Source organism: Burkholderia sp. AU44665, from assembly GCF_030504405.1.
Lineage (GTDB): Bacteria > Pseudomonadota > Gammaproteobacteria > Burkholderiales > Burkholderiaceae > Burkholderia > Burkholderia semiarida.
On the sequence record NZ_JAUJRI010000003.1, the window covers coordinates 455244 to 512914 of the forward strand.

The following is a 57671-nucleotide window of genomic DNA, read 5'->3' on the forward strand; positions in this document are numbered from 1 at the left end:
ACGCGGTCAGCGAGATCGCGCAGCCGATCGCGATCGGCAGCTTCGCCCACAGGCCCATCAGCAGCGAGCCGAACGCGGTGGTGACGCACACGGCGACGAATACGGCGCTCGTGTCGAAACCGGCCTTGCCGAACATGCCGGGCACGACGAACACGGAATAGACCATCGCGAGGAACGTGGTCACGCCGGCAATGATCTCGCGGCGCTGCGTGCTGCCGCGCGACGAAATGCCGAAATAGCGGTCGATGACTCCCTGGGCGCCGAAGTCAGTTTCTTCCGCGCCGACGCCGACCGTCGGCTGCACCGGGGTATCACTCATGAGCTTGCTCCTTTATCAGCATGCTGAAACGGCCCGTTGCGAACCGTCGTCAGGGTGTCTCGTATCTGGTTGGGATTGTTCGGCAACGTCGTGGGGACGAACGACGCGCGATGCGTGTCGTTACGCTCGAATCGAAACGATCGCGAGGGTGTCGCGTCGGACGACGCGTGCCGTGGTCGACCCCGTCGCGTGTGCCTTGCCGTAGCGAAGGTTAGGCGAGCCGCCCATCACGTCCCATCGGGGGACGAGCATGCAGCGCATGTCGCAGCGCTTATATCGGCGTGCGACGGGGCTCCGCCGCGCCGACACGCGTGTATACGCCTAGTTCGAATCCGTTAAGGCGACTATTTGAATGCGGGGGCGGCGGGCGGGGCGTTGGGTATTACGAATGACTTTCAGGGCGGCCCGGAAGGCCAGCGCGCATGCGCTGCTTCCGTACCGAAGCGGGCCTCAGCTGCGCGCGAGATGGGCGAGATACGCGCAGAACATGTCGGCCATCGCGTCCGAGTACGCGTCGATTTCCGCCGAGGTGCGCGCGGTTTCGGAGAACGCCTTGCCGCCCGTCGTGAGCGTCGTCAGGATCAGTTCGCACGCGAGCGCATGCGTGGCGTCGGGCACGTCGGGCAGCGCTTCGCGCATGAACGCGCTGAACGCCCGGTTGCCCTCGGCCTTCACTGCCTGCGCCTCGGGGGCGTCGCGATAGAGCGGGGCGGCGTCGTCGAGAGCGATCCGCATCGGCGCCTCGTCGCATTCCGAACGGATGAACGCGTGGACGGCGGCGCGCACGCGCTCGGGCGGCGTCTTCCGAGTGTCCTGCAGGATCCCGCACAGCATGTCGTGCGTTTGCCGCCACTCGTCGTGCTGGAGCCGGAACAGCACGGACGCCTTGTTCGGGAAGTACTGGTACAGCGAGCCGACGCTCACGCCGGCCCGCTCCGCGACGCGCGCCATCGTGAAGCGCTGCGCGCCCTCGCTCGCCAAAACCTGAATAGCCGCCTGCAGGACGTCCTCGACGAGACGGGTCGAGCGCGCCTGCCGAGGCTGCTTGCGCGTGGCGATCGGGGCGTTTCGGCGGTCGGTCATGAGCGGTTTGCCAATGCGAATAGTAAAACCTGAATGGTTCGTCATATTCTAGTCGGGTGCAACGACGCACTCAACCCGATACCGGAGATTCGCATGACCACCCTGATGCTCGACCCGCTGGCTTCGTTGCTGGCGCGCCTGTTCGACGAAGCCGACGCGTCGTCGCCCGCGACGAGCCCGGCGTTTGCCGACGTGTCGCGCGACGAGCAAGCGCGGCTGATGCGCAGCAAGACGGATTACACCGATCTGTATGCGCGCCTGAAGGATTACCCGCTTCCCGTGTCGCGCGAGACGGGCATGCTGCTGTACATGCTCGCGCGCAGCGGCAATGCCAAGGCAATCGTCGAATTCGGCACGTCGTTCGGCATTTCGACGCTGCATCTGGCGGCCGCGCTGCGCGACAACGGCGGTGGGCGGCTGATCACGAGCGAATTCGAGCCGTCGAAGGTCGTACGCGCGCAGGCCAACCTGGCGGCAGCCGGACTGGCCGATCTCGTGGAGATTCGCGAGGGCGATGCGCTCCACACGCTGGCCGCCGGTCTGCCGGATTCGGTCGACCTGTTGTTGCTCGACGGGGCGAAGGCGCTGTATCCGGAGATTCTCGCGCGGGTCGAGCCACGGCTCAGGGCGGGGGCATTCGTCGTGGCCGACAACGCGGAATACAGCCCCGACTATCTTGCCTACGTGCGCGCGCCGGAAAACGGCTATCTGTCGGTGCCGTTCGGCGGCGACGTCGAATTGTCGATGCGGACACGCTGACCAGGCGGAACGACGGTGTCGACGATTTCACGCTTCCCCGTATCAAATATAGGAGGCCTGATTAATGGAGGCGCGGCGAAAGGCGACGGGATGATGCCCGTCGCTTGCGCCGCCGCGTGCGTCACTTCAGGAACACGTAGCGCGCGAAGTACGGGAAGCGGCCGACCGCATGCTCGGTCGTGCACGTCGCGGCCGGCGGCGTGCCGCCCGCCGTGTCGAGCCGCTGCACGAAGCGCACGCCGGCGAGCGTGCCGGTTGCGGCCGGCGTCGCCGCGAGCAGCAGTTGCGGAATGCTGGCCGCGCTTGCGCTCGGCATTTCCGCGAGCTTCTTGCCGGTAATACGGCTGCCGTCGAGCGCTTCCCACGACGGCCCCGCGCCGTGTCGCACGACGAGCGTGCCGTTTTCATCGAACAACGTCGCCTCCGGGCGCTTGAAGGCCCACGCGAGCCGGTGGTCGGCATCGTATTCGCACGAATAGATCTGCACGCCGGTCGCGGTGGTCGCCAGCACCGGCGTGGCCGGCGCCGGCGGCGCGAGGCCGGCAGCCTCGTCGGCGTGTGCGGGCGCGGTAAAAGCCGCCAGGGAAAGACCGGCCGCAAGGGCCAGCAGCATGTCGCGTGTCGGGGATCGGCTTGGCATGACGGGGCGTCCTTTCAGGTCGGGTGACGGTCGTACGACGTCGATCCCGTCAACGTTAGACGCCGATCGCACAGGCTGCAATGCGGAAATGACAATCGCGGCGATAGTCGCCGCGATTGCCGAAGGAGCGGACCCGCGATCAGCGGATCGCGACCGGGTTGATGTTGACCTGCGTCGAGCCGACGTACAGCGGCTGGCCGAGCACGAACAGGAATTCCCATGCCTTGTCGCGCACGAGCGCGCGGCTGTCGATCAACTCCAGGTTGTAGATGCCGCGCTTCGCGAGCATGTACTGGTTGACCGGGAATTCGTCCCGCGTGTGCGGATTCGGATAGACCTCCGATGCCCACGTGTCGCCGCCGAACGCGACGATTCCCTGATCGGCCAGCCACTTCGCCGCTTCCATGCCGATGCCGGGCTCGACGTCGAGGAACTGCTTGTCGTCCTTGCCGATCAGCTCGAGCCAGCCGGTGTTGAACAGCACGACGTCGCCCTTGCGCAGCGTCAGCCCCTGCTGCTTCAGCACGGCCTGGATGTCGGCGACCGTGAATTCGGTGCCGCCCGGCACGATCGGCTTGCCGTAGCGGGCGGTCATGTCGAGCACGACGCCGCGCGTGACGATCGGCGGCACCTTCTCGACGCCGAGCTTCTTCACGCCGTCGACGGTCACGAAATCGGCCGCGCGGTTGCCGTTGTAGTACACGTTGTCGATGCCGATGTGGCCGATGCCGTTGAGCTGCGTGCCGACGCCGGTCCACGCGTTGACGAGTTCGTCGTTGAACGTGAACTTGTTCGGGCCGAGGCTCTTGCCGGCCTGCTGGCCGACCTGCACGTTGTACAGCCGGAAGCTGCGATGGCGGAACGCCGGCAGGTGCTTGTCCACCGGCACGGCCAGCGGATAGGTCTTGCCGGCCTTCACGAGGCCGACCGCGTGCTTGACGACGTCGGGCGTCAGCAGGTTGGCCGCGCCGATTTCGTCATCGGCGCCATAGACGGACGGATACCAGTCGGCCGCCGCGGCCGACGCGGCGGCGTGGGCAGCTTGCGCGGCCGCGAACGGCAGGATCGCGGCGAGTACGAGCCGGGCGAGCGTTGCTTTCATTCGGGGCTCCTGTCGCGCGTTACGCCGCGGCTTGCGCGAGCGTCGGGTAGTCGGTCAGGCCGTGGGCGCCGCCGCCGAACAGCGTGTTGCGATCGTGCGGCGCGAGCGCGGCGCCGGTGCGCAGCCGTTCGGGCAGGTCGGGGTTCGCGACGAACGGGCGGCCGAATGCGACGAGGTCGGCCCAGCCGGCGGCGATCGCTTCGCGTGCGCGCTCGGCGGTGTACGCGCCGGCATAGATCAGCACGCCCGGGAACGCGGCGCGCAATTGCTGCTTGAAGGCGACCGGCATCAGCGGCGCGTCGTCCCAGTCGGCTTCCGCGATGTGCAGGTAGCCGACGTCGAGTTCGCCGAGCAGCTTCGCGGCGGCGAGATAGGTCGTTTCCGGGTCGTCGTCGACGCAGCCGTTCAGCGTGGTCAGCGGCGCGAGGCGGATGCCGACGCGCGACGCGTCGCCGGTCCCTTCGATCAGCGCCTGCGTGACTTCGCGCAGGAAGCGCAGCCGGTTCTCGAGCGAGCCGCCGTACTGGTCGGTGCGCGTGTTCGCGTTCGAGTCGATGAACTGGTTCACGAGGTAGCCGTTCGCGCCGTGCAGCTCGACGCCGTCGAAGCCGGCCTCGATCGCGTGGCGGGCGGCGGTCCGATATTGACCGACGATCTCGCGGATCTCGTCGACCGACAGCGCGCGCGGCTCGGAGGCCTGCACGAAGCCCGGCGTGCTGCCGTCTTCGCCGGCGATGAACACGTTCACGCCCTTCGCCTGGAGCGGGGACGACGACACGGGTTGCGCGCCGCCGAGCAGGCTCGTGTGGCTCAGCCGGCCGACGTGCCACAGCTGCGCGAAGATGCGGCCGTGCGCGGCATGGACGGCGTCCGTCACCTTGCGCCAGCCGGCGACCTGCGACGGCGTGTGAATGCCGGGCGTCCACGCGTAGCCCTTGCCGAGCGGCGCGATATAGGTGCCTTCGCTGACGATCAGGCCCGCACTCGCGCGCTGCGCGTAGTACGCGGCCATCAGTTCGTTGGCTTCGTCGCTGGGCTGGCTCGCGCGCGAACGCGTCATCGGCGGCATCACGATGCGGTTCGGCAGCGTCAGCGCGCCGAGTCGCAGCGGTTGGAAAAGCGGGTCCTGGGTCATGATGAATTCCTGTCGGTGCCGCGCCCGGCGGGCTGCGGACGGGTCATGTCGGATGAAGGTGCGGCGCGCTCAGTCCCACTGCGGCGCGAGGCCGGCCGGGTCGACTTCGCGGCCGTTGCGCTCGAGCGCGGCGATCTGCGCCATGTCTTCGTCGGTCAGGCGCAGCGTCTGCGCGAGCAGGTTGCTCGCGAGGTTCTCGCGCTTGGTGGACGACGGAATCACCGAGTAGCCGAGCTGCAGCGCCCATGCGAGCGCCACTTGCGCCGGCGTCGCGTCGTGACGCTGCGCGATCGCGCCGATCACCGGATCGCCGAGCACCTTGCCGTACGCGAGCGTCATGTACGACGTCACGTGAATGCCTTCGGCGTTCAGGAACTCGACCAGTTTGCGGTTCTGCAGGTACGGGCTCAGTTCGATCTGGTTCGTCGCGATCGCGTCCTTGCCGACGGCCGCGATCGCCTCCTTCGTCAGCGCGATGTTGAAGTTCGAGATGCCGATCTGACGCGTGAGGCCCTTCGCCTTCGCGTCCGCCAGCGCGGTCATGAACGCGTCGATCGACACGCCGTTGCCGGGGGCCGGCCAGTGGATCAGCGTCAGGTCGACATAGTCGGTGCGCAGCTTGCGCAGGCTTTCCTCGAGGCTGGCCGCCAGCTTGTCCGGCGCGTAGTTGTCGACCCAGATCTTCGTCGTGAGGAACAGGTCGTCGCGGCGCACGCCCGACGCGGCGATCGCTTCGCCGACTTCTGCTTCGTTGCCGTAGATCTGCGCGGTGTCGATCGCGCGGTAGCCGACTTCGAGGCCGTTGCGGACCGAGTCGACGACGACCTGGCCTTGCAGGCGGAACGTACCGAGGCCGAAGGCCGGAATCTTGCTCATCGTGTGCTCCTGGAAGAGGGGAACGGTTGCGGTATGCGAATCATTCTGGCGTTTTAGACTGATGAAATAAACGCCTTTAGAGGTCAAAAATATTTGACTTAAAATCAAATATTGAACGTGTCGCGGGCGCGTGCGGGCCGTGGCGGCCTTATGCGACGCGCGCCTGCGGATCCGTGATCGAATGGAACGCCGGCAGCACGTCCGATGCGATCTCGGCCATCGTCTCGTCGAGCGGCCGCCGGTTGCGGCGGAAATGCAGGCCGATGTGCCGCACGCCCGCGTCGCGCATCGCCGCGAGTTCTTCCGTCAGCGCGATGCGTCCCGCGCGCGCGCCGAAGCGGTGCCGCTGCAGCGGTTCGTACGGATCTTCCGCGAGGTCGAGGTGGATGAAGCTCACGTACGGCTTGTCGCCGGCCACCGCACGCCAGTTCGCGGCGCGCTGCGCGTGGTCGGCCGGCGTGCCCGGATACGCGAGGCAGCCGTCCATGTGTTCGCCGATCCACGCGGGCGTCTGCTGAGCGAGGCCGGCGACGAGCAGCGGCACCGGCGAGCGCGCGGCGGGCAGCACTTCCAGGCCGGGCGGCAGATGCCCGCGTGCGCCGTCGCGCAGCAACGCGATCTGGTCGCGGAAGTTCGCCCCGCGCGACGCGAAGTCGCGGCCGAACAGCGGATATTCGACCGGCCGGTCGCCGCTCGCGACGCCGAGCAGCAGGCGCCCGCGGCTCAGTTCCTGGATCGTCGCGGCCGATTTCAGCGTCAGCAGCGGTTCGCGCAGCGGCAGCACGACGGCGGCCGTGCCGAGCAGGATGTCGCGCGTGATGCCGGCGAGGTAGCCGAGATACGAGAACGTTTCGAACACCTGCGCGGCGTCGCCGAACGACGGGTCGTACAGCGGCACGTCGCGCACCCAGAGCGCGCGAAAGCCGAGCGTGTCGGCCAGTTGCGCGAGCTCCGCGTGGATTTCCAGGTCCGGCACGCCGGGGTGGCGGCCGTCATGCCGGCGTTTCGCGTTGCCGGACGCGGTCCAGTCGTTGTCGAGCGGCAGTTCGACGCCGATGCTGAAGCCGCCGGCGGCGAGCTTGTCGAGAGAGGGGGACATGATCGGGTTGCTCCGTTCAGACCGCGCGCAGGCTGCCGTCGAGCCGGTAGAAGTCGAGCGACGCCGCGGTGAAGAACGAGCGCGACGTGCCGGCGGCGAAGTCGTCGACATGCACGACGGTGGCGCGATCGGCTTCCTGCCACGAGATCGCGTAGGTCTCGCCGGCCACGCGCTGCCACGTGTATTCGACTTCACCTTTCGCGCCCGCATACGGGCCTTCGGTGATCTCGTAGCGCATATGAAGGCCGTCCTCGTCGTACGCGTTGAGCGCGGTGAGGCCGTCGTAGCGGACTTCGAATGTCTTGCCGGCGAACGGCGGACGTTGGGTCGATGCGTTCATGCTGGTGGCTCCTGTGAAAAGGTGACGTTCAATGCGCGAGTTCGACGGGTTCGGCCGTGCGTTCCGGCAGCCCGTGGCGGCGGTCGAGACGGCCGCTCAACGCGGTGAGTGCAAACGCGCCGAGCGTGACGACGGCGGCGATCCACGGGGTGTGGCCGAGGCCGACGTTCGCGACGATCAGGCCGCCGAGCGACGAGCCGCCGGCCACGCCGAGGTTGAAGGCGGCGATGTTGAAACCCGATGCGACGTCGGCGGCGTCCGGCGCGAAGTGGCGCGCCTGCTTGACGACGTACACCTGCAGCCCCGGCACGTTGCCGAACGCCACGGCGCCCCACGCGAGCATCGTCAGCACCGCGAGCCATTTCACGTGGATCGTGAAGGTGAGCGCGAGCAGCACGATCGCGAGCAGCAGGAAGATCCGCTTGAGCGCCTTCACGGGGCCGACGGCGTCCGCGAGCTTGCCGCCCCATACGTTGCCGACCGCGACCGATACGCCGTAGCCGACCAGCACGAGGCTGACCTGCGACGGCGTGAAGCCGGCGATCTGTTCGAGCAGCGGCGCCATATAGGTGAATGCGATCAGCGAGCCGCCGTAACCGACCGCCGTCATCGCATAGACGAGCAGCAGGCGCGGCTGGGCCAGCACGCGCAACTGGCGGGCGAGCGGCGCCGGCGGCGTCTGCGGCAGCGCGCGCGGCACGAAGGCGACCGCGCCGACGAATGCGACGAGGCCGAACAGCGCGACGATCAGGAACGTCGCGCGCCAGCCGAAGTGCTGGCCGATGAAGGTGCCGAGCGGAATGCCGGCGACGAACGCGACGGTCATGCCGCTGAACATCGTCGCGATCGCGCTCGCGGCCTTCTCCTTCGGCACGAGCGTGGTCGCGATGATCGAGCCGACCGAGAAGAACACGCCGTGCGCGAGGCCGGTGAGCACGCGTGCGACGATCAGCGATTCGTAGCCCGGCGCCTGCCATGCGACGAGGTTGCCGACGGTGAAGAGCGCCATCAGCCCGGCGAGCAGCGCCTTGCGCGGCACGCGGCCGGTGAGCGCGGTGAGCAGCGGCGCGCCGATGGCGACAGCCAGCGCGTACAGGCTGACGAGCAGGCCGGCGGACGGCAGGCTGACGCCGAGGTCGGCGCCGATCGTCGGGATCAGCCCGACGATCACGAATTCGGTGGTGCCGATGGCAAAGGCGCTGATGGTCAGCGCAAGCAACGCGAGTGGCATGACGGGATCCTGGTTTCAGTAGGAATGGATCGCAGTGTGCCGGCTTTACTTTTGCTGAAAAACTCGTCTATAAACCAAATTGTTTTGATTTCAACTCAACAATGAAGACCACCCTCGACGAACTCCAGGCCTTTACCGCCGTGGTCGATACCGGTTCGATCACGGCGGCCGCCCAGCAGCTCGATCTCACCGTGTCGGCGACGAGCCGCACGCTCGCGCGGCTCGAGGAAAAGCTGAAGACCACGCTGCTGCGCCGGACCACGCGCCGGCTCGAACTGACCGAGGAAGGGCGCGCGTTCCTGCAGGACGCGCGCGCGATCATCGAATCGGTCGAGAACGCGGAGGAGCAGATGCTCGCGCGGCGCGAGATGCCGTCCGGGCGCCTGCGCGTCGACGCCGCGACGCCGTTCATGCTGCACGTGATCGTGCCGCTCGTGCGCGGCTACCGCGAGCGCTTCCCGAAGGTCGAGCTGGAACTGAACAGCAACGAGGGCATCACCGATCTGCTGGAGCGGCGCACCGACGTCGCGGTCCGGATCGGCCGGCTGAAGGATTCGACGCTGCACAGCCGGCGCATCGGCAACAGCCGGCTGCGTATCCTAGCGAGCCCCGCGTATATCGAAGCGCATGGCCAGCCGCGCAAGGTCGAGGATCTCGACAAGCACACGCTGCTCGGCTTCACGCAGCCCGAATCGCTGAACGTATGGCCGATCCTCGGCACGGACGGCGAAGCGTACCGCATCGAGCCGGACGTGTATTCGTCGAGCGGCGAAACGCTGCGGCAGCTTGCGCTGGAGGGCACGGGTGTCGTCTGCCTGTCCGATTTCGTGACCGCGCAGGATCGCGATGCGGGGCGGCTGGTGCAGGTGCTCGCGCGCCAGACGCTCGACGTCCAGCAGCCGATTCACGCGGTGTACTACCGCAATACCGCGATCTCGTCGCGGATCGCGTCGTTCGTCGACTATCTGATCGAGGTGCTGGGCGGCGGCAGCGGCGGTGACGGGCGGGCGCGGCGCAAGGCCGCGTGGATGGAGCCGCAGTAGCGACGCAGGGCAGGCGGCGCTGCCCTTCGGGAGCCGGCGTGCCGCGCGTCGGCACGCCGTCGTGCGACGATTACGCCTCTTCGGCCCACGACATCCCGTCGCGCGCGAGCAGCGCCGACGAGGCCGCGGGCCCGAACGTGCCGGCCGTGTACAGGCGCGGCCGGTCGCCGAGCTGCTTCCAGCCGTCGAGGATCGGCTCGACCCACGACCACGCGGCTTCGAGCTCGTCGCGGCGCATGAAATGCGTGAGGCGGCCGCGGATCACGTCGATCAGCAGCCGTTCGTACGCTTCCGCGCGCCGTTCCGGAATCGCCTGCTGCAGGTCGAGATTCAGGCTCACCGGCACCATGTTCATGCCGCTGCCCGGTTCCTTCGCGAGCATCTGCAACTGGATCGACTCTTCCGGCTGGAGCTGGATCACGAGGCGGTTGCCGTAATTGCGCGGGCCGGTCGGGATGATCGAGAACGGCATGTCCGCGAACTCGATCACGATTTCCGACTGGCGGCGCTGCAGCCGCTTGCCGGTGCGCAGGAAGAACGGCACGTTCGCCCAGCGCCAGTTGTTGATGTGCGCGCGCAGCGCGACGAAGGTTTCCGCGCGGCTGTCCGCCGGCACGTTGTCTTCCTCGAGATAGCCCTTGACCGGCTGGCCGTCGACCGCGCCGGCCGTGTACTGGCCGCGCACCGTGTCGCGCGCGACGTCCGACAGCGACATCGGCCGCAGCGAGCGCAGCACCTTCAGCTTCTCGTCGCGCACCGCGTCCGGGTCGAGCGACACGGGCGGCTCCATCGCGACGATGCACAGCAGTTGCAGCAGGTGGTTCTGCACCATGTCGCGCAGCGCGCCGGTATGGTCGTAGAAGCCCGCGCGGCTGCCGACGCCGACCGTCTCCGCGACCGTGATCTGCACGCTGCGGATGTTCGGCGCCTGCCACAGCGGCCCGAAGATCGGGTTGCCGAAGCGCAGCACCATCAGGTTCTGCACGGTTTCCTTGCCGAGATAGTGGTCGATCCGGTAGATCTGCGATTCCTCGAAGTGCTTGCCGACCGCGTCGTTGATCGCCTTCGCGGAAGCGAGATCGTGGCCGAGCGGCTTTTCGAGGACGACGCGCGAATGCGCGTCGACGAGGTGCGCGGCCGACAGGTTGTCGCAGATCGTCGTGAACAGCTCCGGCGACGTCGACAGGTAGAACACGCGCACGGCCTCGCCGCGCGCCGCTTCCGCGAGCCGCTGATAGTCGTCCGGCGCGTTCACGTCGATCAGCACGTACTTGAACAGGTCGAGGAAGCGGGCCCACGCGTCGGCGTCGAACGCCTTCGCGTCGATGAACGGGCGCGACTGCTCGTCCATGAACTTGCGATAGCCGTCGATGCCCCAGTCGCGGCGGCCGACGGCGATAATGCGCGTCTCGGGCGGAAGATTGCAGTGCAGGTGCGCCATGTACAGCGCGGGCAACAGCTTGCGGGCGGCCAGGTCGCCGCCGCCGCCGAAAATGATCATGTCGACGGGCCGGTCGGCCGCGGTCTGGGAAGGCTGATTCGTCATGGGAGGTTCGCGGTTTGAAACGGTGAACGTGAAACGAACGTCGAGGGCATCGGGCGCCGGTTGGCCGGTGCCGGTACGGCAAAACGCTAATAGTGCACCGTTTTGATGGTTTGCGTCTGTGTTCGCGCAATGTAACGGGGCTTGCATTTCCGATGATGGGTCGATTATGATTGAGCACTCACTCATTAAAGGAGTCGACCGTGGCCCGACCGCGCAGTCCCGACAAGCACGAAGCCATCCTCGCGGCGGCCGCGCGCGCGCTCGCCGAGGACGGCGCGAGCGCGACCACCGCGCGCATTGCGCGGCTTGCCGGCGTGGCGGAAGGCACGGTGTTCACGTACTTCGAGACCAAGGACGCGTTGTTGAACGCGCTGTACGTGAGCCTGAAGGCCGACATGCGCGAAGCGATGATGACCGGGTTTCCGGAACATGCGCCGGCCGAGCAGGCGGTGCGGCATGCGTGGAACGGCTATGTGTCGTGGGGCGTCGCGAATCCGGACGGACGGCGCGCGCTGCGGCAGTTGGGCGTGAGCGGGCGCATCGACGATGCGCATCGGGCCGCGGGCTCGGAAGGCTTCGGCGGGATCGGCGCGCTGCTGCGCGAACAGGTCGCCGCGTCGGGCGCGTTGAGCCGCGACGAAGCGCATGCGTTCTGCTCGGCGTTGTTTACGTCGATCGCGGAAACGGCGATGGAGTCGATCGCACGCGATCCGGCGCGGGCCGATGCCTACCGGGAAGCGGGGTTTCGCGCGATGTGGGCCGTGTTGCACGCGGTGTGAGTCTAGTATTCGCGTCGTGGCGGCATGTGCCGCGGCGACGGCGGCGCGTTTCAGGCAGGACGACGCAGGTCACGAACGATCGATGCGTCGCCCATATTAATGAGTGAGTAATCATTCATTTTGGTGGTTTCATCACGATCAAGGAGTGGAAAATGTCGAAAGTCTGGTTGGTAACGGGAGCCGCACGTGGCCTCGGTCGCGCGATTTCGGAAGCGGTGCTGGCAGCGGGCGACCGGCTGGTGGCCGGCGCGCGCGATCCCGCGCGACTGGCCGATCTGGCCGAACGGTATGGCGACCGGCTGCTGCCGGTCGAACTCGACGTCACCGACGAAGCGGCGGCCGCGCAAGCCGTCGCGGCGGCGCGCGCGGCGTTCGGCCGTATCGACGTGCTGGTGAACAACGCGGGCTACGGCCACACGGCGCCGTTCGAGCAGATGAGCGCCGAAGCCTTCCGCGACCAGATCGAAACGAACCTGTTCGGCGTGGTCAACCTCACGCGCGCGGTGCTGCCGACGATGCGCGCGCAGCGCGCGGGGCACATCTTCCAGGTGTCGTCGGTCGGCGGGCGTACGGCGACGCCCGGACTGTCCGCGTATCAGGCCGCGAAGTGGGCGGTCGGCGGATTCAGCGACGTGCTCGCGAAGGAAGCCGCGCCATTCGGCGTGCGCGTGTGCACGCTCGAACCGGGCGGCATGCGCACCGACTGGGCCGCACAGGCGAAGCGCGACATCGACGATCTGCTGCCCGACTATCAACCGTCGGTCGGGAAGATCCTCGAGTTGCTCGGCGCGTATGGCGGTCACGAGATCGGCGATCCCGCACGGATCGCGGCGCTGATCGTCGACCTGTCGCGCCGCGACGACGTGCCGCTGCGCCTGCTGCTCGGCGGCGATGCGCTGTTCGTCTGCGAGCAGGCGGAGCGGCAGCGCGCGGAAGAGGCGGCGCGGTGGCGGGATGCGACGCTGTCGACGCAGTTTCCGGATGCGGTGCTGCCGGACGGGCTGCGGGCGTTGAAGGAAATTGGCTGAGCCGGGAGGTTCGTTGCCGGCGGCATCGACATGGCGCCGGAGCGCATGCTCTGGGGCACCGACTGGCCGCACCCCACGCAGAAGACGGACAAGCCCGACGATGCAAGCATGCTGGACGTGATCGCGGGCTGGATCGGGCGTGCGGACTGGCAGCAACGGATATTCGTCACCAATCCCGCGAAGCTGTACGGATTCGCATAGCGCGGGGAGGATGTCGCGAAACTTGAAGCCGCCAACAAAGCGATGTCCTCCGCAATCGGGGGATACATTTGAAGGCGGATGGGGCAAGCGCCCGCTTGGTCGTGCTCATAACGCAAGGGTAATCCCACCTGATACCAGCTTCGGCGATCTGGTACCGGTTGCGACGGCGACTTCGCTCGCCATCGAAAAAGACGGCAACCCAAAACCGCGTATCGCTTATCCGATCGGCCTGTTCTTCGATGGTATCGCCTGGCGTCGATGCACTTCGCGTGCCATCTCAGAGAATCGACCGGTAGGTGCCGCCCTCGACGCGCACCGCGGCGCCATTGGATGCCGCACCCAGAGGACTGGCGAGCAACGCCACCATCGCGGCAATCTCGTCGGCCTCGATCATGCGGGCAATCAGCGAGCTCGGACGATACGTGTCGAAGAAGTGCGATTCGATTTCCGCATCGGTCATACCGGGCCGTGGCGCGGTTTGCCGAAGATATGCGACGATGCCTTCGGATCGCGTGGCGGATGGCAGTACGCTGTTGACGGTCACGCCGGTTCCCTTCGTCAGTTCGGCCATTCCGCGCGAAACCGCGAGTTGAGCCGATTTGCTGACACCGTAGTGCACCATGTCCGGCGGCGTGAAGGCGCCGACTTCGCTGGACATGAAAATCACTCGCCCCCAGTTCTTCGCGAGCATGCGAGGAAAGTAATGACGTGACAGCCTGACACCCGACATCACGTTGACGTCGATCATTCGCAGCCAGTCGTCATCGGTGATCTCCGCGAACGGCTTGGCTTCGTAGTAGCCGAGATTGTTCACGAGAATATCCGTGTCCGGCTGTGCATCGATCAGCTCCGCGACGCCTCGGTCGCCGCTCACGTCGGCGACGACGCCGCGTACGCTGCCGCGCGGCGCGGCAGCGCAGAGCTCCGCGACGGCTGCGTCGAGCTTGTCTCGTTGCCGCCCCGTGATCGTGACCGCGACGCCTTCCGCGGCCAACGTTCGCGCGATGGCCATGCCGATGCCGGCAGTGGCACCGGTGACGATCGCAGTTTTTCCTTCAAGTTGCAGATCCACGGTTTGCTTCTCCTTTACTCATCGAGTAACCGGCATTGCCGGTCGATTGCACGGCATGACTACTTGAGCCGCTTCAGCATTTCGCCGGCGACATCCAGCGCCGACGCCGGATTCTGTCCGGTGATCAATTCACGGTCGGTGACCATGTGCGCGGTAAACGGCACCGCGTTGCTGCTGTAGATTCCACCCGCGCGCTGCAATGCAGTCTGCGGATAGAACTTCATCGCGCCGCCGCCGAGCAGCCCTTTGGCTTGCTCTTCTTCCGCGTTGCTGATCACCGTCATCCGGTAGCCGGCGTAGATCCATTTCGTGTCGCCGTCGCCCGCGTTTCCCGCCGCGAGCTTTCGTGCAAAGCCCGGCGCATCCGGCAGCGTCGACAGCAGCGCAATCGGGCCGTGGCAAACGAGCGCCGTGGTCTTGTCGCGCGCGTGAAAGTCGGCCAGCAATCTGCCCACGGCGGCACTGGTCGACAGGTCCTGCATCGGCGCATGGCCGCCGGGAACATAGACGGCATCGAAGTGCGCGTAGCCGATCTGCTCCACCCGCGACAGGCTGATCACCGGGGAATGCGTGCGCGACGTGATTTGTAGCCGGTCGAGCAAGGCCCGATAGTCGCGCATCGCGTTCTCGTCGCCGTTGAAGTACATCTTGTCGGCCGACGTGACGTCCAGCGTCGGTGCCTTGCCCTCCGGCGTGGCGAAGGTCACCTGATGGCCGGCATCGAGCAGCGCCTTCACGGGCTGCATCAGCTCGTTCAGGTAGAAGCCCGTCGCGAAGACCTTGTCATCCTTCAGGTCGAGGTGATCGGAATCCGACAACACCACGAGCACGTTGGCCGCATGAGCGCCGTACGCGGCAATGCCGAGCATTGCCGCAACGGCGAGCTTGCGCATCGAATACATCGTTTTCTCCATCGGGAAGGTTCAAGCTTGTCGTGAACGGGCGAGCAACAGATGACGCATCGCGGCGCCCACGCCGGCGGCCGACTGCGGGTTCTGGCCCGTCACCAGCCGTCCGTCGACGACGACCTTGGCGGTCCAGTTCGGCACGGGATGGTGAAGTGCGCCGCGCTGCTTCAAGGTGCTCGCGAGCAGGAACGGCACGACGCGATCGAGCTGGACGGCCCGTTCTTCCTCGTCCGTGAAGGCGCTCAAATTCTTGCCGGCGACGAAATATGTGCCGTCGCCGAGCTTCACGTCGACCAGTGCGGCCGGCCCATGACACACCGCGCCGACCACGCCACCCGCGTCATGAATGTCGCGGGTCACTTTCTGCACGTCGCGATTGCCCGGAAAGTCCCACATCGCGCCGTGGCCGCCGGCAAAGAAGACAGCGGCATACTTCGACGCATCGACGTCGCCCAGCCGCTGCGTGTGGCGGAGCGCGTCGCGGAAATCGCGGTCGTTCCAATAGCGCGCATTGATTTCATCGGTCAGGTCGAGCCCGTCGACCGGCGGTTCGCCGCCCTGAATCGATGCGAATTCGACGGGAATGCCGGCCGCGTCCAGTTCAGCCAGCGGATGCGTCACTTCGCCGAGATAGAAACCGGTCGGCTCGCCGGTTGAGCCTTTCTTCGCGTGGCTCGTGAGTACGAATAGAACCTGCAGATGCTGCCGCTCGCGATGTTCGCCATTCATGCTGTGCTCCTGGATTTCAACGGGTGACTCGACGATGCAGTCACGACGCACGCACTTTATTTGGCTCATCGATGAAGATAAACTGGCGCAAAAGTAAAGCTTTTGTTCTTTGGAGGACAAGATGGCGCGTAAATTCGACCATCTCGGTGACGTGGAAGCGTTCGTGACGGTGGTCGAAAAAGGCTCGATGACTGCCGGTGCGGTCGCATTGGGGAGCACGCCTTCCGTGTTGAGCCGGGCCATCACACGTCTGGAGGCCCGGCTGGGCACGCAGTTGCTGCGTCGTTCCACGCGGCGGTTGAGCCTGACGGAGCACGGCAGGCTCTATCTGGAGCAATCGCGTGCGGCGTTTTTGCTGATCGATGACGCCGAGCGGGCCATTCAGGGGCACGGCGGTACCTTGACCGGCCATGTCCGGCTGAGCGTACCGACGACGTACGGGCACTATCGTCTGCCGCCGCTGCTTCGACGGTTCACGCGGGAACACCCGCACGTTCGCGTGGAGTTGAACATCGCGAACCGGAACGTGGATCTCGTGGCCGAAGGTTTCGACCTGGCGATCCGTCTGGGCGAATTGCCGGACAGCGGTCTGGTCGCGCGCAAGCTCGAGGATGCGGCGCTATGCCTTGTCGCGTCGCCCGAGTACGTCGCCCACGCCGGCACGCCCGGAAACGTGGCCGACCTGGAGCACCATCTTTGTTTGCCGTTCATGCTGCCCAGCAGCGGCCGTATCGCGCCCTGGGTATTCCGTGACGGCGATCGCGACATCGATTGGCTGCCGGCTTCGAACGTCGCGGTGTCCGACGACGTGCTCGGTGTCGTGTCGATGGCGCAGAGTGGCGCCGGTATCTGCCAGACCTATGACTTCATCGTTCAGGATCGGATCCGGGCCGGAAACCTCGTCGAAGTATTGCCCCATTTGCGCGGGCGTACACGGCCGTTTTCGGTCGTCTACGCACCGCATCGCCGCCTGTCGGCCGCGTCCCGCACCTTGATCGACATGTTGGTCGCGTCGACGGGCGAGGCTTGAAGCGATTGCATTGCGATACGTTCTGCGCTGTGGCACGCGGTGGAAGGGCCGGCGCCACGGTCGTCAATGCCAGCGTCCCGTTCCGTCGGTAACTGGTCCATGTTGACGCAGTATGTTGACGTCAACGGAACGTGGGACGTCAACATGGCGACGGGACGACCGAAGGCGGAACTCGTGCTGAACGAAGACGAGCGTTGCGAGGTGACGCATTGGCGAGCTACAAAGGCTCGAATCGCGCGCCTTGTGCGGCGCGCGCCGGGAGAAAAACAAGTCAACGTACCGACGCAACGAGGACAACGATGAATTCCGCGACTGACGTGATGGCGGTGGATCCATGGAAGCAGACGCTGGGTCTGCTTCTCCAATTGTGCCGAAGCGACGATGCGCGATCGTTCGCGTCTTCGAGCGAGTCGTTGTGTGCACGCTGGACGGAACGTCGGTTGCGTCTGCGGACGACCGGCGCGGAGCGGCGGACCGTCTCGGTGAGGTTCGTCGACCGCGTGAGCGCGACAGCGGTAACGATTGCATGGCACGATTCGACGCATTGTTCGTATGGCGATCAGGCGTGGCATGCAACCCGCGCTCGCACCAGCGCGGTGTGTGCGATCAGCGGCCGGCCGGTCCGGCCCGGTGACGCCGTCTATCAGCCCCGTGGCCGCCCAAGGCCGCTCAATGCCGACGCGATGGTCCTTGCGTCGGCGCTCCACGAAGCGGAAGAGAATCGTTGATGTCTACGAGACTTGGGCAAGCTTCGTCCCGACGGGATTTCGGTTACGGGCGTTTCAGCGATGCGTGAGGCAGCCATAGCCGGATCTAATCGAAAGCCGTACCCGCATCTGACCGAAAGCCCCAGTTGTGACCCGTCAGGCCGTGTTAACCCTGATTAAAAAGCGTTATCACGGTGAAAAATTCCGCATCTTATTGAACCGATATCGGCTCGATATAGTGGCTCGCTTTCCCGCACGCCTCGCCCGGCGTGCGCAGACGAACGGCAGGAGCCCCTTGATGACCACCGATACCCGATTCACCGAAGTCGAGGATCTGATGCCCGCCGCCGGCGGGCTGCGCGAGATCCGTCACCACATCCATCACCATCCGGAACTCGCATACGAAGAGCACGACACGGCCGCGCTCGTCGCGGACAAGCTCGAGCAATGGGGCTGGCAGGTGACGCGCGGCGTCGGCAAGACGGGCGTCGTCGGCACGCTGCGCGTGGGCGACGGCGCGCGCAGCATCGGCATTCGCGCGGACATGGATGCGCTGCCGATCGTCGAGGCGACCGGCCTGCCGTATGCGAGCGGCACGCACGGCAAGATGCACGCATGCGGCCACGACGGCCATACGACGATGCTGCTCGGCGCCGCGCAGCATCTCGCGAAGACGCGCAACTTCTCCGGAACCGTACACCTGTATTTCCAGCCGGCGGAGGAGCACGGCGTCGACAGCGGCGCGAAGAAGATGATCGACGACGGCCTGTTCGAGCGCTTCCCGTGCGACGCCGTGTTCGGCATGCACAACCATCCGGGCGCGGCGCCGGGCGTGTTTCTCATGCGGCGCGGCCCGTTCATGTCGGCGGGCGACAAGGCGATCATCACGATCGAAGGCGTCGGCGGCCATGCGGCGCGGCCGCACCTGACGGTCGATCCGGTCGTCGTCGCGGCGAGCATCGTGATGGCGCTGCAGACGATCGTCGCGCGCAACGTCGACCCGTCGCAGCCGGCGGTCGTCACGGTCGGCTCGATGCACGCGGGCACCGCGAACAACGTGATTCCGAACGGCGCGCGCCTCGAACTCAGCGTGCGTTCGTTCAGCCCGGAAGTGCGCGCGCTGCTCAAGCGCCGCATCACCGAGCTGGCCGAAACGCAGGCCGCGAGTTACGGCGCGACCGCGAACGTCGAATACATCGAAGGCTATCCGGTCGTCATTAATTCGGATGCCGAAACCGACTTCGCGGCTCAGGTCGCACGCGAACTCGTCGGCGATGCGCACGTGGTCGAGCAGACCGACCTGCTGATGGGCAGCGAGGATTTCGCGTTCATGCTGCAGCAGCGGCCGGGCTCGTTCGTGCGGCTCGGCAACGGCGAAGGCGAGGACGGCTGCATGGTGCACAACCCGAAATACGACTTCAACGATCGCAACCTGCCGATCGGCGCGGCGTTCTGGACGCGCCTCGTCGAGCGTTACCTCGGGCAGTGATCGCGGCGGCGGCGTGCGGCCGGCGCTTCCGGCTGCTTTGACAGGAGAGGATAGCGATGCAGAAAGACCATCTCGCGCTGCACCCCGCGTCGACGGGCGCCGTCGAAGGCGATGCGCGCGGCGCGCCTGCCGTCACGCGACGCGGCGCGATCGCCGCGGCCGTGATCGGCAACTGGCTGGAATTCTTCGACTTCACCGTGTACGGCTTCTTCGCGGTGCTGATCGGCAAGCTGTTCTTCCCGTCGAGCGACCCGACCACGTCGCTGCTGCTGTCGGTCGCGACCTTCGCCGCCGGCTTCTTCACGCGGCCGCTCGGCAGCGTCGTGCTCGGCGTCTACGCGGACCGCAAGGGGCGCAAGGCCGCGCTGAACCTGACGATCATGCTGATGGCGCTCGGCACCGGCCTGATCGCGATCGCGCCGACCCATGCGCAAGTGGGCGTGGCCGCACCGCTGCTCGTCGTGTTCGCGCGGCTGTTGCAGGGCTTCTCGCAGGGCGGCGAATTTGGCGCGGCGACGTCGACGCTGCTCGAACAGGGCGGCACGTCGCGCCGCGGGTTCCGCGCGAGCTGGCAGCTCGCGACGCAGGGCGGCGCCGCGCTGATGGGCTCCGGGTTCGCGGCGCTGCTGTCGAACACGATGACGAAGGACGCGCTGGAAAGCTGGGGCTGGCGGCTGCCGTTCCTCGTCGGCGTGCTGATCGCGCCGGTCGGGATGTTCTTGCGTCGCCGGCTCGCGGACGACGCGCCCGGCGACCGTCATCACGGCATCGAGCGCGGCGTGCTGCACGAACTGTTCTCGAAGCACACGCGCACGGTGGTGCTGCTGATGCTCACGGTAATGGGCGGCACGGTGTCGACCTACATCCTGACCTTCTACATGCCGACCTACGCGATTCATACGCTCGGCCTGCCGATGAAGCTGTCGATGTTCGTCGGCGTCGCGTCGGGCTGCGTGATGCTGGTCACGTGCCCGCTGTTCGGCTGGCTGTCGGACAAGCTCGGCAGCCGGCGCCTGCCGATCTTCGTCGGCCGCGGCGTGCTGGTCGCGCTACTGTTCCCGGCGTTCTGGCTGATGAACCATCATCCGACGCTGTCGGTGATCCTGCCGCTGACCGCGCTGATGCTGTTGTTCTATTCGCTCGGCTCGGCGTCGGAAATGGCGCTGATGTGCGAGTCGCTTCCGCGCCACGTGCGCGCGACGGGCATCTCGATCGCGTATGCGCTCGCGGTGACGATCTTCGGCGGCACCGCGCAACTGATCGCGACGTGGCTCGTGAAGACGACCGGCAGCAAGCTCGCACCGGCCGGCTACGTGGCCGCATGCGTGGTGCTGTCGCTGATCGCGGTCGCGATGCTGCGCGAGACGGCGCGCGAATCGCTGGACTGACGCGCGATGCGGGTGGCGGCGCGGCCATGCGCGCCTACCGTCCGCGCACCGCTGGATCGCGGAGCAGTATTTCGATTTCAACCCGTACGGCGACCGAGCGTCGCGCTGGCTCGTTCTCCCGATTCCCCTTTTCATCGGTTCAGGATCATCGATGCAGATTCGCACCACGCCGCTCCTGTCGCCGTCGATCGGCACGCAGCGCACGCTGACGAGCTTTCATTTCGGGCCGGCCGACTGCGGCCGCAAGATCTACCTGCAGGCCGCGCTGCACGCGGACGAGACGCCCGCGATGCTTGCCGCGGTCATGCTCAAGCAGCGCCTCGCGCAACTTGACGCCGAAGGCCGGCTCGCGGCCGAAATCGTGCTCGTGCCGGTGGCCAACCCGGTCGGCCTCAATCATCATCTGCTCGGGCAGTTCATCGGCCGGTTCGATCTCGCGACCGGCCGCAACTTCAATCGCGGCTTCCTGCCGCTCGCGGAGATCGCCGCACGTGCGCGCGACCGGCTGGGCGACGACGGCGTGCGCAATCGCGCGATCGTGCGCGAATGCGTCGGCGCGGCGCTCGATGAAATCGCGCCGCGCACCGAATTCGATGCGCTGCAGCTTGCGCTGCTGAAACTGTCGCACGACGCCGACGTCGTGATCGACCTGCATTGCTCGCTCGAAGCGGTGATGCACGTGTACACGAGCGACACCGCGTGGCCGGACGTGGAGCCGCTCGCGCGTTATCTCGGCGCGGAGGTGTCGCTGCTCGCGGAGGATTCGGGCGGGAATGCGTTCGACGACGCGCATCATCTGCTGTGGTCACGGTTGCGCACGCATTTGCCGTCCGGCACGCCGATGGCGTCGGGTACCGTGGCCGTGACGGTCGAGTGTCGCGGCCAGCGCGACGTGACGTACGACTACGCGCGCCGCGACGCCGACGCGCTGGTCGACTATCTCGTCTGGTGCGGCGCGGTGCGCGGCGAACGCGCGCCGCTGCCGCCGCTGGCCGCGCCGGCCACGCCGCTCGCGGGCAGCGAGCAGTTTTACGCGCCGGTGAGCGGGATTCTCGTGCACCGTGCGCCGATCGGCGCGATGATCCGCGCCGGCGATCCGCTGTTCGACATCGTCGATCCGCTGACGGATGCGGTCACGACGATCTCGAGCGCGACCGACGGCGTGTTCTACATGCGGCGCGCGATCCGCTTCGTGACGGCCGGCGCGCCGCTCGGGCGCGTGACGGGCACGGTGCCGGTGCGAAAGGGGGTGCTGCTGGGGGCGTGACGACGCCGTGTCCGACGGATTCGGAGCGCAATTTCGTTCCCGTCAAATTGATCGGACGCGCGCGCGCCCGTAAATTGAGCGACGCGGAGTTCGCTCCGTGTTTTGCAAGAAGGATGTTGCAGAGCGATTGGAGTTTTCGCGGGCGGCCTGTGTCGCCCGTTTTTTTATTTCACTGCGACGACGGTTCGGCAGCGGGCCGATGTCGGCGCCCTCGAGGAGCACGCGAGCGGATACCGGACGATTGCGGCCGCGGCGCATAGGAGGCAACAACATGATCCGACGTAAGGTTGTCGTCGCATCGCCCGTCGCGACACGAACCCTGTTGGGGAACATCCGCGCCTTGATCGAAGCGGCGCGGCAGCGCGCCGCGTCCGCGGTGAATAGCGAGCTGACGATGCTTTATTGGCGCATTGGCCGGCTCGTTCATGTCGAAGTCCTTGCGGGCAAACGGGCCGACTATGGTGAGGAAGTGCTTCCCACGCTTGCGGCGCAGTTGACGAAAGATTACGGCGGCGGCTTCGCCGTGAAGAATCTTCGCCGCATGGTGCAGTTTGCCGTGACCTTTCCGGACGAGCGGATTGTCGTATCGCTGATACGACAATTGAGCTGGACACATTTCATTGCGTTGATTCCGCTGAAAGACCCGCGTCAACGTGACTACTATGCGCAGATGGCCAATGTGGAACGCTGGAGCGTCAGGACGCTGCGCGAGCGTATCGACTCGATGTTGTACGAGCGCACCGCGCTTTCACGGAAGCCGGATGCGCTGATCGCCGCGGAGCTGGCAACGATGCGGGATGCACAACGCATGTCACCCAGCCTCATCATGCGCGATCCATATATTCTCGATTTCCTGGGTTTGCGCGACACCTGGCAGGAAGGCGACCTGGAGACCGCGATCATTCGCGAAATGGAAGCCTTTCTGCTGGAGCTGGGTGCCGGCTTCACGTTCGTCGCGAGGCAAAAGCGCATCCAGATCGACGACGAGGATTTCCATCTCGACTTGCTGTTCTACAACCGGAAGCTGCGGCGGCTGGTCGCTGTAGAGTTGAAGGTCGGTGAGTTCAAGGCCGCGTACAAGGGGCAGATGGAGCTGTATCTGCGCTGGCTCGACAGACACGAGCGGGAGGCTGATGAAGCGCCACCCCTTGGAATCATTCTCTGCACCGGAAAAAAATCAGAGCAGATCGAGCTGCTGGAACTGGATAAGTCCGGCATCCACGTGGCGGAGTATCTGACGGCTTTGCCGCCGCGTGCGGTGCTGACCGAACGGCTGCAGCAAGCGATGCAACGGGCACGGTTGCAAATCAGGCCCCGCAGCGCAGCGCGGAATACGGACTGATGTGTTCCGCGCCCGCGCTCACCCCCGCCGCGCCACCAGTTCCGATACCGTCTGCGCGGCCTGCTGCAGCGGGCCGAGAAACTCCTTCACCATCTGCTTCGCGGTATGCCGCTGCGCGTTGCCGCTGATGTTCATCGCGGCGATGATCTGCCCGCGCCGGTTGCGGATCGGCGCGGACAGCGACATCAGCCCCACCTCGAGTTCCTGATCGACCACGGCCCAGCCCTGCTGGCGCACCTGCGCGATCGTCGCCTTCAGTTCGCCGATGTCGGTGATCGTGCGCGGCGTGTGCGCGCGGATGCCGCTCTGCGCGAGCGTTTCGTCGAGCGCCGCGTCGTCGAGCGCGGACAGCAGCACGCGGCCCATCGACGTGCAGTACGCGGGCAACCGGCTGCCGATCGACAGGTTGATCGTCATGATCTTGCGGGTCGGCACGCGCAGCACGTAGACGATCTCGGTGCGGTCGAGCACCGCGGCCGAACAGCTTTCGTGGATCTGTTCCGACAGTTGCTCCATCACCGGATCGGCGAGATTCCAGAACGGCATCGACGTCAGGTACGCGAAGCCGAGCTCGAGGATCTTCGGCGTGAGCCGGAACAGCCGGCCGTCGGCCTCGACGTAGCCGAGCGTCTGCAGCGTGAGCAGGATCCGGCGCGCGCCCGCGCGCGTGAGGCCGGTGGCCGACGCGACCTCGGTGAGCGTCTGCTCCGGGCGCGCCGCGTCGAACGCGCGGATCACCGCGAGGCCGCGCGCGAACGACTGTACATAGGAGTCGCCGGGTTTCGTCTGAATATCGTCGGTTGTCATGAGGGCCTGGAATGTCGTGCAGCCGAGAAGATAGCGCATGGGGCCCGACACGCCAACCGCCCGGCGCGCCGCGCGCTTGACAGGGCATCCCCGCACTCCCTATGATGCGTTGAACGTTCGATACACGATCTTATGTTCGTATATAGAACATTTAAGCGCATCCCGGCGGGCAATGCAAGGGGCGCGCCCTGTTCATTTCCCAGCCTTTCACGGGACCGGAGACACTGATGACCGAAGCTTTTCTGTGTGATGCGATCCGTACGCCGATCGGGCGTTACGGCGGTGCACTGTCGGGCGTGCGCGCCGACGATCTGGGCGCGGTGCCGCTCAAGGCGCTCGTCGAGCGCAATCGCGACGTCGACTGGACGGCGATCGACGACGTGATCTACGGCTGCGCGAACCAGGCCGGCGAGGACAACCGCAACGTCGCGCGCATGTCGCTGCTGCTCGCGGGCCTGCCGCAGGGCGTGCCGGGTTCGACGATCAACCGCCTGTGCGGTTCGGGGATGGATGCGGTCGGCGTGGCCGCGCGTGCGATCAAGTCGGGCGAAGCCGCGCTGATGGTCGCGGGCGGCGTCGAGAGCATGACGCGCGCGCCGTTCGTGATGGGCAAGGCCGCGAGCGCGTTCGCGCGGCAGGCCGACATCCACGACACGACGATCGGCTGGCGCTTCGTCAATCCGTTGATGAAACAGCTGCACGGTGTCGATTCGATGCCGGAAACCGCCGAGAACGTCGCGGTCGACTACAACGTCAGCCGCGCGGATCAGGACCTGTTCGCGCTGCGCAGCCAGCAGAAGGCGGCGCGCGCGCAGCAGGACGGCACGCTGGCTGAAGAAATCGTGTCGGTCACGATTGCGCAGAAGAAGGGCGATCCGGTGGTCGTGTCGCGCGACGAGCATCCGCGCGAAACGTCGCTCGAAGCGCTCGCGAAGCTGAAGGGCGTCGTGCGCCCGGACGGCTCGGTCACGGCCGGCAACGCATCGGGCGTCAACGACGGCGCCGCCGCGCTGCTGCTGGCGAACGAGGTAACCGCGAAGCGCTTCGGCCTGACGCCGCGCGCCCGCGTGCTGGGGATCGCGACGGCCGGCGTCGCGCCGCGCGTGATGGGCATCGGCCCCGCGCCGGCCACGCAGAAGCTGCTCGCGCGGCTCGGGATGACGATCGACCAGTTCGACGTGATCGAACTGAACGAAGCGTTCGCGTCGCAGGGCCTCGCGGTGCTGCGCATGCTCGGCGTCGCCGACGACGATCCGCGCGTGAACCCGAACGGCGGCGCGATCGCGCTCGGCCATCCGCTCGGCGCATCGGGCGCGCGCCTCGTGACGACCGCGATGTACCAGCTGCATCGCACGAACGGCCGCTTCGCGCTGTGCACGATGTGCATCGGCGTCGGCCAGGGCATCGCGATCGCGATCGAACGCGTCTGACCGGCGCGATGCGGTGAAGCGGCCGCGTACGCGCCGCTCCACCGACGCGCTGTTTCCGCCATGACGGGCGGCACGAGTTGTCTCGTGCCGCCCGTCGTCGCTTTCGTCGTTAATCGGCCTGCGACAGTCGCGGCAGACGCGCCGCTATCCGCGTACCGGGCCGTCAGGTCGTCGGCCCTTCGAGGTGAATGTCCTCGGGCTCGAGCGCGTAAAGCTCGGGATCGGGCGCCGTGCTGACCGTGAAGCCGAGCCGCAGGTAGAAGTCGATCGTGCGCCGCGACGGCGTGGCCGACACATACAGGCGCTCGGCACCCATTGCACGTGCCTGCATCTGCGCCGCGCGATAGAGCTGTTCGCCGAGTCCGCAACCGCGCCAATCGAGGCTCACGTGCAGGAACTTCAACTGAAGCATGTCGCGCTGCGGGCCCAGCGGCCGGCTGTCGACGACGACGGCCGCGACGAGCCGCGTGCCGTCGAACCTGCCGAGAAACCAGCCGCCGCGGTCGTGGCAGTCGAGCAGGATCGGCGTGTAGTGATCGGCTTCGCCGTCGGGCCAGCCGGCCACGTCGTAGAACTCGGGCACGAGATGCAGCGCGCCGTCGCGCAGCACGTACAGGTGCTCGATGATTTCGCGCCGGTCGATGGTCCACACGAGCGGCACGTCGTCGCGGGCCAGCGGGCGGGCCGACAGCGCGTCGCGTTCGGCGGTAGTGCGGCGCGTCACGCGGCTACCCGGTGCGCGGCGATTGCGTACATCAACGGCAGGCGCGGCATGCCTTCGGGCGGCACCATCCGGCGGCCGTCCAGTTCGCGCATGCCGTCGAAGCCCTTCCAGCCGTTCGAGTACGGATATTCGTTCAAGCGGTCGATCACGAGCCCGGCCGAGACCAGCGCATTCACCACGTCGCCGATGCCCCACATGAACTCGTAGCTCGGATGCGGGTTCGCGAAATCGACGATGCCCGGATGGTCGTGCTGCGCGCCGAGCCCCGTGCCGGAGGCCGCGACGTAATCGCCGACGCCTGCGGGTTCCTCGGTCGCGTCGCCGTTGAAGTAGTCGTAACGCGGCCGCCACTGTTCGTCGAAATACAGGGCGAACGGATGGAACTCGACCATCGCGAAGCGGCCGCCCGGCGCGAGCAGCGCGGCGATCCCGCGCGCCCATGCGGTCAGGTCCGACAGCCAGCAGATCGCGCCGTACGACGTGAATACGCGATCGAAGCGTTCGCCGCGCGTGGCGGCTTCGGGCATCCAGTCGAGTATGTCGGCGCGCTCGAACCGCGCGGGCAGGCCCGCGTCCGCCGACAGTTGCCGCGCGAAGTCGATCGCCTCGTCGGAGATGTCGACGCCGGTTGCGTCCGCGCCGTCGCGCACGAGGCTCAGCGTGTCCTGTCCGGCGTTGCATTGCAGGTGCAGGAGCCGCAGACCCGCGAGATCGCCGAGCAGTTCGCGTTCTTCCGGAAACAGCGTCGAGCCGCCATTGCGGAAAAATGCAGCCTGATCGCCTTTATGGCTGTTATGCGCGACCGTCGCCGTATTCCAGGACAACCGATTCAGTTCGTGCCATGCCTTTTTCATCGAATTCGAATTCCGGTGGAATGGAGCAGGATAAGTCAAATCGTTTCGCCACGCGCAACGGATGCCGGCATTGGCACGCCGGGCGGCGCGTTGTGACAAGCGGATAAACGCGAGTTGCGATTATCGCCTGAATGTTTGATCGAAATCATGGCAATGGCCGATTTGCATAGTTTATGCACGACAGGATTAAGGTTTTCCGGTGAATTGCCGACAGTAAGGACGAGAGTGTCGTAAAGCGAACAACCGTTTTTCGGCTACTGAGCGCGAATTCAGCGCGGCGCGGACGATAGATCCGCCTTTCGGAGCCTTGCATGCGCAACAACCAGCCCGTTACCCAACAGGAATTCGATTTTCCCGACGACGTCACGCTGATGTCGACGACCGATGCCGACAGCATCATCACTTACGCGAACACGACGTTCGCGCAGGTAAGCGGTTTCTCGAACGAGGAACTCGTCGGCCAGCCGCACAACGTGGTGCGTCACCCGGACATGCCGAAGGAAGCGTTCGCCGACATGTGGGCGACGCTTCAGGCCGGCGAGCCGTGGACCGCGCTCGTGAAGAACCGCCGCAAGAACGGCGACCACTACTGGGTGCGCGCGAACGCGATTCCGGTGATGCGCGACGGCGCGCCGCACGGCTACATGTCGGTGCGCACGAAGGCGCCGCACGACGAGCGCGAAGCCGCGGACGCGCTGTATCGCGCGTTTCGTGAAGGCAAGGCCGGCCGGCGCCGGTTCCACAAGGGGCTCGTGATCCGCACCGGGCTGCTGCGTGTCGCGTCGCTGGCGCAGACGATGTCGGTGCGTGCGCGCGTTCATTCGGCACTGTGCGTGCTGGCGCCGACGGTCGTCGGCGCTGGCTGGGCGGGCGGGTTGACCGGCGGCGGGCTCGCGGCGTTTGCCGGCGTGACGGCCGGCGTGGCGGCCGCGGCCGGCTGGTGGCTCGACGCGCAGATCGTGCAACCGCTGAAGCGGCTGCACGAGCAGGCGCTGAACGTCGCGACCGGTGAAAGCCGGCGCGGCGTGCGAATGAACCGTGTCGACGAGATCGGCATGACGCTGCGCACGATCAACCAGCTCGGGCTGATGTTTCGCTGGCTCGTCGACGACGTCAGCGAGCAGGTGCACAACGTGCAGCGCGCGAGCAACGAGATCGCGCAGGGCAACAGCGACCTGAGCGCGCGTACCGAACAGGCCGCGTCGAGCGTGCAGCAGACGGCCGCGTCGATGGCCGAGATGACGGCCACCGTGTCGAGCAATGCAGAAACGGCGCTGCAGGCGAATCAGTTGTCGGTTTCCGCGAGCGAGGCGGCCGGGCGCGGCGGGCAGGCGGTGAGCGAAGTCGTCGCGACGATGAACGACATCACGGCCAGCTCGCGCAAGATCGCGGACATCATTGGCGTGATCGACGGCATCGCGTTCCAGACCAACATTCTCGCGCTGAACGCAGCCGTCGAGGCCGCACGCGCAGGCGAACAGGGCCGCGGCTTCGCGGTGGTGGCGGGCGAGGTGCGCGCGCTCGCGCAGCGCAGCGCGAACGCGGCGAAGGAGATCAAGACGCTGATCGGCGCGAGCGTCGAGCGCGTCGAATCGGGCGCGCGGATCGTCGACGGCGCGGGCAAGACGATGGAGGACATCGTCACGCAGGTGAAGCGCGTGTCGGATCTGATCGCGGAGATCAGTTCGTCGACGGCCGAGCAGAGCACGGGCGTCGCGCAGGTCGACCAGGCGGTGGTGCATCTGGACAACATCACGCAGCAGAACGCGGCGTTGGTCGAGCAGAGCACGGCGGCGTCGGAGAGCCTGAAGCAGCAGGCGACGCGGCTCGTGGATGCGGTGAACGTGTTCAGGTGACGGCGTAAAAGCGTGCGCGACGTGCGGGTTCGATCGATGAATCCGGCGTGTCGCGCACAGCGTTCATTCGGATTTTTGGATTGAATCGAATGGCGGAAAACGAGAAATATTCGTATTTCCGATTTTACCGGCGCACGTTGAATCAGGCCGGATGCACGAGGTCGAATGATCAGACGAATCGCCGGCAAACCCATGCCCGATAAGGCAATTCGTTTATCCATGAACATATTGTTCGGCAAAAACACGATGATGCATGTTTAATGCATATTTATCCGGATTCGGCATAATGTTTTCGCCGAATTTGCCGAAAGCGCAGGAGTCGACTTACACGCATGCGACTCGATCGTCATGCGTGGGGTCTCGAATCAATCGACGAGCGGACGCAAGATCCGCCACCCGGAGCTCCACACCATGCGCAACAACCAGCCCGTCACGCAACGCGAATTCGAATTTGCCGACGATGCGACGCTGATGTCGACGACCGATGCCGACAGCTACGTCACGTACGCGAACGCGGCATTCATTCAGGTCAGCGGCTTTTCTCCCGAGGAGATCGAAGGTCAGCCGCACAACGTGGTGCGGCATCCGGACATGCCGAAAGAGGCGTTCGCCGACATGTGGGCGACGCTCCAGGGCGGCGAGCCGTGGACCGCGCTCGTGAAGAACCGCCGCAAGAACGGCGATCACTACTGGGTGCGTGCGAACGCGATTCCGGTGATGCGCAACGGGCAGCCGAAAGGCTACATGTCGGTGCGCACGAAGGCGACGCGCGACGAGATCGCGGCCGCCGAGGCGCTGTATCGCGATTTCCGCGAAGGCAAGGCAGGCAGCCGCCGCTTCCACAAGGGATTGATCGTTCGCACGGGTGCACTGCGCGTCGCGTCGCTGTTCCAGACGATGTCGGTGCGAGCCCGGCTGGTATCGACGCTGTGCGTGCTGGCGCCGGCCGTCATCGGCGCCGGCTGGGCGGGCGGTTTGACCGGCGGGGCGCTCGCGGCATTTGCCGGTGCGGCGGTCGGCGTGACGGCGGCGGCCGGGCTGTGGCTCGACGCACAGATCGTGCGGCCGCTGCGGGAACTGCGCGACGAGGCGTTGCGCGTGGCGACCGGCGAAAGCCGCAGCGGCGTGCGGATGAACCGCGTCGACGAGATCGGCATGACGCTGCGCACGATCAACCAGCTCGGGCTGATGTTTCGCTGGCTCGTCGACGACGTCAGCGAGCAGGTGCTGAACGTGCAGCGCGCGAGCAACGAGATCGCGCAGGGCAACAACGACCTGAGCGCACGTACCGAGCAGGCGTCGACGAGCGTGCAGCAGACGGCCGCGTCGATGGCCGAGATGACGGCCACCGTGTCGAGCAATGCGGAGACGGCGCTGCAGGCGAATCAGTTGTCGGTTTCCGCGAGCGAGGCGGCCGGGCGCGGCGGGCAGGCGGTGAGCGAAGTCGTCGCGACGATGAACGACATCACCGCCAGCTCGCGCAAGATCGCGGACATCATCGGCGTGATCGACGGCATCGCGTTCCAGACCAACATTCTCGCGCTGAACGCAGCCGTCGAGGCCGCGCGGGCGGGCGATCAGGGGCGCGGCTTCGCGGTGGTGGCGGGCGAAGTACGGGCGCTCGCGCAGCGCAGCGCGAACGCGGCGAAGGAGATCAAGACGCTGATCGGTGCGAGCGTCGAGCGTGTCGAATCGGGCGCGCGGATCGTCGACGGCGCGGGCAAGACGATGGAGGACATCGTCACGCAGGTGAAGCGCGTGTCGGATCTGATCGCGGAGATCAGTTCGTCGACGGCCGAGCAGAGCACGGGCGTCGCGCAGGTCGACCAGGCGGTCGTGCACCTGGACAACATCACGCAGCAGAACGCGGCGCTCGTCGAGCAGAGCACGGCGGCGTCGGAAAGCCTGAAGCAGCAGGCGACGCGTTTGGTGGAGGCGGTGAACGTATTCCGCTGATCGCGGAACGAGAGGAAGGGTGACGCGGGCGCGACGGAGAGGGGTACCGGCCCGCGTCGGGCCGCCCGGTTCCGGCCGGGCGGCCAGGGCCTGTCGCCGAAAGCGGCAGGCCCCGAACCGTCAGACGGCGAGGCAGAGGTACTTGATCACGACGTAGTCGTCGATGCCGTAGTGCGAGCCTTCGCGGCCGAGGCCCGATTGCTTGACGCCGCCGAACGGCGCGACTTCGTTCGAGATCAGGCCCGTGTTCACGCCGACCATCCCGTATTCGAGCGCCTCGGCCACCTTCCACACGCGGCCGATGTCGCGGCTGTAGAAGTAGGCGGCGAGGCCGAACTCGGTGTCGTTCGCGAGACGGATCACCTCGTCGTCGCTGCCGAACTTGAACAGCGGCGCGAGCGGCCCGAACGTCTCTTCCTTCGCGACCTTCATCGCCGGCGTGACGCCCGTCAGCACGGTCGGCTCGAAGAAGCCGTGGCCGAGCGCGTGGCGCTTGCCGCCCGTCACGACAGTCGCGCCCTTCGCGAGCGCGTCCTCGATGTGCGCCTCGACCTTCAGCACGGCGGCTTCGTTGATCAGCGGGCCCTGCGTGACGCCCGGCTCCGTGCCGCGGCCGACCTTCAACTGGCCGACGGCCGCCGCGAGTTTCTGCGCGAACTGGTCGTACACGGCTTCGTGCACGTAGAAGCGGTTCGTGCACACGCACGTCTGGCCGCTGTTGCGGTACTTCGACGCGATCGCGCCCTGCACGGCCGCATCGAGATCGGCGTCGTCGAACACGATGAACGGCGCGTTGCCGCCGAGTTCCAGCGACACCTTCTTGACCGTCGCCGCGCATTGCGACATCAGCAGGCGGCCGACCGGCGTCGAGCCGGTGAACGACAGCTTGCGCACGATCGGGTTCGACGTCAGCTCGCCGCCGATCGCCTTCGGATCGCCCGTGACGACGCTGAACACGCCGGCCGGCACGCCCGCGCGCTCGGCCAGCACGGCCATCGCGAGCGCGGAGAACGGCGTCGCCTCGGCCGGCTTCACGACGATCGGGCAGCCCGCGGCGAGCGCCGGGCCGACCTTGCGCGTGATCATCGCCGCCGGGAAGTTCCACGGCGTGATCGCCGCGCACACGCCGATCGCTTCCTTCGTCACGACGATGCGCTTGTCGCTCGCCGGCGTCGGGATCGTGTCGCCGTACACGCGCTTGCCTTCTTCCGCGAACCACTCGAGGAACGACGCCGCGTAGCCGATCTCGCCCTTCGCTTCGGCCAGCGACTTGCCTTGCTCGGTCGTCAGGATCAGCGCGAGGTCGTCGGCGTTTTCCATCATCAGGTCGTGCCACCTGCGCAGGATCGTCGCGCGTTCCTTCGCGGTCTTCTTGCGCCACGCCGGCCATGCGGCGTTCGCGGCCTCGATCGCGTGACGCGTCTCGGCCGTGCCCATCGCCGGCACGGTGCCGAGCAGGCCGCCCGTCGCCGGATTGCGGACGTCGAACGACTCGCCGGTCGCCGCGTGTTGCCATTCGCCATTGATGTACGCCTGCTGGCGGAACAGCGACGGATCTTTCAGTGCCAGGGTTTCCTGAACGGTGCTCATGTGAATCGCCTGCTTCGAAAAAGGACGGATAAGGACCGATGAAAACGGCCGCCGCCGTCGTCGCGACGGCGGCGGCGCATTCAGTTGACGTGGACGGGCACTCAGGCCGGCACGCCGACCGTTTCCTTCAGCACTTCCTCGAGGATCGCGAGCGCTTCGTCGAACACGGCTTGCGGGATCGTCAACGGGAACAGGAAGCGCACGACGTTCGAGTACACGCCGCACACGAGCAGCAGCAGGCCGCGCTCGAGCGCACGCGTCTGCACGCGCTTCGTGAATTCGGCATCCGGCTCGCCCGAACCCGGCTTCAGGAATTCGACCGCGATCATCGCGCCCGGGCCGCGCACGTCGGCGATCTGCGGCACGTCGGCCTGCAGCGCATTCAGCTTCGCCTTCAGCACGTCGCCGAGCTGCGTCGCGCGCTCGCACAGCTTCTCTTCGTCGATGATCTCGAGCACCGCGTGCGCCGATGCGACGGCCAGCGGGTTGCCCGCGTACGTGCCGCCGAGGCCGCCGGGCGCCGCTGCGTCCATCACGTCCGCACGGCCGACGACGCCCGACAGCGGCATGCCGCCGGCGAGGCTCTTCGCCATCGTGATCAGATCGGCCAGCACGTCGTAGTGCTGCATCGCGAACAGCTTGCCGGTGCGTGCGAAGCCCGTCTGCACTTCATCGGCGATCAGCAGGATGCCGTGTTCGTTACAGATCTTGCGCAGCGCGCGCACGAATTCGGCCGGCGCCGGGTTGAAGCCGCCTTCGCCCTGGACCGGTTCGAAGATGATCGCGGCGACACGCTTCGGATCGATGTCGGCCTTGAACAGCATCTCGATCGCCTTGATCGAGTCGGCGGTCGTCACGCCGTGCACGGCGTTCGGGTACGGCGCGTGGAACACGTCGCCCGGGAACGGGCCGAAGTTCAGCTTGTACGGCGCGACCTTGCCGGTCAGCGCCATGCCCATCATCGTGCGGCCGTGGAAGCCGCCCGAGAATGCGATCACGCCCGGACGGCCGGTCGCCGCACGCGCGATCTTGATCGCGTTCTCGACGGCTTCGGCGCCGGTCGTGAAGAACGCGGTCTTCTTCGGGAAGTCGCCCGGCGCGCGTGCGTTGATCTTCTCCGCCAGCTCGACGTACGACGCGTACGGGACGATCTGGTAAGCGGTGTGCGTGAAGTTGTTCAACTGATCCGCGATCGCCTTGACGATCTTCGGGTGGCGGTGGCCCGTGTTCAGCACCGCGATGCCGGCGGCGAAATCGATGAAGCGGCGGCCTTCGACATCCCACAGCTCCGCGTTCTCGGCGCGGGCTGCGTAGAAATCGCACATCACGCCGACGCCGCGCGGGGTGGCGGCGTTCTTGCGGGCCTGCAGATCGGCATTCTTCACGGTCATCTCCTTGATGTTCTTCCCGGTGAGTAGAAAATCGGCCGCCTTGGCGGCCCATGGAGGCGACTATAATCACATTTGGCTCCGGCAATCAGAGCCATTTCAATAAATATTCAGGAGCCAATCATGCGCGCGAGCGTGTTGTCGGACTGGCTGGCGCAGCGCCTCGTGCGCGGCGGCGAACAGCCGATCTACCGGCAGCTTCACCGGCTGCTGCAACAGGCGATCCTGTCGCGCGAACTGCCGGCCGGCACGCGCGTGCCGTCGTCGCGGCTGCTGGCCGCCGAGCTCGGGATCGCGCGCAACACGGTCACACAGGTTTACGAACAGCTTGCGCTCGAAGGCTACGTGAACTCGGCGACGGGCCGCGGCACGTTCGTCGCCGACAGCGCGCCCGACGAGATCGTCGGCGCGCCGGCCGATCCGGCTGGCGGGCCGGCGGTCGTGCCTTCGTCCACGCGGCGGCTGTCTACGCGCGGCACGCGGCTCGTCGAGGGCGCCGGCGTGTCGAAGCGCCAGGGCGGCGCGTTCATGCCGGGCGTGCCCGATGTGTCGCGATTTCCGGCGCGTGTCTGGACGCGGCTGCACAACAAGTACTGGCGGCGCCTGCGCCCGGACCTGCTGACCTACGCACCCGGCGGCGGGCTCGCGCTGCTGCGCGAGGCGCTGGCCGACTACCTGCGCACGTCGCGCTCGGTGCGCTGCACGCCCGAGCAGATCGTGATCACGACTGGTATCCACCAGTCGATCGATCTCGCGGTGCGCTTGCTGACCGACCCGGGCGACGCGATCTGGACCGAGGATCCGTGCTACTGGGGCGTGCGCAGCGTGCTGAACGTGTCGGGGCTGACCACGCGACCGATCCCGGTCGACGACGAAGGCATCGCGCCGTCGGCCGCCGATCTCGCCGAGCCGCCGAAGCTGATGCTCGTCACGCCGTCGCACCAGTATCCGCTCGGGATGGTGATGAGCCTCGCGCGGCGGCGGATGCTGCTCGAATACGCGCGCCAGCACGGCTGCTGGATCATCGAGGACGACTACGACAGCGAATTCCGCTATGGCAGCCGGCCGCTCGCGTCGCTGCAGGGGCTCGACACGGCCGGGCAGGTGATCTACGTCGGCAGTTTCGGCAAGACGCTGTTCCCGGGGCTGCGGGTCGGCTATCTGGTCGCGCCGGAGCCGCTCGCGGAAAGTTTCGCGACCGCGAGCGCCGAGCTGTATCGCGAAGGGCAGTTGCTGCAGCAGGCCGTGCTCGCCGAATTCATCGCGGAAGGGCATTTCGTGTCGCATATCCGCAAGATGCGTACGCTGTACGGGCAACGCCGCGAGGTGCTGCTCGACGCGGTCGCGCGCCGCTATGGCGATACGCTGCACGCGCTCGGCAGCGACGCGGGGCTGCATCTCGTCACGCAATTGCCGGCGGGCGTCGACGATCGCGCGGTCGCGCAGGCCGCGCTCGAACGCAACATCGTCGTGCGGCCGCTGTCCGGGTATTACGCGGATCGTTCGCGGGCTGCATCGGGTTTGCTGCTCGGCTATGCGTGCGTGCCGGAAGACGAGATCGCGACCGCGTTCGCGACGCTGGCCGAGGCGATCGACGAGCGGGCGTTCGGCGGGGCCGTGGCGCTGGCTTGACGCGTGAGCACGGCAATATCGGCTCGTTGCGATTCCGTCAAAGGCCGATCGAAGCGCAATACGCTCCGCAACGCGGCGAGCGTACCGCGCGCGCTCGCGCGGAATTGCCGATAATAGAACGTTGTTATTCACCGGATGCCGACGATGACCGAAGCCACCCAAGCCCCGCCCGCCGTTCCGCGCCTCACGAGCCTGTCGCACGGCGGCGGCTGCGGCTGCAAGATCGCGCCGGGCGTGCTGTCCGAACTGCTCAAGCGCGCGACGCCGCCCGCGTTGTTCCCCGATCTGCTGGTCGGCACCGAGACGTCCGACGACGCGGCCGTCTACCGGCTCAACGACGAGCAGGCGATCGTCGCGACCACCGATTTCTTCATGCCGATCGTCGACGATCCGTTCGACTTTGGCCGCATCGCGGCCACCAACGCGCTGTCCGACGTTTATGCGATGGGCGGCAAGCCGATTCTCGCGCTCGCGCTGGTCGGCATGCCGATCAACGTGCTGCCGCACGAAACGATCGCGGCCGTGCTGCGCGGTGGCGAATCGGTATGCGCGGAGGCCGGCATTCCGGTCGCGGGTGGTCATTCGATCGATTCGGTCGAGCCGATCTACGGGCTCGCGGCGATCGGCGTCGTGCATCCGTCGCGCGTGAAGCGCAACGCGGCCGCGCGCGCGGGCGACGTGCTCGTGCTCGGCAAGCCGCTCGGCGTCGGCGTGCTGTCGGCCGCGCTGAAGAAGAACCAGCTCGATGCCGACGGTTACGCGCAGATGGTTGCGACCACCACCAAGCTGAACCGGCCGGGCGCCGAACTCGCCGCGCTGTCGGGCGTGCATGCGCTGACCGACGTCACGGGCTTCGGGCTGCTCGGCCATACGCTCGAACTGGCGCGCGGCGCGCGGCTCACCGCGCGCGTGCACTATGCGTCGCTGCCGTGGCTCGCGGGCGTCGAGACGTTCGTGGCCGACGGCGTGTTCACCGGTGCGTCGGGCCGCAACTGGGCCGCGTACGGCACCGATGTGCGGCTTGCCGACGCGCTGCCGCCCGTCGCGCAGGCGCTGCTGACCGATCCGCAGACGTCGGGCGGGCTGCTGGTCGCATGCGCGCCGGAAGCGGTCGAGGACGTGCTCGCGTGCTTCCGTGCCGACGGTTTCGACCGCGCGGCGGTGATCGGCGAGATGGTGGACGGGCCCGCACGCGTCGACGTCGCCTGACGCCGGATTCACACGCCGCATCGTTTCGACGTCGCCGGAATCGACGCTTTCCATCGACGGTGTCGATGCCATCGACGACCGATGAACGACTTCCTGTTCGGGCTGACGATCGCGCTGTCGGTCGGGCCCGTCGCACTGATGATCGCGCACTACGGCATGCGCGCCGGTACGGCGACCGGCGTGCGCGCGGCGCTCGGGGTGGCCGCTGCCGACGGCTGCTATGCGGTCGTCGCGTTCACGATCGGCGCGCTGCTCGCGGGCACGCTGGCGTCGTATCTGTCGGTGTTCCGCATGGTCGGTGCGTTCGTGCTGCTCGCGATGGGCGCGCGGATGCTGTGGCAGGCGCTGCATGACCGGCGCCGCACGCTCGACGGCAGCGTACCGACGCCGCCGGCCGATCGCCCGTTCATGTCGATGTTCTTCGTCACGCTCGCGAATCCGCTGACCATCCTGCTGTTCTACGGCTATGCGACCGCTGCCGCCGGTGCGCACCGGCACTGGCTGCTCGGCGCGGCGTGCGTGTTCGCGGGCAGTCTCGCCGGGCAGCTCGTGTTCGCGTTCGGCGGCAGCGCGATCGGGCGCTTCGTGAAGTCGCCGGGATGGCTCGCCGCGAGCCATGTGGTCGCCGCACTGGTCGTGCTCGGATATGGCGTCGCGGGGCTGATGCGTGTGTAGCGCGCCGAGAAGCGGCCGACGTCGCGGTTGGCGGCAAACCAGATAGCATTCCTGACGTTTGCAAGGCCGCGACGAGTGGGCAATTTCCCGTCGCGCAACACGCATCCGTTCGCACGAAACACGGCCCGCCGTTTCGTAGTCGGGTTCCGCATCGCGCACGCCCGTTCTATACTCCCTCGCGCAGTCTCCGACAGCCGTTCTCATCCAACATCACTGAAACAAGGAACGCCGATGCTGACTCGCTCCATCCTTTCAGCCGCTGCATTCTCGCTCGCGGCCTGCGCGACCGCGCCGTCGATCGCGCAGGACAACCAGGGCAACAATGCGGGCAACGCCGCATTCGCCGAGACCGGTGCACAGGGCCGCCCGGTCAAGGTCATGATCATCACGATGTTCGGTCCGGAAGGCCAGGCGTGGCTCGACCGGCTCGGCCCGTGGCGCGACATCGCCGTGCCGGGCCTGTCGCCCGACTATCCGGCCGTCCACTGCAACAAGCAGGACGTGTGCGTGGTCACGACCGGCATGGGCTATGCGAACGCGTCGGCGACGATCATGGCGCTCACGTTCTCGCAGCGCTTCGATCTGCGCCGCACGTACTTCCTGATCTCGGGCATCGCAGGCGTCGATCCCGCGCAAGGCACGGTCGGCTCGGCCGCGTGGTCGAAATACCTCGTCGATTTCAGCCTGCAGTGGGAGCTCGATGCGCGCGAGATTCCGGCCGGGTGGAACACCGGTTTTCTCGGCATCAACACGAAGAGCCCGAACGACAAGCCGCCGCTCGACTATCGCACCGAAGTATTTCAGCTCAACCCGCAGTTGACCGACGCCGCATACGCGCTGTCGCGCAACGTCGTGCTCGCGGACAGCGCACAGGCGCAGGCCGCGCGCGCGAAGTTCACGTACGCGCCGGCGAACCGGCCGCCGACGGTGATCCAGTGCGATACGTCATCGGGCAACACGTGGTTCTCGGGCACGCTGATCGGCGAGCGCGCGCGCCAGTGGACCAAGATCCTCACGGACGGCAAGGGCGCCTACTGCATGACCGCGCAGGAAGACAACGCAACGTACGAAGCGCTCAAGCGCGCGGCGAGCGTGAAGCGGGTCGACCTGTCGCGCGTCGCCGTGCTGCGCACGGGGTCCGATTTCGACCGGCCGTACGCGGGACAGACGAGCGCGGACAACCTGCTGAACTACGCGGACCAGGGCGGCTTCGCGCCGGCGACCGAAAACCTGTACCGTGCGGGCAATCCGCTCGTGCAGGACATCGTCACGCACTGGGGCGAATGGCGTGATGGAGTGCCGCGCCGTTGATCGCCGCAGGACGGTATCGGCGACACGTCGCCGCGAGCGTCAATGCGATTGCGACCCGGAGCGGAACGGCGTCCACACCGGCGTGGTGTCGTCCCAGTGATCGAGCGGCGAAGGAAGTTGATCGTTCATCATGTGCTCCTGCAACTCACTGACTCAGCGAGTCGTCGATAAGGTCGTTCGAGATGCCGCGCGCGGGGCAACCCGCTGCGCGGCGTCGCGCGTTTACCGGCCCCCGCCGGCGAGCTGGTTGCTTTCCGGCATCGGGCGATAGGCGCCTTGTGCGAGCTCGAGCCCTTGCGGGTACGACGTTGCCTTGCGCAAGTACGCGAGCGTGCCGTCCTTGCGTGCCTGCACGACCTCGGCGCTCACTTCGGCGCGCGTGCGCGGGCCGTTGTGCTGCGAATACCACGACGTGTTGCCGTAGTCGCCGGCGTGCGGCGTACCCGAATCGGCGAAGGCCGGTGCGGACACGGCAAGCGTGAGAGCAAGGGCCGAGAGAAGATGGCGGCGGTTCATGGCGTCACTCCTAAGATGTCGGAGCGGGCGCTTGAGCGCTTACTCCGGTCCCGCCAAGCGGGATCTGTTCGATGCGCAACGAGGTGCGCGACAGGGTTTACTCTAGGTGTCTGCTCCGTCGCGATAAATGCGGCTCGCACGAATTGAATTGTCGCGAGACTGGAACAATCGGAATCCGTACGTGCGGTGGGGGAATGCGGAAACGGCCCGCAGCCCCGTGGCGCCGGCGTCGCAGGGGCGGCGGCGAGGGCGCGCGACGACGCACACGGCCGATTGCCGCGGGTTGCGCAAAGGCTTACTGCGGATTCGGGAAGGATCGGGGCGCCGCGCTTGGAGAGGGTGCCCAGGCGGCGCGCAGGCGGGACGACGTGCGGGCGCCGCGGCCCGCACGCGTGGTTCAGACGATTACGCGACCCACTCGTTGATGACCGGCGTATCGAGCGCCGGCGCGCGTTCGGCTTCCTCGAACGTGCGCTTGCTGCATGTCGCGTCGAGGCTGCCCTTGCCGCTCAGCAGCGGGCAGCGGTCGAACACTTCGGCCACCCAGTCGACGAACACGCGCACCTTCGGCGACAGATGGCGGCTGTGCGGATACACGACCGAAATTGGCATCGGCAGCGGCTTGACGCCGGGCAGCACTTCCTTGAGCCGGCCCTCGCGCAGGTGCGGCAGCACCATGAAGAGCGGCGGCTGGATCAGCCCGAAGCCTTCGATACCGCAGGTCACGTACGCATCCGCGTCGTTTACCGACACGATGCCCTCCATCTTCATCTCGACTTCCTTGCCGTCGATCAGGAAGGTCCAGTCGATCGTGCGGCCGGTGCGGCTCGAGAAGTAGTTGACGGCCTTGTGCTGGCTCAGATCGTCGATCGTCTGCGGCTCGCCGTTGCGCTCGAGATAGTCGGGCGACGCGACCGTCACGCACTCGAACAGGCCGACGCGGCGCGCGACGAGCGACGAATCCTGCAGCGCACCGACGCGGATCACGCAGTCGACGCCTTCCTGCAGCAGGTCGACCGGCCGGTCGGACAGGCCGAGCTGCAGGTCGATGTCCGGGTACCGCGTATGAAATTCGCACAGCGACGGAATCACGAGCAGCCGACCGATCGAGCCCGGCATGTCGATACGCAACTTTCCGTGCGGCTTCCGGTTGTTGGCCTGGAAGCTCGCTTCGGTTTCCTCGACGTCCGCGAGGATCCGCACGCACCGTTCGTAGTACGCGGCGCCGTCCGGCGTGAGCGACAGCCGGCGCGTGGTCCGGTGCATCAGCCGCACGCCGAGGAAGGCTTCGAGATTCTGGATGATCGTCGTGACGGACGCTCGCGGCAGGCCGAGCGTTTCTGCTGCCTTGGTGAAGCTGCTTGTATCGACGACGCGAGTAAACACCTGCATGGCCTGAAGCCGGTCCATCACAACCTCCGCAATCTAATGAGCCCGCGAACAACAAGGCTGCGCTACCTCATGGGTAAACGCAGCCTCGGATTGTTCGGGGGCGTTGAATTGTGTTGCCGGATTATAGGCATTTATCCCAATGTCTGCCGGACTCAGAATTCGTTCCATCTCGAAATGGATGCCGCATCGTCATGGACGCTTCTGAATTCAGCAAATTCCTGAAAGCCGCGCTGCCCGCGCAAGCCACAGCGGGCGGGGCGCTGACGGTTGCCGAAGTCGAAATTCCCGGCTACGCACAGGACATCGTGCTGCGCCTCTACCGTCGTCCGGACAAGACCGGGTTGCCAGTAGTGCTTTATTTCCACGGCGGCGGCTTCGTTCGCGGTTCGCTCGAAGACGCGGATTTCGCCGCGCGTTTTTTAGCAGAACGCTTACCAGCTCTCGTAGTGTCGGTCGACTATTCGCTCGCGCCGGCCTTTCCTTTTCCGGCCGCGCCGGAGGATGCGTATCGCGCCGCCGTGTGGGCCGCGACGCGCGCCCGCGCGTTCGGCGGCAATCCGAAGAAGATCGGGGTCGCGGGGCACGATGCGGGCGGCCAGCTCGCGAACTGCCTCGCCTTCATCGCCCGCGACCGCGGCGAGGTGTCGATCGCCGCGCAGGCGCTGTTCGGGCCGATGCTCGACCCGAGCATGACGCGCATCGGCGACGCCGAGCGCCTCGCGTCCGACATCACCGCGCGCGAATGCGCGGCCTGCTATCGCGCATACCTGCCGCAGGCGGCGCAGCGCATGCACCCGTACGCGGCGCCGATCGAATCGGTGCGCCTCGCGGGGCTGCCGCCGACGCTCGTCGTCACCGCGCAGAACGACGTGCTGCACGTCGAGGCGGAGAAATATGCGGGCTGCCTGATTTCGTCGGGCGTGCTCACGCAGGTGATCCGCTATCCGGACATCACGCACGCCGCGCTCGCCACGCACGAAGCCGCGTTCGAGGAAGCCGTGCGCTTCTTCCAGTGCCGTTTCCAGGCGCGCCAGCCGAACCGTTCCGAATAACCAGACCAATCCACGCTTACCGGAGATCCACATGGCCATCCTACGCACCACCCGTTCACGAATCGCGACCGCGGCGATCGTCACGCTCGCCGTCGTCGGCCTCGGCACGTTCGGCGCGATGCGCGTGAACGCGAACGCGCCCGAGAAAGCAGCGGCGCCGCTGCCCGAAGTCGACGTCGCGACCGTCGTGCCGCAGACCGTCACCGACTGGCAAAGCTATTCGGGCCGCCTCGAGGCGGTCGAGAAAGTCGACGTGCGCCCGCAGGTGTCGGGCACGATCGTCGCGGTGAATTTCAAGGACGGCGCGCTCGTGAAGAAGGGCGACGTACTGTTCGTGATCGACCCGCGCCCGTACCAGGCGGAAGTCGATCGCGCCGCCGCGCAGCTCGCGGCCGCGCAGGCGCGCAACGGCTACGCGCAGACCGACTGGCAGCGCGCGCAGCGGCTGATCGGCGACAACGCGATCGCGAAGCGCGACTACGACGAGAAGCAGAACGCGGCGCGCGAAGCGAGCGCGAACCTGAAGGCCGCCGAAGCCGCGCTGGAAACGGCGCGCATCAACCTCGGCTACACGCGCATCACGGCGCCGGTATCGGGCCGCGTGTCGCGTGCGGAAATCACGCTCGGCAACGTCGTGTCGGCCGGTGCGTCGGCCGCGCCGCTGACGACGCTGGTGTCGGTGTCGCCGATCTACGCGTCGTTCGACGCGGACGAGCAGACCTACCTGCAATACATCAACGGCGCGCGCAACGGCCGCAAGGTGCCGGTCGAACTCGGCCTCGCGAACGAAACCGGCTACTCGCGCAGCGGCGAGATCGACTCGGTCGACAACCGGCTCGACACGTCGTCGGGCACGATCCGCGTGCGTGCACGCTTCGACAACGCGGACGGCACGCTCGTCCCGGGCCTCTACGCGCGCGTGAAGGTGGGCGGCAGCGCACCGCACGAGGCGCTGCTCGTCGACGACGCGGCGATCAACACCGACCAGGACAAGAAGTTCGTGTTCGTCGTCGATCAGCAAGGCCGCGTGTCGTACCGCGAAGTGCAACCCGGAATGCAGCACGGCAACCGGCGCGTGATCGTGAGCGGGCTCGCGGCCGGCGATCGCGTGATCGTGAACGGCACGCAGCGCGTGCGCCCCGGCGAGCAGGTGAAGCCGCACATGGTCCCGATGACGGGCGGCGACGAGCCGTCCGCGCCGCTCGCGGGTACCGCGAAGCCGGCCGCACCGGCGAAGGCGGATTCGTAAGCGGCACGCCGCTTCGCATCCGCGTTCAACCAGACAGAGCAACCCATGAACATTTCCAAATTCTTTATCGACCGGCCGATCTTCGCAGGAGTCCTATCGGTGATCATCCTGCTCGGCGGGGTGATCGCGATGTTCCTGCTGCCGATTTCGGAATATCCGGAGGTCGTGCCGCCTTCCGTGATCGTGAAGGCGCAGTACCCGGGCGCGAACCCGAAAGTGATCGCCGAGACGGTCGCGTCGCCGCTCGAAGAGCAGATCAACGGCGTCGAGGACATGCTCTACATGCAGTCGCAGGCGAACAGCGACGGCAACATGACGATCACCGTCACGTTCAAGCTCGGCACCGATCCGGACAAGGCCACGCAGCTCGTGCAGAACCGCGTGAACCAGGCGCTGCCGCGCTTGCCGGAAGACGTGCAGCGGCTCGGCATCACCACGGTGAAGAGCTCGCCGACGCTGACGATGGTGGTCCACCTGATCTCGCCGGACAACCGCTACGACATGACCTACCTGCGCAACTACGCGCTGATCAACGTGAAGGATCGGCTGTCGCGGATCCAGGGCGTCGGTCAGGTGCAGCTGTGGGGTTCGGGCGACTACGCGATGCGCGTGTGGCTCGATCCGCAGAAGGTCGCGCAGCGCGGGCTGTCGGCCGAGGACGTCGTGCAGGCGATCCGCGAGCAGAACGTGCAGGTCGCGGCCGGCGTGATCGGCGCGTCGCCGTCGCTGCCCGGCACGCCGCTGCAACTGTCGGTGAACGCGCGCGGCCGTCTGCAGACGGAAGACGAGTTCGGCGACATCGTCGTGAAGACGACGCCGGACGGCGGCGTCACGCACCTGCGCGACATCGCGCGAATCCAGCTCGACGCGTCCGAATACGGGCTGCGCTCGCTGCTCGACAACAAGCCGGCCGTCGCGATGGCGATCAACCAGTCGCCGGGCGCGAACTCGCTGCAGATCTCGGACGAGGTGCGCAAGACGATGGCCGAGCTGAAGCAGGACATGCCGGCCGGCGTCGACTACAAGATCGTCTATGACCCGACGCAGTTCGTGCGTTCGTCGATCAAGGCCGTCGTGCACACGCTGCTCGAAGCGATCGCGCTGGTCGTGATCGTCGTGATCGTGTTCCTGCAGACCTGGCGCGCGTCGCTGATTCCGCTGATCGCGGTGCCGGTGTCGATCATCGGCACGTTCTCGCTGCTGCTGGCGTTCGGGTATTCGATCAACGCGTTGTCGCTGTTCGGGATGGTGCTCGCGATCGGGATCGTGGTCGACGATGCGATCGTCGTCGTCGAGAACGTCGAGCGCAACATCGAGGGCGGGATGAACGCGCGGCAGGCGACCTACAAGGCGATGCAGGAAGTGAGCGGGCCGATCATCGCGATCGCGCTGACGCTCGTCGCCGTGTTCGTGCCGCTCGCGTTCATGTCGGGCCTGACCGGCCAGTTCTACAAGCAGTTCGCGATGACCATCGCGATCTCGACGGTGATCTCGGCGTTCAACTCGCTGACGCTGTCGCCGGCGCTGTCCGCGATCCTGCTGAAGGGGCACGGCGACAAGGAAGACTGGCTCACGCGCGTGATGAACCGCGTGCTCGGCGGCTTCTTCCGCCGCTTCAACAAGGTGTTCCATCGCGGCGCGGAGAACTACGGCCGCGGCGTGCGCGGCGTGCTGTCGCGCAAGACGCTGATGCTCGGCGTGTACCTCGTGCTGGTGGGCGCGACCGTGCTCGTGTCGAAGGTCGTGCCGGGCGGCTTCGTGCCCGCGCAGGACAAGGAATACCTGATCGCGTTCGCGCAGTTGCCGAACGGTGCATCGCTCGACCGCACCGAGAAGGTGATCCGCGACATGGGGTCGATCGCGCTGAAGCAGCCGGGCGTCGAGAGCGCGGTCGCGTTCCCGGGGCTGTCGGTGAACGGCTTCACCAACAGCTCGAGCGCGGGCATCGTGTTCGTCACGCTGAAGCCGTTCTCGGAGCGGCATGGCAAGGCGCTGTCGGCCGGCGCGATCGCGGGTGCGCTGAACCAGAAATACAGCGCGATGAAGGATTCGTTCGTCGCGGTGTTCCCGCCGCCGCCGGTGCTCGGCCTCGGCACGCTCGGCGGGTTCAAGATGCAGATCGAGGATCGCGGTGCGGTGGGCTACGCGAAGCTGTCGGATGCGACCAACGACTTCATCAAGCGCGCGCAGCAGGCGCCTGAACTCGGCCCGCTGTTCACGAGCTACCAGATCAACGTGCCGCAGCTCAACGTCGATCTCGACCGCGTGAAGGCGAAGCAGCTCGGCGTGCCGGTGACCGACGTGTTCAACACGATGCAGGTGTATCTCGGTTCGCTGTACGTGAACGACTTCAACCGCTTCGGGCGCGTGTACCAGGTGCGCGTGCAGGCCGATGCGCCGTTCCGCCAGCGCGCGGACGACATCCTGCAGTTGAAGACGCGCAACGACAAGGGCGAAATGGTGCCGCTGTCGTCGCTCGTGACGGTGACGCCGACCTTCGGCCCGGAAATGGTCGTGCGCTACAACGGCTACACGGCGGCCGACATCAACGGCGGCCCGGCGCCGGGCTTCTCGTCGGGCCAGGCGCAGGCCGCGGTCGAGCGCATCGCGCACGAGACGCTGCCGCGCGGCGTGCGGTTCGAGTGGACCGACCTCACGTACCAGCAGATTCTCGCGGGCGATTCGGCGATGTGGGTGTTCCCGATCAGCGTGCTGCTCGTGTTCCTCGTGCTCGCCGCGCTGTATGAAAGCCTGACGCTGCCGCTCGCGGTGATCCTGATCGTGCCGATGAGCATTCTGTCGGCGCTGACGGGCGTGTGGCTCACGCAGGGCGACAACAACATCTTCACGCAGATCGGCCTGATGGTGCTGGTGGGGCTGTCGGCGAAGAACGCGATCCTGATCGTCGAATTCGCGCGCGAGCTCGAACACGACGGCAGGACGCCGCTCGAGGCCGCGATCGAGGCGAGCCGGCTGCGGCTGCGCCCGATCCTGATGACGTCGATCGCCTTCATCATGGGTGTGGTGCCGCTCGTCACGTCGACCGGCGCCGGTTCGGAAATGCGCCATGCGATGGGTGTCGCGGTGTTCTTCGGGATGCTCGGCGTGACGCTGTTCGGGCTGATGCTGACGCCGGTGTTCTACGTCGTGCTGCGTACGCTCGCGGGCGGCAAGATCCACGTCGCCGGCAAGGATTCGGCGGGGTACGGCGTGCCGGCGCCCGATGCTTGAGGACCAGAAAATGAATAACTTGCACAACACGAACGGCCTGATGCGCTTCGCGAAGGTGGCGGCCGCGAGCACCCTGCTCGCGACGCTGCTCGCCGCGTGCGCGGTGGGCCCCGACTACAAGCGTCCGGACGCGGCGGCGCCCGCCGCGTTCAAGGAAGCGCCGACCCTCGCCGCCGGCGAGCAGGCCGGCACGTGGAAGACGGCCGAGCCGTCGGATGGCGAACATCGCGGCGAATGGTGGAAGGTGTTCGGCGACCCGGTGCTCGATTCGCTCGAGGCGCAGGCGCTCGCCGCGAACCAGAACCTGAAGGCCGCGGCGGCGCGAGTCGAGGAAGCGCGTGCGGCGACGCGTTCGGCGCGCTCGCAATGGTTCCCGCAGGTCGGCGCCGGGTTCGGGCCGACGCGTGAGGGGCTGTCGTCGGCGTCGCAGTTCCAGCCGCAAGGTACGGGCCCGACCAACGCGACGCTGTGGCGCGCGCAGGGCACGGTGTCGTACGAAGCCGATCTGTTCGGCCGCGTCGGCCGCAACGTCGAGGCGTCGCGTGCCGACCAGGCGCAGAGCGAGGCGCTGTTCCGCTCGGTGCAGCTCGCGCTGCAGGCCGACGTCGCGCAGAACTACTTCGAACTGCGCCAGCTCGATTCGGATCAGGACCTGTACCGCCGCACGGTCGAGCTGCGCGAGCAGGCGCTGAAGCTCGTGCAGCGCCGCTTCAACGAAGGCGACATCAGCGAGCTCGACGTGTCGCGCGCGAAGAACGAGCTGGCCAGCGCGCAGGCCGATGCGGTCGGCGTCGCGCGCCGGCGCGCGGCGTCCGAGCATGCGCTGGCCATTCTGCTCGGCAAGGCGCCGGCGGATTTCGCGTTCAAGGAAACGCCGATCGTGCCGGTCGCGGTGAAGATTCCGCCGGGCCTGCCGTCCGCGCTGCTCGAACGCCGCCCGGACGTGGCGGCGGCCGAGCGCGCGATGGCGGCCGCGAATGCGCGGATCGGGCTGGCGAAGTCGGCGTACTTCCCGAAGCTCGACATCACCGGGTCGTTCGGGTATGAAGCATCGACGCTCGGCAACCTGTTCCTGTGGTCGAGCCGCACGTTCCTGCTCGGGCCGTTCGCCGGCACCGCGCTGACGCTGCCGCTGTTCGACGGCGGGCGCCGTGCGGCCGGCGTGCAGCAGGCGCGCGCGCAGTACGACGAACAGGTCGCGAACTACCGTCAGCAGGTGCTCGTCGCGTTCCGCGAGGTCGAGGACAATCTCGCCGATCTGCGCCTGCTCGACGACCAGATTCGCGCGCAGAATGCGGCCGTCAATGCTTCGCGCCGTGCGGCGACGCTGTCGCGGACGCAGTATCAGGAAGGGGAGGTCGCGTATCTCGACGTGATCGACAGCGAGCGGTCGGTGTTGCAGTCGCAGTTGCAGGCGAACCAATTGACGGGGGCGCAGGCGGTGTCGACCGTCAATCTCATTCGTGCGCTCGGCGGCGGGTGGGGCGCGGCACCGACGGCGATCGGCGATGCGGGGGCCGGCAAGGCGGAAGTGGCTGGGCGCTGACGCTGCGGCCCTTGACTGGCGGGCTGCTCAAGCAAGTGGCTGATCGACGAACCCCGGTCCGTGGCAACGCGGACCGGGTTTTTTATGGGTCATCCAAATTTCCGTGGAGGAACGTCGGCGATCGGCCAGGAAGGGACACTCGCCGCGGCAAGCTGAATGGCCGTTGTCGTCGCCATGCCGAACGCCGCATCTAGCAAACGCGTCATATGCCACGTCTGTTGACCTTCGCGCCGGCTGACGCTCGAAGATGCGGGCACGATGCGTCTCCTTTCGTTCGCGCGAAACTAAATTGACGCGAGCAGAATCATGCGCTAACTGTGCGTCACGCCACGAGCAGACAAACAGCAGCATGTCCCTTAGACTCTTGCCGCAATGACCATTGCGTGGCCGGAGGCTTCGTCAACGAGAGCATGCGGGAGATGTATCCGGTTCAGGGACGACATCGCCTTTGTCCATCCGATCAGCATCCGAGCGAGTCGCGAAAGGTTGGACAACCGCATGGATGCGTTGCTGCGGCAAAGCCGCTCGGCCGTCGCGGTGAATCCTGTGAACAATAGAAGTATCTGCTGTATGACGACCAAGCTGTCATTCGAAATTCTCGAAGTGTTGGATGCAATTGACCGGACCGGTACATTCGCCGAGGCGGCCGAGTTGTTGCATAGAGTTCCGTCGACGCTCACTTACCTTGTGCAAAAGCTGGAAAGTGACCTGGAGGTCGAGCTATTCGATCGCGGCGGCAGACGGGCGAGACTCACGGAAGCGGGTCGTGCTGTTGTGGAAGATGGGCGTCGTCTTTTAGACGCCGCTCGACACCTGGAGGCCAAAGCAAAAGGCATTCGAGACAGTTGGGAATCGGAGCTTCGACTATGCGTCGATGCAATCTTGCCAATCCAGTCCTTATGGCCGTATGTCCATGCCTTCTACGGCCTGGAGATGAATACCCAGCTAAGTCTTTCCACCGAGGTGCTTGGGGGCGTGTGGGATGCCCTGGTTACGCGGCGTGCCGATCTCGCGATCGGGGCGTTCGGCGAGCCGCCGCATGCGGCCAACATCGCGGCCCGGCCAATCGGAACCCTCCGGCACGTTTTTGTCGTGGCACCGGACCATCCACTCGCCCGCATGCCCGAGCCGTTGGAGAGCGAAACGATCGCAAGATATCGAGGTGTTGTCATCAGTGACACTTCTCGCGAACTGCAACCGCAATCCGTGGCCACCCGTGACGGACAGCCGCTGATCATCGTGCCGACGCTCGCAGCAAAACTGCAAGCACTGTGCGAAGGTATCGCTGTCGGGATGCTGCCCGATTTCGTGGCGAAAGAACTGATACACGAAGGCAGGCTGGTCGCGCGCCGCATTGTGGGTGTGCGCGAGTTCACGAATGGCTACCTCGCTTGGCGCGAGGACAAGGTAGGGAACGCTTTGAACTGGTGGATTGCGCAACTAGACAGCCCCGATCTGCTTGAACGGCTCCTGACGCCGCGTCAAGAGAGTAAAGGGCAGCCCGGGGCGCCCGCTTGCGCAGTCCGTTACCCAAGCGCGGAGTAACGGCCCGTCAGTGCTACTGTCTGAGGACCTTCGCCGGTGCATGCAGTTGGACATTCGAAGGTCAGCCTGGCACTGAACGTTGCCGTCGAGTTGCCGGGGCATCCGATGGCTGCAGCGGGTCGGAAGGCGACGTCCACGGAAATTTCCGAAGAACCTTTTTACCGCACCGCGTGCCGCAACTAACGGTCAATCTCACTCGGCACCTTCCGACGGGTGCGGCGGCGCTCACATCTCCGCGCGTTTGGCCCGCAGTGCCCGCACCAGCGCGCTTGCCGCCTTGCCGAGCCCCATATGTTTCGGTCGCCGCAAATACACAGGCAACGGCAGCCCGTTGCGAATGTTCGCGAACACGAGCGACGCGAGTTCGCCGTCGGCCACATACCGGCCGATGACCGACTCCGGCAAATTCGCCCAGCCATGACCGGCCTTCACGAGCGCGATCGCGGTCGCCATGTCGCTCACCTTCCACGTGCGGTTGCCGATCAGCGGCCGCACGTCGGTGAGCGGCCGCTCCGGATCGGCGATCACGATCTGCCGGAACCCGGATAATCGCTCGATCGCCTCCGGATGCGCGGCTTCGGCAATCGCCGGATGGCCGGGCGCGGCGACCGCGATCAGCGTCTCGGTCCACAGCGCGTGAATCTGTTCCTGCGGATGCAGATCGAGTCCGCCGTACGCGACGCAAAGATCGACGGCGCCACGATGCAGCGCGTCGACGATCGCGTCCTGCGGCGCCGTGACGACGCTGACCGCGAGCGCCGGATATTTCGCGGCCACGGCCGTCAGCGCGCGCGCAATCGGCGCGCCGTCGATTTCGGCGGCGAGCCCGAGCCGCAGCGAATCCTCGACGCCTTCCGACAAGTGCTGCGCATGCGCACGCAGCGCATGCAGCCGTTCGGCGATCGCGCGCGCGTCGGGCAGCAGCGCGGCCATCGCGGCGGTCGGCGTCGGCTCGCGCGAGCCGCGGTCGAACAGCACGAGGTCGAGCTCGGCCTCGAGGTTCGCGATCGCCATGCTGACCGCCGACGGCGTGCGGCCGAGCGCACGCGCGGCCGCCGAGAACGAGCCTTTGTCGATGACGGTCAGCAGCATGTCGATGTGATCGCTGGTCAGCATGGTCCGCCCGCTCCTGTCAGAAAAATTGAAACGACCTGACTTTTGCGGACGAAGTGCCCGCTGTAGTCTCGCCACCTGGTTCGAAACGAAGGTGGTCGGTCATGCAAGGATGGAAGAGACGCATAGTCTACGTCGTGATGTTCGAGGTGCTCGGCATCCTCGTCGCGTCGTCGGTGCTCGGCATGCTGAGCGGCGCGAGCGCGGCGACGAGCGGCGTGCTCGGCGTGATGATCTCGACGACGGGCGTCACCGTCAATTTTCTGTACAACCTCGGCTTCGAGGCATGGGAGCGGCGGCGTGCGGAAACGACGCGCACCGTCGGGCGGCGTGTCGTGCATGCGATCGGGTTCCAGGTCGCGCTCGTGACGTTCCTGATTCCGCTGATCGCGTGGTGGCTCGACGTGTCGTTATGGCAGGCGTTCCTGTATGACGCAGTGCTGATCGTGTTCTTCCCGATCTTCACGTTCGCGTACAACTGGGCGTTCGACAGCGTGTTCGGTTTGCCGGATGCGGTGACGCGCAAGGCGGCGCCGGCGGCGTAATGTAGACGGATGCAGAGGGATGCGAAACGACGCGGACACCTGCGCCGTTTCGCTGCTGCAAGAGAGAGGAAGACAGGCGGCGCGCACGCCGCCGCGGCATTACGCGGCGACGAACTCGTGCACGTAACGGTTGAACACCGCAGGGCTCGCGGCGTTCATCCCGTGCGATGCGCCGGCGACGGTCTGCCGTTGCGCATGGCCGATCCACTGCGACAGCGTGTCGACGTTGTGGCGGAACATCTTCGGGCTGCGCTGGCCGTCGATCAGCAGCGTGCGGCATGCGATGTCGCCAGCCGTGTGCTGCGAATACGCGGGCAGCGGGTCGCGCAACTGCTTCGGCAGCGTGCTTGCGTTGTCGATCGCCATCGTGCGAAAGCGCGACGTGCTCTTCTTCCATGCGCCGGGCAGGCTTACCGAATCGACGAACATCTCGAGGCCGGCTTCGACTTCGCCTTGCTCGATCAGGTTCACGGCCTTCGTGCGCAGCGCGATCGCGGCGGCCGGCAGCTCGGCTTCGCGCACGCCCGGCTGCTGGAGCGGGCCGCCCGGATCGGCGAGCGTCAGCGATTCGACGAGGTGCGGATGCTGGCGCGCGACGTTGAACGCGACGCTGCCGCCGCGCGAATGGCCGACCAGATGCACGGGGCCGAGATCGAGCGCGTCGATGAATTCGGCGAGCTCGTCGACGTGGTTCTGCCAGCTGAACTCGTCCTGGATGCCCGCTTCGACGGCCGGCCAGTAGTGGCTCAGGCTCGGCGCGATGCAGCGGTAGTGGGCCGATAGCGCCGCCAGTTGCGGATCCCAGTAGCGGTAGTCGCACAGCGAGCCATGCACGAACACCATCGGCGCACCGCCGCCCCGCTCGACATACGGCAGGCTGATGCCTGACGAAAGCGTCGCAAATTGCAGGTCGGGGTTCGCGAGCACGGACGGCTCGATTCGCATATTCATGGCTGAAAGACTCAAAGGTGCGTCAACACGACGCAACTATGCATCACGGCGACCTGCAAGGAAAACGCATAATTTTCATCGTGACGATCAATTTTATTGATGGCTCGGCGGGAAACCCTTGTCGGAGCGTGGTCATGCGTCCAAGCCTTCAATCATCTGACGATTGATTGCAGCGCCGAAAGGGCGTGCGGCAGCCTGCGCGCACGCGCCTTTGCGTCGAGAAAGGAAGGGTGGTGCGTCAGCGCACCGTCAATGCGGGCGCGGTCTGAAGCTCGACGGGCAGGTCATTGTCGGCCGCAAACCGCATTGCGAACTCGAACGCATCGGCACAGACTTCGCGCAATTCGTCCGACACGAACAGGCATTTGACGCCGTCGCCGTCGACGACGGGCATCGCGAGCCGCGACAGCGCGCACGGATAGCCTGGCCGCCGTTCGCCGACGAACAGCGTGATGACACCCGCCAGGCGCTCGGGCCAGTCGCTCGGGCGGAAGGTTTTCCGCGCGCGCGTGACGCCGCGGATCAAGTGGCCATTGACGCGGCCGTGTTCGGTGATGTCGATGCGATCCATGCCGGAGTACGTGTCCTCGTTCGCGTCATTCGCCGCCGTCGGCCGCCGCGTCGCCGCGCGCGGGAATCCGCAGGTGGCGCAGCTTGTGATAGAGCGTCTTCTTCGGCATGCCGAGCGCCTCGCTCGCGTCCGCGACGTTGCCGTGGTGACGCCGCAGCATGTCCTCGATCAGCATCCGCTCGAAATACGCGAGCTGTTCCGCGAGCGTGCTGCCCACGGCCGGCGCCTCGCCGGACGACAGCAGGCTGTCGCCGGTGAGCCCGAGCACGAAGCGGTCGGCCACGTTCTGCAGCTCGCGCACGTTGCCGGGCCACGCGTGCGTCATCAGTTCGGACACCTGCGCGGCGGTAACCACCGGCGCCGGCTGGCCGAAGCGCCGCGCGGCCGCGAGCACGAAATGCTCGAACAGCAGCGGCACGTCCTCGCGCCGCTCGCGCAGCGGCGGCAGCTCGATCTGCGCGACGTTGAGGCGATACAGCAGATCCGCGCGAAAACGCCCGTCGGCCGCGAGTTCGGCGAGATCGGCCTTCGACGCGGCCACCACGCGGCAGTCGACCGGAATCAGGTCGTTCGCGCCGAGCCGCTCGACCACGCGCTCCTGCAGCACGCGCAGCATCTTGATCTGCAGTGCGATCGGCATCGTCTCGATCTCGTCGAGGAACAGCGTGCCGCCATCCGCCCATTCGATCTTGCCGATGCGTTTCTTGATCGCGCCGGTGAACGCGCCGGCCTCATGCCCGAACAGCTCGCTCTCGAACACCTGCTCGGGCAGGCCGCCGCAGTTCAGCGCGACGAAATGGGCGTCGCGCCGGCTGCCGAAGTCGTGCAGGCTGCGCGCGATCAACTCCTTGCCGGTGCCCGTCTCGCCGGTGATCAGCACCGACACCGACGTATCGGCGAGGCGCAGGATCTTCTTGCGCACGTCGGCCATCGCGGGCGACTTGCCGAGCACGAACGCCTCGATGCCCTGCCAGTTGTTCAGCGCCGCGCGCAGCCCCTGCACCTCGAGCGTCAGGCGGCGCTTCTCGACCGCGCGCGCGACGCGCCCGGCGATCACGTCCGACGAAAACGGCTTCTCGATGAAGTCGTACGCGCCGACCTGCATCGCGCCGACGGCCGTCGAGATGTCCGCGTGGCCGCTGATCAGCACAACCGGAATCTGCGCATCGATGGCCATCACGCGGTCGAGCAACTGCAGTCCGTCGATGCCCGGCATCCGCACGTCCGACACGATCACCACCGGCGCGCCGGGCGCGACGTGCGCGAGCGCGTCGGCGGCCGACGCGAACGCATCGACCGGGAACCCGGCGAGCGCGACAGCCTGCTCGACGCCGATCCGGACGTTTTCATCGTCCTCGACGACCAGCACCCGAATCTCATCTTCCATGCTCTGTCCTTTGTTGCGGCGTCGCCGCCGCGAATTCGATGGTGAACTGCGCGCCGCCTTCGTCGCGGTTCGTCGCGGCGATCCGCGCGCCGAACGCCTCGACGATGCGCGACGTGATCGCGAGGCCGAGCCCGAGGCCCTGGCCGCGCGGCTTGGTCGTGACGAACGGCTCGAACAGGTGCGACAGCACGTCGGGCGCGATGCCGGCGCCGCTGTCGGCCACCGTGAAACGCACGCGGCCGGCGCCATCCGCATCGTCCACTTCGGCCGCCTCGATGACGATGCGGCGCACCGGTGCGTCGTGCACCGCGTCGAGCGCGTTGCCAAGCAGGTTCACGATCACCTGCTGCAACTGGCTCGATTCGGCCGAGACGATCGTGCCGGGCGCGATGTTGACGTCGAGCCGCACGCCTTCGTCGCGAATGCGCGCGTCGTAGATGAGCCGCGCATGCGCGACGGCCTCGTTCAGCGACACCGCGACGCGCTCGACGTCGGGCTTGCGCGCGAAGGTCTTCAGCTCGCCGGTAAGCACGGCCATGCCATCGACCAGCTTGCCGACCCGTTCGAGATTCGCGAGCGCCGGCGCCGGCTGGCCGCGTTCGAAGAACGTGCGCGCGTTGTCGCACAGCGTGCGGATCGCGACGAGCGGCTGGTTCAGCTCGTGCGTGAGGCCGGCGGCCATCTGCCCGAGCACCGCGAGCTTGCCCGCGTGCACGACTTCCTGTTGCGACGCACGCAACCGCTGTTCGGTGCGCTCGCGCTCGTCGATCTCGCGCTGCATCCGCTCGTTCGCGGCCGTCAGCGCGGCCGTGCGCTGCGCGACGGTCAGCTCGAGCCGGTCGTTCGCGCGGCGCAGCGCGTCCTGCGCGTTCAGCCGCGCGAGGATCGCCCGGCGCCGCTGGATCGCATAGCCGACCAGCAGCGCGACGATCAGGAACGCGCCGGTGACGAACACGAACGCCGTTTGCTGCTGGCGCCGCGCGCCCGCGATGTCGAGCAGCACCATCAGCGAATCGCCGGCCTGCGGCGCGGGGCGCGACATCACGAGATAGCGCGTGGTGCGGCCGGCGTGGCGCGGATCGGGGAAGGTGCCGAACCACGCGGCCGGGCCGCGCTCGCCGATGCGGCGATAGGGCAGTGCGTCGACGGTGCGGCCTGCATACTGGCGCGACGCCTGGATGTCGCGCTGCTGCTGCGCGGTGATCGGGCGCAGCGCGGTGAATTTCCACGCGGGCTCGGTCGAGATCACGACCACGCCGTTGCTGTCGACGACCATCGCGGCGACGCCCGGCGCACGCCACGCCGATTCGAGCGGGTCGACGCTGATCTTCACGGCGGCGACGCCGATCGGCGCGCCGTCGCTGCGCACCGCGCTCGCGAAGTAGACGCCCGGCACGCCGGTGTTGGTGCCGATGCCGAAGAAGCGGCCGCTGCCGCGCGCGAGCGCGTCCTTGAAATACGGCCGGTACGACACGTTGGTGCCGACGAAACTGATCGTCTCGTTCCAGTTGCTCGCGGCGATCACGTCGCCTTGCAGATCGATCACGTCGACCGCGCCGCTGCCCGCGTCGCGGTTCACGGCTTCGAGGTAGGTGTTCACCGCATGCACGAGTTCGGGCGCATCGTTCGGCGCGGCTTTCAGCATTGCCCGCACGCCATCCTGCCGCGCGACCAGGCCGGGCAGGATCTCGAAGCGGCCGAGCTCGCTTTTCAGGCTCGACGCATACAGGTCGAGCCGGTGCGCGCCGGCCTCCTCGAGCGCGTCGATCGCGCGTTCCCACGCGAAATCGACGGCCGCGCCCGCCACGCCGACGTACAGCACCGCGGCCGAAGCCCAGCCCCACCACGGGATTCCCTTGAAGCTCTTCTGCACGTTCGTCCTCATCGAAGCCCGTTACCCGTCGTCCGCCACCGGCCCTCCGCCACCGGCCCTCCGCCACCGGCCCTCCGCAACCGGCCGTCCGCCACCGGCCCTCCGCAACCGGCCCTCCCCGAACGACACGCGCCGCGCGCCGGCAGGGCCGGCGGCGGCGCGTGCGAAGCAGCCGGCGCGACGGTGCGCGCGGCCGCGCGTTATCCGAAGTGCGCGACCAGGATCAGCGTGACCGTGACGACGATCGCGCCGCCGATGCGGGTGGCGATCTGCGCGAACGGCATCAGCTGCATCCGGTTCGCGGCGGTCAGGATCGCGACGTCGCCGGTGCCGCCTTGCCCGCTGTGGCAGGCGTTCACGATTGCGGTGTCGATAGGGTACATCTTCAGCAGGCGGCCGACCACGAAACCGGTGCCCATCAGCGTCGCGACGGTCGACACGATCGTGACCACGTTGACGATCGTGAACGCGGCGGTCAGCTTGTCCCACGGCGTCATCGCGACGCCGATCGCGAACAGCAGCGGATACGTGACGGCGGTCGAGAAGAACTTGTAGACGACGAACGCGCCTTCCTGCAGCGGCGGCGACACCGCGCGCGCGAGCTTCACCAGCACCGCGAGGAACAGCATCGCGACCGGCGCGGGCAGGCCGAACAGCTTGTGCGCCATCAGGCCGACGAGATACAGCGTGATCGCGGTGATGCCGGCGCCCGCGATGTGCGTGACGTCGACGTGGCCGCGGATCTCCTCGTTCTCCGGCGTCATGTCGCCGCTTTCGCCGACCTGCAGGCGGCCGTTGCCGGTGAGATGCGGCAGGCGCTTGCCGAGCATGTCGAGCGCTCCCGACAGGATGATCGCGGTCAGGCTGCCGAGCATCACCGACGGGAGCACCATCGCGAACATCTCGCCCTGCGGCAGGTGCATCAGTTCCGAATAGCCGATCGACAGCGGAATCGCGCCTTCGCCGACGCCGCCCGCCATGATCGGCACGACGATGTACAGCAGCGTGTGGCGCGCGCCGAGGCCGAGCGCGGTGCCGACCGCCGTGCCGACGATCGCCGCGGCGACCGACCCGACGGCGAGCGGAACGAAGATCTTCACGAAGCCCTGGATCAGCACGCGGCGATCCATGCTCAGGATGCTGCCGACGATGATCGACGCGATGAACAGGTACAGGAAGTTGGTCGACTTGGTGAATTCGACCGTGAGGTTCAGCACCGGCTTCGGCAGCACGTGGTAGTACGTGAGCGCCGACGGCACGAAGGTCGCGAAGATCGCGGCCGCGCCGATGTTGCGCAGCAGCGGCAGGCGCTTGCCGAGTTCGGCGCAGGTGAAGCCGAAGAACGCGAGCACCGCGATCGCCATCGAGATCTCGCCGGGCACCTTGCCCGTCACCGCGAAGCCGACGATCAGCCCGAACAGGATCACGTAGATCGGCAGCGGAATGATGCCGATGCGGATTTCCATCAGCTTCCACCAGCCTTCCGGCCAGAAGCGTTCACGCGTGGCGGGACCGGCGGCGGCAATCGGTTCCGGATGGGACGGGGTGTGGATAGAGGTCTGCAAGACGTGTCTCCTGATGTTTGGAATGCCTGCATCGCTTCGCGGCATCGTGTGCCGTCTATTACGCAACCCCCGTGCCAGTATTCCGGCTTGCCGGAATATTTTTAATGCATTGATTCATAAGGGATTTGTTTCGTCTGCGGAAAGGGTTTTCCAGGCAGGCTGGCCGAGATTTCGGAATCGGCGCGGCGCTCAGGCCGAGATTTCGGCCTGGCGGCGGCCCGGGCGGCCGGCCACGCCAGCCGCCCGGGCCGCCGCCCGCCATATCGCCGCGCGCGATTTTCTTCGCACAATCGCTTCGTAGACCGCCCACCCGCCGCTCTCTATCATCGGCTGATCTTTTTCCGATGCGACGACGACTGTCCGGAGAACGCCCGCGCGTTCGCCGCGGCGTCGCTCATCCGTCGATACCGTCTTTGGACAGGAGAGTGGTTCCCATGCTGCATCCCGTATTTTCCGCCCGCTTTTCCGCCGGCCGTGTGGCCAGCCTGGCCCGCCTGCTGACGGCCGCGCTGCTCGGCGTCGTGCTGCTGAACGGCGCCCGTGCTGATACCGCGCCGCTGAAGGTGGGCATCTCGACCAGCCCGCAGATC

Annotated in this window: 50 protein-coding genes and 1 pseudogene (2 of these 51 cut by a window edge); 25 read left to right on the plus strand and 26 right to left on the minus strand. The window is 66.8% G+C overall.

What is annotated here, in order from left to right; translation table 11 throughout:
* A protein-coding gene (locus QZM15_RS10580; RefSeq protein ID WP_059641498.1) for an NCS2 family permease crosses the window boundary here: on the minus strand, nt 1–319 show its beginning. Its footprint begins 1070 nt before the window's first position; 319 of the gene's 1389 nt are visible here — the first part of the coding sequence; the start codon lies at nt 317–319; its stop codon lies off the left edge, out of view.
* A gap of 450 nt (nt 320–769) precedes the next feature.
* The gene (locus QZM15_RS10585; protein WP_302106333.1) at nt 770–1447 is read right to left on the minus strand and encodes a TetR family transcriptional regulator; all 678 of its coding nucleotides are present in this window, start codon (nt 1445–1447) and stop codon (nt 770–772) included.
* Nucleotides 1448–1495: 48 nt separating this feature from the next.
* On the opposite strand from QZM15_RS10585, the gene QZM15_RS10590 reads away from it, so the two are divergent.
* Nucleotides 1496–2161 carry an O-methyltransferase gene (locus QZM15_RS10590; RefSeq protein WP_060011260.1) on the plus strand — a complete coding sequence of 222 codons (666 nt, stop codon included), beginning with the start codon at nt 1496–1498 and terminating at the stop codon, nt 2159–2161.
* 121 nt (nt 2162–2282) lie between these two features.
* Here the strand turns inward: QZM15_RS10590 and QZM15_RS10595 are convergent, their stop codons facing one another.
* The 7 genes from QZM15_RS10595 to QZM15_RS10625 form a co-directional block, all read right to left on the minus strand.
* Nucleotides 2283–2801 (minus strand): DUF3455 domain-containing protein, encoded by a 519-nt coding sequence (locus QZM15_RS10595; RefSeq protein WP_302106334.1) that lies wholly within the window; start codon nt 2799–2801, stop codon nt 2283–2285.
* 139 nt (nt 2802–2940) lie between these two features.
* Complete coding sequence (locus tag QZM15_RS10600) at nt 2941–3903, minus strand: cyclase family protein (RefSeq protein ID WP_060011263.1); 963 nt, start codon at nt 3901–3903, stop codon at nt 2941–2943.
* A gap of 19 nt (nt 3904–3922) precedes the next feature.
* A complete protein-coding gene (locus QZM15_RS10605; RefSeq protein WP_302106335.1) occupies nt 3923–5038 on the minus strand; it encodes an alkene reductase in 1116 nt (371 codons plus the stop codon).
* Between the two features lie 69 nt (nt 5039–5107).
* Complete coding sequence (dkgB, locus tag QZM15_RS10610; protein WP_059581975.1) at nt 5108–5914, minus strand: 2,5-didehydrogluconate reductase DkgB; 807 nt, start codon at nt 5912–5914, stop codon at nt 5108–5110.
* A 148-nt stretch (nt 5915–6062) separates the two neighbouring features.
* Nucleotides 6063–7013 (minus strand): LLM class oxidoreductase, encoded by a 951-nt coding sequence (locus QZM15_RS10615; RefSeq protein WP_124860250.1) that lies wholly within the window; start codon nt 7011–7013, stop codon nt 6063–6065.
* A gap of 16 nt (nt 7014–7029) precedes the next feature.
* A complete protein-coding gene (locus QZM15_RS10620) occupies nt 7030–7353 on the minus strand; it encodes a hypothetical protein (RefSeq protein ID WP_059641514.1) in 324 nt (107 codons plus the stop codon).
* Nucleotides 7354–7381: 28 nt separating this feature from the next.
* Entirely contained in the window at nt 7382–8584 is a 1203-nt protein-coding gene (locus QZM15_RS10625; protein ID WP_059581982.1) for an MFS transporter, read from the minus strand.
* Nucleotides 8585–8685: 101 nt separating this feature from the next.
* Here QZM15_RS10625 and QZM15_RS10630 point away from each other — a divergent pair, with 101 nt between their 5' ends.
* Nucleotides 8686–9627 carry a LysR family transcriptional regulator gene (locus tag QZM15_RS10630; protein WP_059581985.1) on the plus strand — a complete coding sequence of 314 codons (942 nt, stop codon included), beginning with the start codon at nt 8686–8688 and terminating at the stop codon, nt 9625–9627.
* A 70-nt stretch (nt 9628–9697) separates the two neighbouring features.
* Here the strand turns inward: QZM15_RS10630 and zwf are convergent, their stop codons facing one another.
* Nucleotides 9698–11173 carry a glucose-6-phosphate dehydrogenase gene (gene zwf / locus QZM15_RS10635; RefSeq protein ID WP_059581987.1) on the minus strand — a complete coding sequence of 492 codons (1476 nt, stop codon included), beginning with the start codon at nt 11171–11173 and terminating at the stop codon, nt 9698–9700.
* Nucleotides 11174–11373: 200 nt separating this feature from the next.
* On the opposite strand from zwf, the gene QZM15_RS10640 reads away from it, so the two are divergent.
* The 3 genes and pseudogenes from QZM15_RS10640 to QZM15_RS10650 form a co-directional block, all read left to right on the plus strand.
* On the plus strand, nt 11374–11952 hold the full coding sequence (locus QZM15_RS10640; RefSeq protein ID WP_226223602.1) for a TetR/AcrR family transcriptional regulator: 579 nt from the start codon (nt 11374–11376) through the stop codon (nt 11950–11952).
* A gap of 152 nt (nt 11953–12104) precedes the next feature.
* On the plus strand, nt 12105–12980 hold the full coding sequence (locus QZM15_RS10645; RefSeq protein WP_302106336.1) for an SDR family NAD(P)-dependent oxidoreductase: 876 nt from the start codon (nt 12105–12107) through the stop codon (nt 12978–12980).
* Nucleotides 12981–13004: 24 nt separating this feature from the next.
* Nucleotides 13005–13181: pseudogene (locus QZM15_RS10650) on the plus strand (amidohydrolase family protein); the annotation flags it as partial.
* A 277-nt stretch (nt 13182–13458) separates the two neighbouring features.
* On the opposite strand, the gene QZM15_RS10655 reads toward QZM15_RS10650, so the two are convergent.
* The 3 genes from QZM15_RS10655 to QZM15_RS10665 are packed head-to-tail and all read right to left on the minus strand — an operon-like array spanning nt 13459 to nt 15890.
* On the minus strand, nt 13459–14253 hold the full coding sequence (locus QZM15_RS10655) for an SDR family NAD(P)-dependent oxidoreductase (protein ID WP_104013319.1): 795 nt from the start codon (nt 14251–14253) through the stop codon (nt 13459–13461).
* 59 nt (nt 14254–14312) lie between these two features.
* On the minus strand, nt 14313–15155 hold the full coding sequence (locus QZM15_RS10660; RefSeq protein WP_302106337.1) for a type 1 glutamine amidotransferase domain-containing protein: 843 nt from the start codon (nt 15153–15155) through the stop codon (nt 14313–14315).
* A gap of 21 nt (nt 15156–15176) precedes the next feature.
* Nucleotides 15177–15890 carry a type 1 glutamine amidotransferase domain-containing protein gene (locus QZM15_RS10665; RefSeq protein ID WP_302106338.1) on the minus strand — a complete coding sequence of 238 codons (714 nt, stop codon included), beginning with the start codon at nt 15888–15890 and terminating at the stop codon, nt 15177–15179.
* Between the two features lie 121 nt (nt 15891–16011).
* Between QZM15_RS10665 and QZM15_RS10670 the strand changes: the two genes are divergently transcribed.
* From QZM15_RS10670 to QZM15_RS10695, 6 genes are all read left to right on the plus strand, one after another.
* Complete coding sequence (locus tag QZM15_RS10670; protein ID WP_059582208.1) at nt 16012–16920, plus strand: LysR family transcriptional regulator; 909 nt, start codon at nt 16012–16014, stop codon at nt 16918–16920.
* Between the two features lie 299 nt (nt 16921–17219).
* Entirely contained in the window at nt 17220–17648 is a 429-nt protein-coding gene (locus QZM15_RS10675; RefSeq protein WP_302106339.1) for a DUF3331 domain-containing protein, read from the plus strand.
* A gap of 277 nt (nt 17649–17925) precedes the next feature.
* Entirely contained in the window at nt 17926–19116 is a 1191-nt protein-coding gene (locus QZM15_RS10680; RefSeq protein WP_302106340.1) for a M20 aminoacylase family protein, read from the plus strand.
* 56 nt (nt 19117–19172) lie between these two features.
* Entirely contained in the window at nt 19173–20504 is a 1332-nt protein-coding gene (locus QZM15_RS10685; protein WP_060011272.1) for an MFS transporter, read from the plus strand.
* Between the two features lie 151 nt (nt 20505–20655).
* The gene (locus QZM15_RS10690; protein ID WP_302106341.1) at nt 20656–21771 is read left to right on the plus strand and encodes a succinylglutamate desuccinylase/aspartoacylase family protein; all 1116 of its coding nucleotides are present in this window, start codon (nt 20656–20658) and stop codon (nt 21769–21771) included.
* Nucleotides 21772–22042: 271 nt separating this feature from the next.
* Complete coding sequence (locus tag QZM15_RS10695; RefSeq protein WP_060968284.1) at nt 22043–23113, plus strand: YhcG family protein; 1071 nt, start codon at nt 22043–22045, stop codon at nt 23111–23113.
* Between the two features lie 18 nt (nt 23114–23131).
* Here QZM15_RS10695 and QZM15_RS10700 read toward each other — a convergent pair whose 3' ends face one another.
* Nucleotides 23132–23920 (minus strand): IclR family transcriptional regulator, encoded by a 789-nt coding sequence (locus QZM15_RS10700; RefSeq protein ID WP_059582012.1) that lies wholly within the window; start codon nt 23918–23920, stop codon nt 23132–23134.
* A gap of 227 nt (nt 23921–24147) precedes the next feature.
* On the opposite strand from QZM15_RS10700, the gene pcaF reads away from it, so the two are divergent.
* Complete coding sequence (pcaF, locus tag QZM15_RS10705; protein WP_099317975.1) at nt 24148–25350, plus strand: 3-oxoadipyl-CoA thiolase; 1203 nt, start codon at nt 24148–24150, stop codon at nt 25348–25350.
* 163 nt (nt 25351–25513) lie between these two features.
* Here pcaF and QZM15_RS10710 read toward each other — a convergent pair whose 3' ends face one another.
* Nucleotides 25514–26074, minus strand: a complete 561-nt coding sequence (locus QZM15_RS10710; RefSeq protein ID WP_226223621.1) for a GNAT family N-acetyltransferase — start codon at nt 26072–26074, stop codon at nt 25514–25516.
* Nucleotides 26071–26928, minus strand: a complete 858-nt coding sequence (locus QZM15_RS10715) for a class I SAM-dependent methyltransferase (RefSeq protein ID WP_060309898.1) — start codon at nt 26926–26928, stop codon at nt 26071–26073. Before QZM15_RS10715 ends, QZM15_RS10710 begins: the two co-directional genes overlap by 4 nt.
* A gap of 311 nt (nt 26929–27239) precedes the next feature.
* Between QZM15_RS10715 and QZM15_RS10720 the strand changes: the two genes are divergently transcribed.
* Nucleotides 27240–28784 (plus strand): PAS domain-containing methyl-accepting chemotaxis protein, encoded by a 1545-nt coding sequence (locus QZM15_RS10720; protein ID WP_124860264.1) that lies wholly within the window; start codon nt 27240–27242, stop codon nt 28782–28784.
* Between the two features lie 411 nt (nt 28785–29195).
* A complete protein-coding gene (locus QZM15_RS10725) occupies nt 29196–30740 on the plus strand; it encodes a PAS domain-containing methyl-accepting chemotaxis protein (protein ID WP_059582210.1) in 1545 nt (514 codons plus the stop codon).
* 120 nt (nt 30741–30860) lie between these two features.
* On the opposite strand, the gene gabD is transcribed toward QZM15_RS10725, so the two are convergent.
* Nucleotides 30861–32330, minus strand: a complete 1470-nt coding sequence (gene gabD / locus QZM15_RS10730) for an NADP-dependent succinate-semialdehyde dehydrogenase (RefSeq protein ID WP_124659146.1) — start codon at nt 32328–32330, stop codon at nt 30861–30863.
* A 101-nt stretch (nt 32331–32431) separates the two neighbouring features.
* Entirely contained in the window at nt 32432–33715 is a 1284-nt protein-coding gene (locus tag QZM15_RS10735; RefSeq protein WP_059582213.1) for a 4-aminobutyrate--2-oxoglutarate transaminase, read from the minus strand.
* A 126-nt stretch (nt 33716–33841) separates the two neighbouring features.
* On the opposite strand from QZM15_RS10735, the gene QZM15_RS10740 reads away from it, so the two are divergent.
* The 4 genes from QZM15_RS10740 (at nt 33842) to QZM15_RS10755 (ending at nt 38545) form a co-directional block, all read left to right on the plus strand.
* On the plus strand, nt 33842–35350 hold the full coding sequence (locus QZM15_RS10740; RefSeq protein ID WP_124860268.1) for a PLP-dependent aminotransferase family protein: 1509 nt from the start codon (nt 33842–33844) through the stop codon (nt 35348–35350).
* A 144-nt stretch (nt 35351–35494) separates the two neighbouring features.
* Nucleotides 35495–36559, plus strand: coding sequence for a selenide, water dikinase SelD (gene selD / locus QZM15_RS10745; protein ID WP_302106342.1), 1065 nt, complete (start codon nt 35495–35497; stop codon nt 36557–36559).
* Nucleotides 36560–36640: 81 nt separating this feature from the next.
* Nucleotides 36641–37234, plus strand: coding sequence for a LysE family translocator (locus QZM15_RS10750; protein ID WP_302106343.1), 594 nt, complete (start codon nt 36641–36643; stop codon nt 37232–37234).
* A 231-nt stretch (nt 37235–37465) separates the two neighbouring features.
* Nucleotides 37466–38545 (plus strand): purine nucleoside permease, encoded by a 1080-nt coding sequence (locus QZM15_RS10755; RefSeq protein WP_302106344.1) that lies wholly within the window; start codon nt 37466–37468, stop codon nt 38543–38545.
* A gap of 222 nt (nt 38546–38767) precedes the next feature.
* Here QZM15_RS10755 and QZM15_RS10760 read toward each other — a convergent pair whose 3' ends face one another.
* Nucleotides 38768–39061, minus strand: coding sequence for a DUF4148 domain-containing protein (locus QZM15_RS10760; protein WP_059582042.1), 294 nt, complete (start codon nt 39059–39061; stop codon nt 38768–38770).
* A 405-nt stretch (nt 39062–39466) separates the two neighbouring features.
* Nucleotides 39467–40471 (minus strand): putative multidrug efflux transcriptional regulator CeoR, encoded by a 1005-nt coding sequence (ceoR, locus tag QZM15_RS10765; RefSeq protein ID WP_059582046.1) that lies wholly within the window; start codon nt 40469–40471, stop codon nt 39467–39469.
* Between the two features lie 173 nt (nt 40472–40644).
* On the opposite strand from ceoR, the gene QZM15_RS10770 reads away from it, so the two are divergent.
* From QZM15_RS10770 to QZM15_RS10790, 5 genes are all read left to right on the plus strand, one after another.
* On the plus strand, nt 40645–41505 hold the full coding sequence (locus QZM15_RS10770) for an alpha/beta hydrolase (protein ID WP_059582049.1): 861 nt from the start codon (nt 40645–40647) through the stop codon (nt 41503–41505).
* Between the two features lie 31 nt (nt 41506–41536).
* Nucleotides 41537–42754 (plus strand): multidrug efflux RND transporter periplasmic adaptor subunit CeoA, encoded by a 1218-nt coding sequence (gene ceoA / locus QZM15_RS10775; RefSeq protein WP_059582051.1) that lies wholly within the window; start codon nt 41537–41539, stop codon nt 42752–42754.
* 45 nt (nt 42755–42799) lie between these two features.
* Complete coding sequence (gene ceoB, locus QZM15_RS10780; protein ID WP_302106345.1) at nt 42800–45985, plus strand: multidrug efflux RND transporter permease subunit CeoB; 3186 nt, start codon at nt 42800–42802, stop codon at nt 45983–45985.
* Between the two features lie 10 nt (nt 45986–45995).
* A complete protein-coding gene (gene opcM, locus QZM15_RS10785) occupies nt 45996–47531 on the plus strand; it encodes a multidrug efflux transporter outer membrane subunit OpcM (protein ID WP_059582216.1) in 1536 nt (511 codons plus the stop codon).
* A gap of 570 nt (nt 47532–48101) precedes the next feature.
* Nucleotides 48102–49076, plus strand: coding sequence for a LysR family transcriptional regulator (locus QZM15_RS10790; RefSeq protein WP_302106367.1), 975 nt, complete (start codon nt 48102–48104; stop codon nt 49074–49076).
* Nucleotides 49077–49301: 225 nt separating this feature from the next.
* Here the strand turns inward: QZM15_RS10790 and QZM15_RS10795 are convergent, their stop codons facing one another.
* On the minus strand, nt 49302–50192 hold the full coding sequence (locus tag QZM15_RS10795; protein WP_302106346.1) for a LysR family transcriptional regulator: 891 nt from the start codon (nt 50190–50192) through the stop codon (nt 49302–49304).
* Nucleotides 50193–50293: 101 nt separating this feature from the next.
* Here QZM15_RS10795 and QZM15_RS10800 point away from each other — a divergent pair, with 101 nt between their 5' ends.
* Nucleotides 50294–50734, plus strand: a complete 441-nt coding sequence (locus QZM15_RS10800; RefSeq protein ID WP_059582064.1) for a PACE efflux transporter — start codon at nt 50294–50296, stop codon at nt 50732–50734.
* 99 nt (nt 50735–50833) lie between these two features.
* Here QZM15_RS10800 and QZM15_RS10805 read toward each other — a convergent pair whose 3' ends face one another.
* From QZM15_RS10805 to QZM15_RS10825, 5 genes are all read right to left on the minus strand, one after another.
* Nucleotides 50834–51685 carry an alpha/beta fold hydrolase gene (locus QZM15_RS10805; protein ID WP_302106347.1) on the minus strand — a complete coding sequence of 284 codons (852 nt, stop codon included), beginning with the start codon at nt 51683–51685 and terminating at the stop codon, nt 50834–50836.
* A 238-nt stretch (nt 51686–51923) separates the two neighbouring features.
* Entirely contained in the window at nt 51924–52256 is a 333-nt protein-coding gene (locus QZM15_RS10810; protein ID WP_302106348.1) for a DUF3579 domain-containing protein, read from the minus strand.
* 25 nt (nt 52257–52281) lie between these two features.
* Nucleotides 52282–53643: a sigma-54 dependent transcriptional regulator gene (locus QZM15_RS10815; protein ID WP_059641602.1), complete on the minus strand. Its 1362-nt coding sequence runs from the start codon at nt 53641–53643 to the stop codon at nt 52282–52284.
* Nucleotides 53633–55528, minus strand: a complete 1896-nt coding sequence (locus tag QZM15_RS10820; RefSeq protein WP_302106349.1) for an ATP-binding protein — start codon at nt 55526–55528, stop codon at nt 53633–53635. The genes QZM15_RS10815 and QZM15_RS10820 overlap by 11 nt, the downstream gene beginning before the upstream one ends.
* A gap of 188 nt (nt 55529–55716) precedes the next feature.
* Entirely contained in the window at nt 55717–57081 is a 1365-nt protein-coding gene (locus QZM15_RS10825) for a 2-hydroxycarboxylate transporter family protein (RefSeq protein ID WP_059641609.1), read from the minus strand.
* Between the two features lie 434 nt (nt 57082–57515).
* On the opposite strand from QZM15_RS10825, the gene QZM15_RS10830 reads away from it, so the two are divergent.
* A protein-coding gene (locus QZM15_RS10830) for a MetQ/NlpA family ABC transporter substrate-binding protein (RefSeq protein ID WP_226233021.1) crosses the window boundary here: on the plus strand, nt 57516–57671 show its start. It continues 684 nt past the right edge of the window; only the first 156 of its 840 coding nucleotides appear in the window; its start codon is at nt 57516–57518; its stop codon lies beyond the right edge, outside the window.

Excerpts from the sequence above, each read along its gene's own strand:
- QZM15_RS10755 (WP_302106344.1), top strand. The coding sequence starts at position 37,466 with ATGCTGACTCGCTCCATCCTTTCAGCCGCTGCATTCTCGCTCGCGGCC.
- QZM15_RS10675 (WP_302106339.1), top strand. The coding sequence starts at position 17,220 with ATGAATTCCGCGACTGACGTGATGGCGGTGGATCCATGGAAGCAGACG.
- QZM15_RS10660 (WP_302106337.1), bottom strand. The coding sequence starts at position 15,155 with ATGTATTCGATGCGCAAGCTCGCCGTTGCGGCAATGCTCGGCATTGCC.
- QZM15_RS10750 (WP_302106343.1), top strand. The coding sequence starts at position 36,641 with ATGAACGACTTCCTGTTCGGGCTGACGATCGCGCTGTCGGTCGGGCCC.
- QZM15_RS10590 (WP_060011260.1), top strand. The coding sequence starts at position 1,496 with ATGACCACCCTGATGCTCGACCCGCTGGCTTCGTTGCTGGCGCGCCTG.
- QZM15_RS10805 (WP_302106347.1), bottom strand. The coding sequence starts at position 51,685 with ATGAATATGCGAATCGAGCCGTCCGTGCTCGCGAACCCCGACCTGCAA.
- ceoA (WP_059582051.1), top strand. The coding sequence starts at position 41,537 with ATGGCCATCCTACGCACCACCCGTTCACGAATCGCGACCGCGGCGATC.
- opcM (WP_059582216.1), top strand. The coding sequence starts at position 45,996 with ATGAATAACTTGCACAACACGAACGGCCTGATGCGCTTCGCGAAGGTG.
- pcaF (WP_099317975.1), top strand. The coding sequence starts at position 24,148 with ATGACCGAAGCTTTTCTGTGTGATGCGATCCGTACGCCGATCGGGCGT.
- QZM15_RS10595 (WP_302106334.1), bottom strand. The coding sequence starts at position 2,801 with ATGCCAAGCCGATCCCCGACACGCGACATGCTGCTGGCCCTTGCGGCC.
- QZM15_RS10810 (WP_302106348.1), bottom strand. The coding sequence starts at position 52,256 with ATGGATCGCATCGACATCACCGAACACGGCCGCGTCAATGGCCACTTG.
- QZM15_RS10645 (WP_302106336.1), top strand. The coding sequence starts at position 12,105 with ATGTCGAAAGTCTGGTTGGTAACGGGAGCCGCACGTGGCCTCGGTCGC.
- QZM15_RS10740 (WP_124860268.1), top strand. The coding sequence starts at position 33,842 with ATGCGCGCGAGCGTGTTGTCGGACTGGCTGGCGCAGCGCCTCGTGCGC.
- QZM15_RS10605 (WP_302106335.1), bottom strand. The coding sequence starts at position 5,038 with ATGACCCAGGACCCGCTTTTCCAACCGCTGCGACTCGGCGCGCTGACG.
- QZM15_RS10700 (WP_059582012.1), bottom strand. The coding sequence starts at position 23,920 with ATGACAACCGACGATATTCAGACGAAACCCGGCGACTCCTATGTACAG.
- QZM15_RS10715 (WP_060309898.1), bottom strand. The coding sequence starts at position 26,928 with ATGAAAAAGGCATGGCACGAACTGAATCGGTTGTCCTGGAATACGGCG.
- QZM15_RS10790 (WP_302106367.1), top strand. The coding sequence starts at position 48,102 with ATGACGACCAAGCTGTCATTCGAAATTCTCGAAGTGTTGGATGCAATT.
- QZM15_RS10625 (WP_059581982.1), bottom strand. The coding sequence starts at position 8,584 with ATGCCACTCGCGTTGCTTGCGCTGACCATCAGCGCCTTTGCCATCGGC.
- QZM15_RS10695 (WP_060968284.1), top strand. The coding sequence starts at position 22,043 with ATGATCCGACGTAAGGTTGTCGTCGCATCGCCCGTCGCGACACGAACC.
- QZM15_RS10680 (WP_302106340.1), top strand. The coding sequence starts at position 17,926 with ATGACCACCGATACCCGATTCACCGAAGTCGAGGATCTGATGCCCGCC.
- QZM15_RS10685 (WP_060011272.1), top strand. The coding sequence starts at position 19,173 with ATGCAGAAAGACCATCTCGCGCTGCACCCCGCGTCGACGGGCGCCGTC.
- dkgB (WP_059581975.1), bottom strand. The coding sequence starts at position 5,914 with ATGAGCAAGATTCCGGCCTTCGGCCTCGGTACGTTCCGCCTGCAAGGC.
- QZM15_RS10670 (WP_059582208.1), top strand. The coding sequence starts at position 16,012 with ATGGCGCGTAAATTCGACCATCTCGGTGACGTGGAAGCGTTCGTGACG.
- QZM15_RS10600 (WP_060011263.1), bottom strand. The coding sequence starts at position 3,903 with ATGAAAGCAACGCTCGCCCGGCTCGTACTCGCCGCGATCCTGCCGTTC.
- QZM15_RS10585 (WP_302106333.1), bottom strand. The coding sequence starts at position 1,447 with ATGACGAACCATTCAGGTTTTACTATTCGCATTGGCAAACCGCTCATG.
- QZM15_RS10795 (WP_302106346.1), bottom strand. The coding sequence starts at position 50,192 with ATGCTGACCAGCGATCACATCGACATGCTGCTGACCGTCATCGACAAA.
- QZM15_RS10760 (WP_059582042.1), bottom strand. The coding sequence starts at position 39,061 with ATGAACCGCCGCCATCTTCTCTCGGCCCTTGCTCTCACGCTTGCCGTG.
- QZM15_RS10630 (WP_059581985.1), top strand. The coding sequence starts at position 8,686 with ATGAAGACCACCCTCGACGAACTCCAGGCCTTTACCGCCGTGGTCGAT.
- QZM15_RS10620 (WP_059641514.1), bottom strand. The coding sequence starts at position 7,353 with ATGAACGCATCGACCCAACGTCCGCCGTTCGCCGGCAAGACATTCGAA.
- QZM15_RS10815 (WP_059641602.1), bottom strand. The coding sequence starts at position 53,643 with ATGGAAGATGAGATTCGGGTGCTGGTCGTCGAGGACGATGAAAACGTC.
- gabD (WP_124659146.1), bottom strand. The coding sequence starts at position 32,330 with ATGAGCACCGTTCAGGAAACCCTGGCACTGAAAGATCCGTCGCTGTTC.
- QZM15_RS10615 (WP_124860250.1), bottom strand. The coding sequence starts at position 7,013 with ATGTCCCCCTCTCTCGACAAGCTCGCCGCCGGCGGCTTCAGCATCGGC.
- QZM15_RS10770 (WP_059582049.1), top strand. The coding sequence starts at position 40,645 with ATGGACGCTTCTGAATTCAGCAAATTCCTGAAAGCCGCGCTGCCCGCG.
- selD (WP_302106342.1), top strand. The coding sequence starts at position 35,495 with ATGACCGAAGCCACCCAAGCCCCGCCCGCCGTTCCGCGCCTCACGAGC.
- QZM15_RS10820 (WP_302106349.1), bottom strand. The coding sequence starts at position 55,528 with ATGAGGACGAACGTGCAGAAGAGCTTCAAGGGAATCCCGTGGTGGGGC.
- QZM15_RS10665 (WP_302106338.1), bottom strand. The coding sequence starts at position 15,890 with ATGAATGGCGAACATCGCGAGCGGCAGCATCTGCAGGTTCTATTCGTA.
- zwf (WP_059581987.1), bottom strand. The coding sequence starts at position 11,173 with ATGACGAATCAGCCTTCCCAGACCGCGGCCGACCGGCCCGTCGACATG.
- ceoB (WP_302106345.1), top strand. The coding sequence starts at position 42,800 with ATGAACATTTCCAAATTCTTTATCGACCGGCCGATCTTCGCAGGAGTC.
- QZM15_RS10720 (WP_124860264.1), top strand. The coding sequence starts at position 27,240 with ATGCGCAACAACCAGCCCGTTACCCAACAGGAATTCGATTTTCCCGAC.
- ceoR (WP_059582046.1), bottom strand. The coding sequence starts at position 40,471 with ATGGACCGGCTTCAGGCCATGCAGGTGTTTACTCGCGTCGTCGATACA.
- QZM15_RS10725 (WP_059582210.1), top strand. The coding sequence starts at position 29,196 with ATGCGCAACAACCAGCCCGTCACGCAACGCGAATTCGAATTTGCCGAC.
- QZM15_RS10800 (WP_059582064.1), top strand. The coding sequence starts at position 50,294 with ATGCAAGGATGGAAGAGACGCATAGTCTACGTCGTGATGTTCGAGGTG.
- QZM15_RS10690 (WP_302106341.1), top strand. The coding sequence starts at position 20,656 with ATGCAGATTCGCACCACGCCGCTCCTGTCGCCGTCGATCGGCACGCAG.